This window comes from Nonomuraea corallina, assembly GCF_027620315.1.
Lineage (GTDB): Bacteria > Actinomycetota > Actinomycetes > Streptosporangiales > Streptosporangiaceae > Nonomuraea > Nonomuraea corallina.
On the sequence record NZ_JAPNNL010000004.1, the window covers coordinates 57,672 to 102,731 of the forward strand.

Annotated in this window: 54 protein-coding genes and 1 riboswitch (1 of these 55 cut by a window edge); of the genes, 31 read left to right on the forward strand and 23 right to left on the reverse strand. The window is 72.2% G+C overall.

Going from position 1 to position 45,060, the window contains the following annotated elements; translation table 11 throughout:
• Nucleotides 1–423 carry the end of a serine/threonine-protein kinase gene (locus OUY22_RS01885; RefSeq protein ID WP_270152930.1) on the forward strand. The gene continues 1,104 nt to the left of window position 1, outside the view, so the window shows 423 of its 1,527 coding nt (coding positions 1,105–1,527); the start codon falls outside the window, past its left edge; its stop codon occupies nucleotides 421–423.
• A 35-nt stretch (nucleotides 424–458) separates the two neighbouring features.
• On the opposite strand, the gene OUY22_RS01890 is transcribed toward OUY22_RS01885, so the two are convergent.
• Both OUY22_RS01890 and OUY22_RS01895 read right to left on the reverse strand, forming a co-directional pair.
• Nucleotides 459–1,193 carry an AAA family ATPase gene (locus OUY22_RS01890; protein WP_270152931.1) on the reverse strand — a complete coding sequence of 245 codons (735 nt, stop codon included), beginning with the start codon at nucleotides 1,191–1,193 and terminating at the stop codon, nucleotides 459–461.
• A gap of 39 nt (nucleotides 1,194–1,232) precedes the next feature.
• Nucleotides 1,233–1,811, reverse strand: a complete 579-nt coding sequence (locus tag OUY22_RS01895; protein ID WP_270152932.1) for a TetR/AcrR family transcriptional regulator — start codon at nucleotides 1,809–1,811, stop codon at nucleotides 1,233–1,235.
• An 86-nt stretch (nucleotides 1,812–1,897) separates the two neighbouring features.
• Here OUY22_RS01895 and OUY22_RS01900 point away from each other — a divergent pair, with 86 nt between their 5' ends.
• From OUY22_RS01900 to OUY22_RS01910, 3 genes are all read left to right on the forward strand, one after another.
• On the forward strand, nucleotides 1,898–2,374 hold the full coding sequence (locus OUY22_RS01900) for a hypothetical protein (protein ID WP_270152933.1): 477 nt from the start codon (nucleotides 1,898–1,900) through the stop codon (nucleotides 2,372–2,374).
• Between the two features lie 172 nt (nucleotides 2,375–2,546).
• Nucleotides 2,547–3,200, forward strand: a complete 654-nt coding sequence (locus OUY22_RS01905; protein ID WP_270152934.1) for a response regulator — start codon at nucleotides 2,547–2,549, stop codon at nucleotides 3,198–3,200.
• Nucleotides 3,197–4,357, forward strand: a complete 1,161-nt coding sequence (locus OUY22_RS01910) for a sensor histidine kinase (RefSeq protein WP_270152935.1) — start codon at nucleotides 3,197–3,199, stop codon at nucleotides 4,355–4,357. The genes OUY22_RS01905 and OUY22_RS01910 overlap by 4 nt, the downstream gene beginning before the upstream one ends.
• On the opposite strand, the gene OUY22_RS01915 is transcribed toward OUY22_RS01910, so the two are convergent.
• Together OUY22_RS01915 and OUY22_RS01920 are read right to left on the reverse strand one after the other, a co-directional pair.
• Nucleotides 4,324–5,004, reverse strand: coding sequence for a hypothetical protein (locus OUY22_RS01915; protein WP_270152936.1), 681 nt, complete (start codon nucleotides 5,002–5,004; stop codon nucleotides 4,324–4,326). The two genes, OUY22_RS01910 and OUY22_RS01915, sit on opposite strands and share 34 nt — an antisense overlap.
• Nucleotides 5,005–5,139: 135 nt before the next feature.
• Entirely contained in the window at nucleotides 5,140–5,787 is a 648-nt protein-coding gene (locus OUY22_RS01920; protein ID WP_270152937.1) for a class I SAM-dependent DNA methyltransferase, read from the reverse strand.
• A gap of 107 nt (nucleotides 5,788–5,894) precedes the next feature.
• Between OUY22_RS01920 and OUY22_RS01925 the strand changes: the two genes are divergently transcribed.
• From OUY22_RS01925 to hypE, 16 genes are all read left to right on the forward strand, one after another.
• The gene (locus OUY22_RS01925; RefSeq protein ID WP_270152938.1) at nucleotides 5,895–6,068 is read left to right on the forward strand and encodes a hypothetical protein; all 174 of its coding nucleotides are present in this window, start codon (nucleotides 5,895–5,897) and stop codon (nucleotides 6,066–6,068) included.
• A gap of 663 nt (nucleotides 6,069–6,731) precedes the next feature.
• Nucleotides 6,732–7,295 carry a hypothetical protein gene (locus OUY22_RS01930; RefSeq protein ID WP_270152939.1) on the forward strand — a complete coding sequence of 188 codons (564 nt, stop codon included), beginning with the start codon at nucleotides 6,732–6,734 and terminating at the stop codon, nucleotides 7,293–7,295.
• A 116-nt stretch (nucleotides 7,296–7,411) separates the two neighbouring features.
• Entirely contained in the window at nucleotides 7,412–7,981 is a 570-nt protein-coding gene (locus OUY22_RS01935; protein WP_270152940.1) for a histidine phosphatase family protein, read from the forward strand.
• Between the two features lie 130 nt (nucleotides 7,982–8,111).
• Nucleotides 8,112–8,672 (forward strand): dihydrofolate reductase family protein, encoded by a 561-nt coding sequence (locus OUY22_RS01940; protein ID WP_270152941.1) that lies wholly within the window; start codon nucleotides 8,112–8,114, stop codon nucleotides 8,670–8,672.
• Nucleotides 8,673–8,873: 201 nt separating this feature from the next.
• A complete protein-coding gene (locus OUY22_RS01945; RefSeq protein WP_270152942.1) occupies nucleotides 8,874–10,298 on the forward strand; it encodes a hypothetical protein in 1,425 nt (474 codons plus the stop codon).
• Complete coding sequence (locus tag OUY22_RS01950; protein WP_270152943.1) at nucleotides 10,295–10,795, forward strand: hydrogenase maturation protease; 501 nt, start codon at nucleotides 10,295–10,297, stop codon at nucleotides 10,793–10,795. The genes OUY22_RS01945 and OUY22_RS01950 overlap by 4 nt, the downstream gene beginning before the upstream one ends.
• Entirely contained in the window at nucleotides 10,788–11,186 is a 399-nt protein-coding gene (locus OUY22_RS01955) for a hydrogenase maturation nickel metallochaperone HypA (protein ID WP_270152944.1), read from the forward strand. Before OUY22_RS01950 ends, OUY22_RS01955 begins: the two co-directional genes overlap by 8 nt.
• Nucleotides 11,183–12,241: an NADH-quinone oxidoreductase subunit B family protein gene (locus tag OUY22_RS01960; protein ID WP_270152945.1), complete on the forward strand. Its 1,059-nt coding sequence runs from the start codon at nucleotides 11,183–11,185 to the stop codon at nucleotides 12,239–12,241. Before OUY22_RS01955 ends, OUY22_RS01960 begins: the two co-directional genes overlap by 4 nt.
• Before the next feature lie 36 nt (nucleotides 12,242–12,277).
• On the forward strand, nucleotides 12,278–14,071 hold the full coding sequence (locus OUY22_RS01965) for a nickel-dependent hydrogenase large subunit (protein WP_270152946.1): 1,794 nt from the start codon (nucleotides 12,278–12,280) through the stop codon (nucleotides 14,069–14,071).
• Nucleotides 14,064–14,414, forward strand: coding sequence for a hypothetical protein (locus tag OUY22_RS01970; protein WP_270152947.1), 351 nt, complete (start codon nucleotides 14,064–14,066; stop codon nucleotides 14,412–14,414). The genes OUY22_RS01965 and OUY22_RS01970 overlap by 8 nt, the downstream gene beginning before the upstream one ends.
• Entirely contained in the window at nucleotides 14,411–15,022 is a 612-nt protein-coding gene (locus tag OUY22_RS01975) for a DUF5947 family protein (protein WP_270152948.1), read from the forward strand. The genes OUY22_RS01970 and OUY22_RS01975 overlap by 4 nt, the downstream gene beginning before the upstream one ends.
• A gap of 10 nt (nucleotides 15,023–15,032) precedes the next feature.
• Complete coding sequence (locus tag OUY22_RS01980) at nucleotides 15,033–15,242, forward strand: hypothetical protein (RefSeq protein ID WP_270152949.1); 210 nt, start codon at nucleotides 15,033–15,035, stop codon at nucleotides 15,240–15,242.
• A gap of 19 nt (nucleotides 15,243–15,261) precedes the next feature.
• Nucleotides 15,262–15,372: a DUF6893 family small protein gene (locus OUY22_RS36845; protein WP_408638092.1), complete on the forward strand. Its 111-nt coding sequence runs from the start codon at nucleotides 15,262–15,264 to the stop codon at nucleotides 15,370–15,372.
• Nucleotides 15,373–15,389: 17 nt separating this feature from the next.
• Nucleotides 15,390–15,662 (forward strand): HypC/HybG/HupF family hydrogenase formation chaperone, encoded by a 273-nt coding sequence (locus OUY22_RS01985; RefSeq protein ID WP_270152950.1) that lies wholly within the window; start codon nucleotides 15,390–15,392, stop codon nucleotides 15,660–15,662.
• Nucleotides 15,663–15,674: 12 nt separating this feature from the next.
• Nucleotides 15,675–16,814 carry a hydrogenase formation protein HypD gene (hypD, locus tag OUY22_RS01990; RefSeq protein ID WP_270152951.1) on the forward strand — a complete coding sequence of 380 codons (1,140 nt, stop codon included), beginning with the start codon at nucleotides 15,675–15,677 and terminating at the stop codon, nucleotides 16,812–16,814.
• Nucleotides 16,811–18,025, forward strand: a complete 1,215-nt coding sequence (gene hypE, locus OUY22_RS01995) for a hydrogenase expression/formation protein HypE (protein WP_270152952.1) — start codon at nucleotides 16,811–16,813, stop codon at nucleotides 18,023–18,025. The genes hypD and hypE overlap by 4 nt, the downstream gene beginning before the upstream one ends.
• 15 nt (nucleotides 18,026–18,040) lie before the next feature.
• On the opposite strand, the gene hypF is transcribed toward hypE, so the two are convergent.
• The 5 genes from hypF to OUY22_RS02020 form a co-directional block, all read right to left on the reverse strand.
• Nucleotides 18,041–20,383, reverse strand: a complete 2,343-nt coding sequence (gene hypF, locus OUY22_RS02000; RefSeq protein ID WP_270152953.1) for a carbamoyltransferase HypF — start codon at nucleotides 20,381–20,383, stop codon at nucleotides 18,041–18,043.
• A gap of 5 nt (nucleotides 20,384–20,388) precedes the next feature.
• Nucleotides 20,389–21,057, reverse strand: a complete 669-nt coding sequence (locus tag OUY22_RS02005) for a D-sedoheptulose-7-phosphate isomerase (RefSeq protein WP_270152954.1) — start codon at nucleotides 21,055–21,057, stop codon at nucleotides 20,389–20,391.
• Between the two features lie 63 nt (nucleotides 21,058–21,120).
• The gene (locus tag OUY22_RS02010) at nucleotides 21,121–21,351 is read right to left on the reverse strand and encodes a HypC/HybG/HupF family hydrogenase formation chaperone (RefSeq protein WP_270152955.1); all 231 of its coding nucleotides are present in this window, start codon (nucleotides 21,349–21,351) and stop codon (nucleotides 21,121–21,123) included.
• A complete protein-coding gene (locus OUY22_RS02015) occupies nucleotides 21,348–21,905 on the reverse strand; it encodes a D-sedoheptulose-7-phosphate isomerase (protein WP_270152956.1) in 558 nt (185 codons plus the stop codon). The genes OUY22_RS02010 and OUY22_RS02015 overlap by 4 nt, the downstream gene beginning before the upstream one ends.
• Before the next feature lie 77 nt (nucleotides 21,906–21,982).
• Complete coding sequence (locus OUY22_RS02020; RefSeq protein ID WP_270152957.1) at nucleotides 21,983–22,435, reverse strand: PadR family transcriptional regulator; 453 nt, start codon at nucleotides 22,433–22,435, stop codon at nucleotides 21,983–21,985.
• Nucleotides 22,436–22,620: 185 nt separating this feature from the next.
• Between OUY22_RS02020 and OUY22_RS02025 the strand changes: the two genes are divergently transcribed.
• Complete coding sequence (locus OUY22_RS02025; RefSeq protein WP_270152958.1) at nucleotides 22,621–22,851, forward strand: hypothetical protein; 231 nt, start codon at nucleotides 22,621–22,623, stop codon at nucleotides 22,849–22,851.
• A complete protein-coding gene (locus tag OUY22_RS02030; RefSeq protein ID WP_270152959.1) occupies nucleotides 22,848–24,002 on the forward strand; it encodes an acyl-CoA dehydrogenase family protein in 1,155 nt (384 codons plus the stop codon). Before OUY22_RS02025 ends, OUY22_RS02030 begins: the two co-directional genes overlap by 4 nt.
• Before the next feature lie 25 nt (nucleotides 24,003–24,027).
• Here OUY22_RS02030 and OUY22_RS02035 read toward each other — a convergent pair whose 3' ends face one another.
• The 8 genes from OUY22_RS02035 to OUY22_RS02070 form a co-directional block, all read right to left on the reverse strand.
• Complete coding sequence (locus tag OUY22_RS02035) at nucleotides 24,028–24,501, reverse strand: TspO/MBR family protein (protein ID WP_270152960.1); 474 nt, start codon at nucleotides 24,499–24,501, stop codon at nucleotides 24,028–24,030.
• A 39-nt stretch (nucleotides 24,502–24,540) separates the two neighbouring features.
• Complete coding sequence (locus tag OUY22_RS02040; protein WP_270152961.1) at nucleotides 24,541–26,400, reverse strand: APC family permease; 1,860 nt, start codon at nucleotides 26,398–26,400, stop codon at nucleotides 24,541–24,543.
• A gap of 164 nt (nucleotides 26,401–26,564) precedes the next feature.
• Complete coding sequence (locus tag OUY22_RS02045; RefSeq protein ID WP_270152962.1) at nucleotides 26,565–27,236, reverse strand: CHAP domain-containing protein; 672 nt, start codon at nucleotides 27,234–27,236, stop codon at nucleotides 26,565–26,567.
• A 13-nt stretch (nucleotides 27,237–27,249) separates the two neighbouring features.
• A riboswitch (cyclic di-AMP (ydaO/yuaA leader) is annotated at nucleotides 27,250–27,398 on the reverse strand.
• 213 nt (nucleotides 27,399–27,611) lie between these two features.
• On the reverse strand, nucleotides 27,612–28,898 hold the full coding sequence (locus tag OUY22_RS02050) for an ArsB/NhaD family transporter (RefSeq protein WP_270152963.1): 1,287 nt from the start codon (nucleotides 28,896–28,898) through the stop codon (nucleotides 27,612–27,614).
• Nucleotides 28,895–29,332: a CBS domain-containing protein gene (locus tag OUY22_RS02055; protein ID WP_270152964.1), complete on the reverse strand. Its 438-nt coding sequence runs from the start codon at nucleotides 29,330–29,332 to the stop codon at nucleotides 28,895–28,897. The genes OUY22_RS02050 and OUY22_RS02055 overlap by 4 nt, the downstream gene beginning before the upstream one ends.
• 135 nt (nucleotides 29,333–29,467) lie before the next feature.
• Nucleotides 29,468–31,567: a polysaccharide lyase 8 family protein gene (locus OUY22_RS02060; protein ID WP_270152965.1), complete on the reverse strand. Its 2,100-nt coding sequence runs from the start codon at nucleotides 31,565–31,567 to the stop codon at nucleotides 29,468–29,470.
• Nucleotides 31,568–31,709: 142 nt separating this feature from the next.
• The gene (locus OUY22_RS02065) at nucleotides 31,710–32,348 is read right to left on the reverse strand and encodes a response regulator (protein WP_270152966.1); all 639 of its coding nucleotides are present in this window, start codon (nucleotides 32,346–32,348) and stop codon (nucleotides 31,710–31,712) included.
• Nucleotides 32,336–33,562 (reverse strand): sensor histidine kinase, encoded by a 1,227-nt coding sequence (locus OUY22_RS02070; RefSeq protein ID WP_270152967.1) that lies wholly within the window; start codon nucleotides 33,560–33,562, stop codon nucleotides 32,336–32,338. The genes OUY22_RS02065 and OUY22_RS02070 overlap by 13 nt, the downstream gene beginning before the upstream one ends.
• 111 nt (nucleotides 33,563–33,673) lie before the next feature.
• On the opposite strand from OUY22_RS02070, the gene OUY22_RS02075 reads away from it, so the two are divergent.
• The 7 genes from OUY22_RS02075 to OUY22_RS02105 all read left to right on the forward strand — a co-directional run bounded on the left by OUY22_RS02075 (nucleotide 33,674) and on the right by OUY22_RS02105 (nucleotide 38,993).
• Nucleotides 33,674–33,898, forward strand: coding sequence for a hypothetical protein (locus OUY22_RS02075; protein WP_270152968.1), 225 nt, complete (start codon nucleotides 33,674–33,676; stop codon nucleotides 33,896–33,898).
• Nucleotides 33,895–34,590: an ABC transporter ATP-binding protein gene (locus OUY22_RS02080; RefSeq protein WP_270152969.1), complete on the forward strand. Its 696-nt coding sequence runs from the start codon at nucleotides 33,895–33,897 to the stop codon at nucleotides 34,588–34,590. Before OUY22_RS02075 ends, OUY22_RS02080 begins: the two co-directional genes overlap by 4 nt.
• A 10-nt stretch (nucleotides 34,591–34,600) precedes the next feature.
• A complete protein-coding gene (locus OUY22_RS02085) occupies nucleotides 34,601–35,347 on the forward strand; it encodes a phosphatase PAP2 family protein (protein ID WP_270152970.1) in 747 nt (248 codons plus the stop codon).
• On the forward strand, nucleotides 35,337–36,017 hold the full coding sequence (locus OUY22_RS02090; RefSeq protein WP_270152971.1) for a phosphatase PAP2 family protein: 681 nt from the start codon (nucleotides 35,337–35,339) through the stop codon (nucleotides 36,015–36,017). Before OUY22_RS02085 ends, OUY22_RS02090 begins: the two co-directional genes overlap by 11 nt.
• 81 nt (nucleotides 36,018–36,098) lie before the next feature.
• The gene (locus OUY22_RS02095) at nucleotides 36,099–36,923 is read left to right on the forward strand and encodes an alpha/beta fold hydrolase (RefSeq protein WP_270152972.1); all 825 of its coding nucleotides are present in this window, start codon (nucleotides 36,099–36,101) and stop codon (nucleotides 36,921–36,923) included.
• 27 nt (nucleotides 36,924–36,950) lie between these two features.
• Nucleotides 36,951–37,436 (forward strand): MSMEG_6728 family protein, encoded by a 486-nt coding sequence (locus OUY22_RS02100; RefSeq protein ID WP_270152973.1) that lies wholly within the window; start codon nucleotides 36,951–36,953, stop codon nucleotides 37,434–37,436.
• Nucleotides 37,437–37,592: 156 nt separating this feature from the next.
• Nucleotides 37,593–38,993, forward strand: coding sequence for an LCP family protein (locus OUY22_RS02105; RefSeq protein ID WP_270152974.1), 1,401 nt, complete (start codon nucleotides 37,593–37,595; stop codon nucleotides 38,991–38,993).
• Nucleotides 38,994–39,066: 73 nt separating this feature from the next.
• On the opposite strand, the gene OUY22_RS02110 is transcribed toward OUY22_RS02105, so the two are convergent.
• The 3 genes from OUY22_RS02110 to OUY22_RS02120 form a co-directional block, all read right to left on the reverse strand.
• Nucleotides 39,067–39,441 carry an SgcJ/EcaC family oxidoreductase gene (locus OUY22_RS02110; RefSeq protein ID WP_270152975.1) on the reverse strand — a complete coding sequence of 125 codons (375 nt, stop codon included), beginning with the start codon at nucleotides 39,439–39,441 and terminating at the stop codon, nucleotides 39,067–39,069.
• Nucleotides 39,442–39,555: 114 nt separating this feature from the next.
• Nucleotides 39,556–40,155, reverse strand: a complete 600-nt coding sequence (locus OUY22_RS02115) for a PadR family transcriptional regulator (protein ID WP_270152976.1) — start codon at nucleotides 40,153–40,155, stop codon at nucleotides 39,556–39,558.
• A 57-nt stretch (nucleotides 40,156–40,212) separates the two neighbouring features.
• Nucleotides 40,213–41,019 carry an MBL fold metallo-hydrolase gene (locus OUY22_RS02120; protein ID WP_270152977.1) on the reverse strand — a complete coding sequence of 269 codons (807 nt, stop codon included), beginning with the start codon at nucleotides 41,017–41,019 and terminating at the stop codon, nucleotides 40,213–40,215.
• Nucleotides 41,020–41,079: 60 nt separating this feature from the next.
• Between OUY22_RS02120 and OUY22_RS02125 the strand changes: the two genes are divergently transcribed.
• Together OUY22_RS02125 and OUY22_RS02130 are read left to right on the forward strand one after the other, a co-directional pair.
• A complete protein-coding gene (locus OUY22_RS02125; protein ID WP_270152978.1) occupies nucleotides 41,080–41,511 on the forward strand; it encodes a VOC family protein in 432 nt (143 codons plus the stop codon).
• A gap of 85 nt (nucleotides 41,512–41,596) precedes the next feature.
• A complete protein-coding gene (locus OUY22_RS02130; protein ID WP_270152979.1) occupies nucleotides 41,597–42,787 on the forward strand; it encodes a TerC family protein in 1,191 nt (396 codons plus the stop codon).
• An 18-nt stretch (nucleotides 42,788–42,805) separates the two neighbouring features.
• Here OUY22_RS02130 and OUY22_RS02135 read toward each other — a convergent pair whose 3' ends face one another.
• The 3 genes from OUY22_RS02135 to OUY22_RS02145 all read right to left on the reverse strand — a co-directional run.
• A complete protein-coding gene (locus OUY22_RS02135; RefSeq protein WP_270152980.1) occupies nucleotides 42,806–42,988 on the reverse strand; it encodes a hypothetical protein in 183 nt (60 codons plus the stop codon).
• 68 nt (nucleotides 42,989–43,056) lie between these two features.
• The gene (locus OUY22_RS02140; RefSeq protein WP_270152981.1) at nucleotides 43,057–44,211 is read right to left on the reverse strand and encodes an MFS transporter; all 1,155 of its coding nucleotides are present in this window, start codon (nucleotides 44,209–44,211) and stop codon (nucleotides 43,057–43,059) included.
• A gap of 68 nt (nucleotides 44,212–44,279) precedes the next feature.
• A partial coding sequence (locus OUY22_RS02145; protein ID WP_408638094.1) for a TolB family protein occupies nucleotides 44,280–45,060 on the reverse strand: 781 nt, incomplete at its 5' end.

The following is a 45,060-nucleotide window of genomic DNA, read 5'->3' on the forward strand; positions in this document are numbered from 1 at the left end:
CCGGATGTGATCGGCCTGCGCTGGCAGCTCGCGAATGTCCTGTTCGACTGCCAGGACCACCGGCGGGCCGCACGCGAGTTCCAGCGGATCGCGGACGACCTGCTCCGGCAGGCGGCGCCCGACCACGAGCAGATATCCCAGTGCAGGCTGCAGGAAGCCACCTGTCACCTCCACGCGGGCGATCCCGAGCTCGCGCTCCACATCATGCGCGAGCTGCTGGCGGACGAGACGAGCCGTTTCCCCGAGGACGACGCGCGGCTCCTGGAACTGCGGCGCCAGGTAGGCGAGCTGGAAGTCGGCATCGGTGCCGTTGACCAGGCCCGATCAACGCTCAGCAACCTGCGCGATGACCTCACCCGGCTCTACGGTTCAGACCACGGTGCCACCATCCGCGTGTCCGAACTGCTCGCAAGCCTGGCCTGACCTTCTCCTCGTCCGGAGAGCTGTGGATGCGTTCGTCAGCCGGGGTCCGTGTCCAGGACGTAGCGCAGGTAGAAATCCGGTTTGGCCAGGAAGCGCCGCCAGTCGTCGACCAGTTGCAGGTTCTGCCATTCCGTCGTGCGGAGGCCGTGTTCGCCGACCTCGATGATCTGGGAGCCCGGCAGGCCGGCGAGGATCGGTGAGTGCGTGGCGCAGATGATCTGGCCGCCCTCCCGCGCGACCCGGTGCATCAGGCCGACCAGGCGCAGGCATGAATGGAACGACAGCGCCGCTTCCGGCTCGTCCATCAGGTACAGCCCCGGCCCCGACACCATGCGGTCGAGTACGGTGAAGAATCCTTCGCCGTGGGACTGCTGGGCGAGGTCGTCGTCCCAGTACCCCGGCAGGCCCGACACGTTCCGGCCGAGGTTGAACAGCGTCTCGGCGCGGAAGAAGAACGCCCGCCGCTTGCGGCGAGGGCCGTGCAGCAGCCGGAGTCCGGTGGTGGTGAGTTCGGCGTCGAGGACCGCGCCCAACGCGGTGGGCTCGCCGGTCGAGGAGTACCTCGTCCCCGCCTTGCCGCCCTCGGAGTTGATGCCGCACACGTCGGCGATGGCCTCGACCAGCGTCGACTTCCCTGACCCGTTCGCACCGACCAGGAAGGTGACCGGCTGGGTGAAGGTCAGCCCGTGCTCGACGAGATCGCGTACCAGGGGCAGGTCACCTGACCAGCCGCCCGGTGAGCGGGGAGCCGCGAGGCGCGTCAGCAGCATCGTCGGGCCCCCTCTGGTGCGGTGTGGCCGGGCGGCACGCTAGTGGTCCTCCGGGGTGCGGTCGAGGATCAGGTCGGCGGCGCGGGCGAGGACCTGGGCCCGGGTGCGGTCGCCGTGGTCGGCGACGAGGAAGTGCTCACCGATGGCCACGCAGAAGGCGAGCATGCTTCGCGCCTCGACCTCGTCCGGGTCGGAGCAGAAGGTGCCGATCATCTCGCGCAGCAGCCCCATGCGCCGGTTGTCGACCCGCCGCAGGCGCTCGGCCACCGCCTCGTCACGCCGGGCCCAGTCGCGGACGGCGAGGTCGATGGGGAGCAGGCGGCCGCTGGAGAAGGTGAGCATGCCCGCGCGCTGGATGCGGGCCTTCGGGTCGCCGCCTTCGCGCTCGACGCGGTCGAGGACCTCGTCCACGCTCTCCCGCTCCCAAGTGTCGAGCATCGCCGTCAGGAGCGCGTCGCGGTCGGCGAAGTAGCCGTAGAAGCCGCCTTTCGTGACGCCGAGCCGCTTGGCCAGCGCCTCGATCCGCACGGCGTCGGGACCTCCGGCGGCCAGGGTCCGCAGCCCTTCCTCGATCCACTTCTCACGCGGCGTCCGGGTCGCGCCCACGATGTGTGCCACCTCACCTCTCAACGATATATACGCCGCCGTATAGTACGCGCTAACCTCCATTATACGGCTGCGTATATATCGAAGGAGGCGGGCGGATGACCGGCTCGTCAGTGGAAAGCGCGGTGGGGAGGCGGGTGCCCGAGTCCGTCCGCGCCCTCAGTTCCTTGTCCCGGATCGACTACGCCGACCTCTTCACGCTCTCCACCGGGCAGAAGGCCGCCCCCGAGCAGTGGGCCCGCGCGATGTTCGGCGACGTTCCCGACGCCGGGGAGCGGTTCATCTGGGGCGTCCTCCTCGGGCTGCGTCTGAGCCGGGAACGATCGCCGGACACGGTGGCCGGGTGGCGGATCAACGGACGCGGCGGCGACTGGATCCGGCTCGAAGCCGCGTCCTGGTTCCTGTCCTGCGAGCTTCTCGTACGGACGAGCGGCGGGCAGGTGTCACTCGGGACCTTCCTGCGCTATGACCGGCCCCCGGGCCGCGGCGTGTGGCGCGCGCTGTCGGCGGTCCATCGCCTGCTGGTGCCGGGCGTGCTCCGTGACGCCGAGAGGCGGCTCCGCGGCGTTCGTTAGCCGGCCGGCGTCCATGACGCCGCCGTGAGCCTGTGCGGCCGGGCCGGTTCCCTCCGCCTGCCGGGGGAGGAGGCATCCGCTGATCGGCGCAGGCGGGGGCGGCCCAGCCCCGCCTGCCGGATATGGCATGTTTTATCCAGTCTCAATACGATCTAGCCATGCCGGATGAGACATGACGATCAGAGTGGTCATCGCCGACGACCACGCCATGATCAGAGCGGGCCTGCGGCTGGTGGCGGAGAACGCCCCCGGCGTGGACGTGGTCGGCGAGGCGGCCGACGGCGTGGCGGCCGTCGCGGTGACGCGGCGCGAACGGCCGGACGTGCTGCTGCTCGACATCGCCATGCCGCGCCTGGACGGCCTGGCCGCCGCCACGACGTTGCTCGCCAACCCCGCACCGCCGCGGATCGTGATGCTGACGACCTTCGGCAGCGACGAGAACCTGCACGCCGCCCTGCGTACCGGGGTCAGCGGCTTCCTGCTGAAGAGCTCGCCCCCCGAGCACCTCGTGGAGGCGGTGCGGGTCGCGGCGGCGGGCGACGGGATGATCGATCCGGCGGTCACCCTGCGGGTCATCGCGTCCTTCGCCGCGCAGCCGCTCTCGCCGCCTCCGGAGCTGGACACCCTCACCCCGCGCGAGCTGGACGTGCTGCGGCTGCTGACCCGTGGCCTGTCCAACCGGGAGATCGCGACGGAGGCGGGGATCAGCGAGGCGACGATCCGCGGCCATGTCGCCCAGGTCCTGCGCAAGCTGGGCGTGCGTGACCGTCTCCAGGCGGTGGTGTTCGCCTACGAGTCCGGTTTCGTCCGCCCAGGCCGGCCATGACGCGCGGCGGAGGCTGGCGGCCGAGCCGGCTGGACGTGCTGCTGGCGCTCGCCGTGGTCGTCGCCGGGCAGGTCGAGTCGTTCGGGCGGCAGGGGTTCGAGCCTGGCCAGATCAGCCGGCCGGTGCCGCTGGCCGTCGGCGCGGCCGCGGCCGGGGTGCTGCTGCTGTTCAGGCAGCGGTTCCCGATGAGCATGCTGCTCGCGCTGGTGGCCGTGGGCTTCGGCGTGCGGGAGGTCACGGACGCGGGCTACTACGCCGCCTGGCACTTCTACTCGACGCTCATCCTGGTGCACACCGTGGCCAGCGCGGCGGAGCTGCGTTCCCGGCGGGGGCTGGCGGGGTTGGGGAGCGTGCTGCTCGCGTACGCCTACTTGCAGACATTTCAGCACAACGACCTAGCGGAAGTGCTGATCAGCGCCATCTTCGTCGGCGTCGCGTACGCCAGCGGCATCCTGTTGCGCCGCCAGATCGACCAGACGCTGCGCGTCACCCGGCAGGCCACCCGGCTGGAGGTCGAGCGCGAGGAGCGCGCCCGGCAGGCGCTCGCCGGCGAGCGGGCGCGGATCGCCCGCGAGCTGCACGACATCGTCTCCCACAACGTCAGCCTCATGACCCTGCACACGGGCGGCGTACGGATGATGCTCCGCGACGACCCGGACCGCGAGCGCGAACGCGCGCTGCTGACCGGCGTCGAACGGGCGGGCCGCGAGGCCATCGAGGAACTGCGGCTCATGCTGGGCATGCTGCGCAGCCCTGCCGCCGCCGGCGCCGAACCGCACGCCGCCGGGCTGGACCGGCTCGACGCCCTCGCCGCCCAGGTCGAGGAGGCCGGTCCGGCCGTGGACCTGCGGGTCGAGGGCGATCCCAGGCCGTTGCCCCCGGGCCTGGACCTGTCGGCGTACCGGGTGGCCCAGGAGGCGCTGACCAACGCGCTGAAACACGCGCGGGCGACCCGGATCGCCGTCACCGTCGCCTACGCCCCCTCCTCCGTCACCGTGGAGGTCACCGACGACGGCCCGGGCGGCGGAGAGGGCGGCGGCAGCGGGCACGGCCTGATCGGGATGCGTGAACGCGTCGCCATGCACGGCGGCGACCTGTCGGCCGGGCCCCTGCCGGGCCGCGGCTACCGCGTGCGCGCCAGGTTCCCGACCGGCTGATCCTGCTCGCCGGCCCACTCGGCGTCGCTCATCCGTACGATGCGCAGACCGATGATCCCGGCCCCCGCCACGTACAGCAGCCCGCCCACGACCGTGCCGATCGGGAAGATCGGCGCCGTGAAGATGCCCGCGAGGATCGCGAACGGCGCCCACCAGGGCGCGCGCCGGCAGTACGCCAGCACGAGCCCGAGCCCGAACAGCCCGAAGATCCCGGCGAAGCCCGGGATCTGGAACCCGAACACCACCCCCGGATCGCCGAACGCCTGGTCGCCGAGCGCGGCCCCCTCGGCGGGCGGCAGCGAGCGCTCCAGCCGCGCGTAGAAGTAGTCGCCCAGCATCAGCGCGGAGAAGTTCACCACGCCGAGCAGGGCCAGCCCGCCCGTGATGTGGCCGAGGAGCACGGCGCGGCGGCGCACCAGGTGGATCATGCCGACGATGCCCGGGACCAGCAGCACCCAGCTCCAGTGCAGGATCGCCGCGCTGACCGACACCTGCTCCAGGTAGCGCCCGTAGACGCCGACCGTGTCCCCGCCGCCCTGCCGCAGGGCGGGGTCCGCGACCACGGCTATGAGATACAGGACAGGCGCGACGATGAGGCTCGTTCCGGCGGCGAGCCTGCGAAATCTGATCGGATCCGACAACGACATGGTGGTCCCCTTACTGGCCTTCGATGGCAACGAAGGCTAGGAACGCCGGACCGTCCCCGTCATCCGCCGCCGGACCGACCCGCACCCCGCCGATCTACCGGGTCGCGGCGCATCAGGCCGCCGGGTCGCGGCGCATCAGGCCGCCGGGTCGCGGCGCATCAGCAGGTGGCCCCGGCGGAACCGTTCGTCCTCCAGAGGCTCCCGCAGCATCCGCGCCACCTCGACGAACCCCTCCTCGCGCGCCAGCCCGGCCAGCTCGTCGATCGGCCACCGGTAGGCCGGGGTGACCCGGTGGTCGAACTCCACCACTGGGTCGCCCTCGGACTCGAAGAACCCGACCAGGAGATGTCCCCCTGGCGCCAGCACCCGGCGGAACTCGGCGAAATACGGCGGCAGCTCCGGCGGCGGGATGTGGATCATGGAGTACCAGGAGAGCAGCCCGCCCAGCTCCCCGTCGGCCACGTCGATCGCCCCCATCGAACCGACCTCGAACCGCAGGTCAGGGTAGTCCGCTCGGGCGATCTCGATCAGCGCCGGAGACAGATCGACCCCGAAGGGGTCCAGCCCCAGATCCCGCAGATGCGCCGTCATGTAGCCGGGCCCGCACCCGGCCTCGACGACCCGCCGCACCCCACCGGCCCGGACCAGGTCGGCGAACGCGCCGACCACCGACCGATCCAGCGGCAACCGGTCGAGCGAGCCCCGCACGAAGTCGGCGTACAGGTCGGCGAGCGCGTCGTAGGCACCCGCGATCACGTTCAGATAGGGGGAGGATTCAGCCACGGCGGACGACTGTAGCCCATCGGCCCGCCGTCTTCCCGGGCTCGGGGTCAGGTGGCGGATCCGGCGCCCGCTACCGCATCGGGGCCTACCGGTTCTGGCACCGGCACGTGGCAATCCTCCTCAACGGCACCCCCGACCCCGACTACACCGCCCACGCCGTCCTGGCCGCCCTGTCGGCCGAACACGTATCCGCCCTCCTGCCGGAACTGGGAGACAAACGCATACGCGCCGGCCTCCACCACCTCACACACGCGGCCCACTCGAACGCCCAACGCCCGTAGCGGCCCTCAGAAGGCACCCCGGCTAGCACGACCCACGGTGCGTGGCGCGGATCTCCGACCGGCGCGAGCGACGCAGGTGACTCCGGTCCCGCGCGCTCACGTAGCCTGCCGGGGATTGTCCACCAGGCTGAGCAGGAAGGCCAGATCGGCCGTCAAGAGCCGAGGCCTCCAGGACGGCCCGGTTCAGCGGCCGTAGCGGCTCTTCAGGGGTCGTCGCTTCCATCGGCGGCCTGACGAGCGCACGACGGTCCGGGCAAGCGCTTTCCGACCGATTGATCCCATGTCCGCAGCCTGCCGTCAACCGCGGGCCCTCCCGCCTCCAGGGCGACCAGCGGCGGCCCGTGAAACGTTCAGCGCCTCGCGGCCGCGCACCGGGACCCGTACGCATCGGGCGGCGGGGCACGTGGCGAACCCTGCGGAACGCAGCCGTACAGCCCCAGCCGACCGCTCCGCCACGATCGGCACCCCCCCGCCCGTGCTCGGCTTGAGCCTCTGCACCCCGGCGCACCGGGCGAACGGCTCCGGCATCGACCACCATGCACACCACTTCGACCGGAACGACCCGCACCACCAGCTCGTACGGCGCGTCACCCTCCCCCAGCGCCTTGACGCGCGACCGCTGGGCGACATACTGGCGGCAGTCGACGCGCCACAGGGGCACTCATGACTCGATCCTTCGCCGGCTCGGCCCTTCGTCTCGTGAGGGTCGCGGGAGCCGCCCTGGCGGTCTGGGGCGTCGCCTACGTGATCAACGGCGCTACGCAGGCGGGCGCGTACGTCGGCATCCGCGTGGCGACCGACGGGCCCCCGCCACTTCCCTCCGGGGTCGTACTCGACGAGGGGGAGTTCGGGCTGAACGTCTGGGGAGCCACCGTCGGCGAGCAGGTGCTCTCCCGCGCGGACGTCCTCCTGGGTGGGCTGTGCGCGGGCCTGGCCGCGCTGGTGCTGAGCGTCACCGTGAAAGGGCGGCCTTTCACCAGGCGTGATTCTGCCGGGCTCGGCGCTCTGGCCGTCGTTTCGAGCCTCGGCTCCTTGCTTCCTGGGGCCGCCGCGGCGGCCGTGCTCGACCGGGCGGGACTCACCGAGCACTTCGTCCCGTCATCCACGCTGTCGTGGATGCCGATCGCGGGCGCTGGGCTTCTTCTCGGGATGGCGCTGGCGTTCCGGACTCGCGACGCGGACGCTGTTCCGCGGAGCGGTTCCCCGGTGCCTCTGCGCTCGTGGTGAACTGAGGGGTTCCGGCGGTCCGTACGCTCTCAGCGTGACCTCCAAAGCGCCCTGTCCGGCTGCGGCCCCCATAGCCTGAAAACGCGAGGACGGGATCCGACGTGCCGGGAGCGCCGATGAGTGTGGAGATCGTGTACGAGACGCACTCGATCAGCGTCCACAACGAGACCGGCATCGCGAGCGGCTGGTTGCCCGGCGAACTGTCCGAACGCGGCCTGGCCCTGGCCGCCGAACTCGGCGAGCGCCGCCGCGACGACGGGCTGGACGCGGTGTTCAGCTCCGACCTGTACCGCGCCGTGCAGACCGCGCGGGTCGCCCTGGGGGACTCGGGCATCCCTCTGTTCCAGGACCGGCGGTTGCGCGAGTGCCATTACGGCGAGTTCGACGGCATGCCGGTGAGCCTGCTGGAGGCACGGCGTGCCCGGCACATCAACGAGCCGTGGCCCGGCGGCCAGAGCTACCGGGACGTGGTGGAGCAGACGAGCGACTTCCTGGCCGAGCTGGCGGTGGAGTGGGACGGCAAGAAGGTGCTGCTGATCTCGCACTCGGCCAACCGCTGGGCCCTGCAGCACCTTCTGCACGACGTGCCGCTCGCCGAACTGGTCGATCAGCCGTTCGACTGGCAGCCCGGCTGGACGTTCCATCTGCCCGGAGGGTGGGTGGGGCGGCGGGTTCAACGGCCGTAGCGGCTTTCAGCGGTCCCGGGACATCCAGGCGTCGAGCTCACGCCCCGGCGCGGGGCGGAAGGAGAGCGTAAGAAGGCCGTAAGGGCGCCGGGCCATCCTGGGAACCACGGAAACCCCGAAAGGACACCTCATGCGCACCCTCAAGCTCCAGGTCCAGGTCACCGTCGACGGCTTCATGGCCGGTCCGGACGGCGCCATGGACTGGTTGGCCGGCCAGTGGAGCGACGACCTCAGCGAGCACGTCAACGCGCTCACGAAGTCGGTCGATCTGATCGTGCTGGGCCGCAAGCTGGCCGAGGGCTTCATCCCGGCCTGGGCGTCCCAGCCGGAGGGCGAGGACCAGGAGTCGATCGACTGGATGAACCGAACCCCCAAGGTCGTCGTCTCCAACACCCTCACCGAGTCGCCGTGGGAGAACGTCACCGTGGCCGGCGGCGACCTGACCGAGATCGTCAACCGGCTGAAGGCCCAGCCCGGCGGTGACCTGATCGTGTACGGCGGCGGCACGCTGGTGTCGAACCTGATCGCCGCGGGTCTGATCGACGAGTTCCACCTGTTCGTGAACCCGACCGCGACCGGCGGTGGCATGCCGGTGTTCCCCGCGGGGGCCTACCAGCGGCTCCGCCTGGTCGGCTCGCGATCGTTCGACTGCGGGATCGTCGGGCTGCACTTCGAGCCGGCGCGCGGCTAGGAGTGCGGCAAAGCGGCGGGCAAATCCTGTTGGTACGGCAGGGGCTCACCTCGCGCGAGCCCCGGTTCCCCCGGGGATGCCTCACCAAGAACCGCTAGGTGAGGACGGCACCTAGGGGCGCGATCCACCTACTTGTCCAGGGACGGCGTGGCAATACCGAAAGAGTCACGTACGACCTGGGACAGGAAGGGGCCATCCGCCGTGGACGCGAACGGCATCGACGCCGTGCCCGGTTTCCGGGCTGCGCTGGCGGTGGCGGACGCCGTTCTGTACGAGGGCTACCTGCTGTATCCCTATCGCCGTTCCTCGCCGAAGAACCAGGTCCGGTGGCAGTTCGGCGTGCTGCTGCCGGAGCCGTGGGCCAGGGCGCACGGGCTGGAGGGCGGCGGGGTCGCGGGCTCCGCCGAGTCGTGGTGGCAGCAGACCGAGTGCCTGCTCGTCGCGCCCGCCGACGCCGTCGTGCGCGGCCGGGTGCGCTTCCTACAGGTGCGTCGCCGTACGCCCGAGGAGCGGCTGCCGGACGGCGGCCACCGGGAGGCGGACCGGGTCGGCGAGGCGCTGAGCTTCGACGAGGCGGTCCCGCGCGAGCTCGACGTCCGAGCCTCCGTGGCGGAGTTGCGGGCCGGTGAGAAGCAGCTCGACCTGCGGGTTCCCGGCTTCGAGACGGTGAGCCCGCTGCCCGGCTCGGCCGGGCGGACGCGCTGGCGCGAGTGGCCGCTGCGGGCGCGGGCGAGGCTGTCGCTGACGACCTGCGAAGGTGCGGCGCCGGACGGGAGCGCCCTGTTCAGGCTACGGGTGCGGCTCGAGAACGCCGGTGGGGGGCCGTCGCCGGAGACGCCCAGGGAAGAGGCGCTCCGGCACGCGTTGATCGCCTGTCACACGTTGCTGACCGTGCCCGGCGGCCGGTTCGTCTCGCTGCTCGAACCCCCGGACTGGGCGCGGGAGGCGGCCCGTGGCTGTGTCAACGCGCACACGTACCCGGTGCTGAGCGGCGACCAGGTGGTCCTGTCGTCGCCGATCCTGCTCTACGACAACCCGCGGATCGCGCCGGAGAGCCCCGGTGACCTGCACGACGCGGCGGAGATCGACGAGATCCTGTCGCTGCGCACGCTGACGCTCACCGACACGGAGAAGCGCGAGGCGCGTGCCACGGACCCGCGCGCCGCCGCGATCCTCGACCGGGTCGAGGCGATGACCCCGGAGGACCTGGCCCGCCTGCACGGCGCCGCCCGGAACCCGCGGCCCGCCGGTCCGGCGCCCTGGTGGCATCCGGAGGCGGACGCGTCCGTCTCGCCGGCGACGGACGCGGTCGAGGTGGGCGGGACGCTGGTGCGCAAGGGCAGCCGGGTGCGGCTGCGGCCCCGGCTGCGCGGCTCAGACCCGCAGGACATGTTCCTCGACGGCAGGACGGCCCTGGTGGAGGCGGTGCTGCTGGACGTCGACGGCGCCCGCCATCTCGCCGTGACGCTGGAGGACGACCCGGCGGCCGAGCTGAACCAGTGGTACGGCCGGTACCGGTACTTCGCGCCCGAGGAGACCGAGCCGCTGGACGGGCCGCTGACCGAGCCGCTGGACGAGCCGCTGGCCGAGACGCTGGACGGGCCGCTGGACGGTGAGCCCGCGTGAACCGGGTGCTGGTGGCCGGGATCGGCAACGTGTTCCTGGGCGACGACGGGTTCGGCGTCGAGGTGGTCCGGCGGATGGACCCCTCGGCCGTGCCCGGGTCGGTGGTGGTGGCCGACTACGGCATCCGCGGCGTCCACCTGGCCTACGAGCTGCTCGGCGGCGCGTACGACACGCTGATCATGGTGGACGCGGTCGAGCTCGACGGCCCGCCGGGCACCGTCGCCGTGCTGGAGATCGACGACGAGCCGGCGCCGGACGCCCTGCCGCCCGTGAACGGGCACGGCATGCATCCCCAGGCGGTCCTCGACCTGCTCGGCAAGCTGGGCGGCGGCGTGCCGAGAGTGCTGCTGGTGGGCTGCCGGCCCCAGGTCGTCGACGAGGTCATGGGCCTGTCGGAGCCGGTCGCCGCCGCCGTCGAGAGCACCGTCGCCGCGGTGACGGCGCTGGCCCGTGACGAGACGTACCGACAATCCGACAGGGAGCGCGCTGATGCATGAGACGAGTATGTGCGACGAGATCGTCGAGGCGGTCCTGCGCCGGGCCGAGGGACGGCAGGTGGCCGCGGTACGCGTCCGCGCCGCCTTCGCCGGGCACCGGCCCGATCCGCAGGTCGTCGAGCAGGGCCTGCGCGTGGCCGCGGCCGGGACCCCGGCCCAGGACGCGCGGATCGAGCTGGTCACCGAGCCGCCCGCGGTGAGCTGCCGCGACTGCGGCGCCAGGACGCCCGCGGCCGACGCGCTCGCGCTCGTCGCCTGCCCGCGCTGCGGCGGCGTCGACGTGGAGATCGCCGGCGACACCGGAGTCGTCATCGAGTCGATCACCTATCAGCCTGCCGTTCTCACCACCGAGTCCAGCGAGTCCAGCGAGTCCAGCGAGGTGCGCGCATGACACAGACGCAGCAGCGGGGCGGCCGGGCCGCCGGCTACGACGAGATGCACATCCTGTGGATATCCGAGGGCATGAGCTGCGACGGCGACACCGTCTCCGTCACCGCGGCGACCCAGCCCTCGATCGAGGACGTGGTCAACGGCACCGTTCCCGGGCTGCCCAAGGTCCACCTGCACAACAAGGTGCTGTCGCCCAGTCTCGGCGGCGAGGACTACCTGGCTCCGTTCCGGGCCGCCGCCCGGGGCGAGCTGGAGCCGTTCATGCTCGTCATCGAGGGCTCCATCCCGAACGAGAACATCAACGGCGACGGCTACTGGACGTCGTTCGGCAACGACCCGGAGACCGGTCAGCCGCTGACCCTGAACACCTGGATCGACCGGCTCGCCCCGCGCGCGTGGGCGGTCGTCGCCATCGGCACCTGCGCCACCTACGGCGGCATCCACGCGATGGCCGGCAACCCGACCGGCTGCATGGGCCTGGCCGACTACCTGGGCTGGGACTTCCGGTCGGCCGGTGGGCTGCCGATCGTGAACGTGCCCGGCTGCCCGGTCCAGCCGGACAACTTCATGGAGACCCTGACCTGGGTGCTCTACCACGCCGCCGGCAGCGCGCCGCCGCCTCCGCTGGACGAGATGCTGCGGCCGCAGTGGCTGTTCGGCAAGACGGTCCACGAGGGCTGCGACCGGGGCGCGTACTACGAGCAGGCCGACTTCGCGCACGACTACAACTCGCCGAAGTGCCAGGTGAAGGTGGGCTGCTGGGGCCCGGTGGTGAACTGCAACGTGCCCAAGCGCGGGTGGATGCGCGGCATCGGCGGCTGCCCGAACGTGGGCGGCATCTGCATCGCCTGCACCATGCCGGGGTTCCCGGACAAGTTCATGCCCTTCATGGACATGCCGCCCGGCAGCAGCCTGTCCTCGACGTTGATCAAGCCGTACGGCGCGTTCATCCGCCGGATGCGCGGCATCACCAACCACACCGCCAACAGGGAACCCCGGTGGCGGCACAACCGTGAGGCGCTGACCAGCGGCTACGACCCGCGCTGGCGCCCGTAGAGCCGTCGGCGCGCACGAGAGAGGGGAACACGGCGGATGGCCATCGAACAGCAGGAGAGAGCCACGCCCAAGCCGGGTCAGCTCGTCGAGATGTCCTGGGATCCGATCACCAGGATCATCGGCAACCTCGGCATCTACACCAAGATCGACTTCGAGAACCAGCGCGTGGTGGAGTGCCACAGCACGTCCTCGCTGTTCCGCGGCTACTCGGTGTTCATGAAGGGCAAGGACCCGCGCGACTCCGGGTTCATCACCAGCCGCATCTGCGGCATCTGCGGAGACAACCACACGACGTGCTCGGTCTACGCGCAGAACATGGCGTACGGGATCAAGACCCCGAAGCTCGCCGAGTGGATCATGAACCTCGGTGAGGCGGCCGAGTACATGTTCGACCACACGCTGTTCCAGGACAACATGGTGTTCGTCGACTTCTGCGAGGCGATGGTCAAGAGCACCAACCCGAGCGTCCTGCGCCGGGCCACGACCACCGAGGCGCCGAACGCCCGCGTCCACGGCAAGCGCACGATCGCCGACATCATGGAGGCGTTCAACCCGTTCGAGGGCGACGTCTACAAGGAGGCGCTGACCGTCAGCCGCGTCACCAGGGAGATGTTCTGCCTGATGGAGGGCAGGCACGTGCACCCGTCGACGGTCTATCCGGGCGGCGTCGGCACGATGCCGTCGCCGACGATCTTCACCGACTACCTGTCGCGGCTGATCACCATCATCGACTTCGTCAAGAAGGCCGTCGCGCTCAACGACGACGTCTTCGACTTCTTCTACCAGGCCCTGCCCGGCTACGAGGAGGTCGGCCGGCGCCGGGTGCTGCTGGGCTGCTGGGGGGCGTTCCAGGACCCCGAGGTGGTCGACTACCGCTACGAGACGATGAACGAGTGGGGCAAGGCGATGTACGTCACCCCCGGCATCGTCGTCGACGGCGAGCTGATCACCACCAACCTGGTGGACATCAACCTCGGCATCCGCATCCTGCTGGGCAGCTCCTACTACGACGACTGGGTGAACGAGAAACCGTTCGTCACCCACGATCCGCTCGGCAACCCGGTGGACATGCGCCACCCGTGGAACCAGACCACGCTGCCCGCCCCGCAGAAGCGGGACTTCGACGGCAACTACAGCTGGGTGATGAGCCCGCGCTGGTTCGACCAGCGCACCGGCGACCACCTGCCGCTGGACACCGGCGGCGGCGCGTTCGCGCGGCTCTACACCACGGCACTGGCCGGCCTCGTGGACACGCCGTACGTGAAGTCGACGGGTTCGAGCGTGCAGATCAACCTGCCCAAGGGGCCGAGCCTGCCGGAGATGACGCTGGAGTGGCGGATCCCGCCGTGGTCCAACGCCCTGGAGCGCAACCGGGCCCGGGTGTACTTCGTGGCCTACGCCGCCGCCATGGCGGTGTGGTTCGTCGAGCGGGCGCTGGAGCGGGTGCACGGCGGCGACACCAAGGTGTTCCAGGACTTCGACGTGCCCGACCAGGCGATCGGCGTCGGCTTCCACGAGGCGGTGCGCGGCGTGCTGTCGCACCACCTGGTGATCGAGAAGGGCAAGATCGCCAACTATCACCCGTACCCGCCCACCCCGTGGAACGGCAGCCCGCGCGACCGCTTCGGCACCCCGGGGCCGTACGAGGACGCCGTGCAGGACATGCCGATCTTCGAGGAGAACGGGCCGGAGAACTTCAAGGGCGTCGACATCATGCGCACGGTCCGCAGCTTCGACCCGTGCCTGCCCTGCGGCGTGCACATGTACCTCGGTAAGGGCCGCACGCTGCGCAAACTGCACTCGCCCATGTTCGGCGGCGGCCATGACTGACAGGCCGAGGCTGGACGAGCGCGCCGTCGCCGGGAACCTGGAGCTGCTGGAGGAGCTGCTCAGCGAGCTGGAGGCGACCTCCGGGCCCACGGCGGAGACGGCGCTCGACGCGGTCGCCACGCTCGCCGCGGTGTACGGGGAGGCGCTGGCCCGCGTCATGGACCGCGCCACCGCCGCCTCCCCCGAGCTCGCCTCGGCGCTGGCGGACGACATCCTGCTGGCGCACCTGTTCGCGCTGCACGGCGTCCCCCCGGGCAAGGCTCCGGCGAGCGGTCCCGGGGCGGCGTTCATCCCGCTCGACACGCTCTCGCGGCGGCCCGCCACCTCCAGGGCGGCCCCGTGACCGACGCCGTCACCGCGAGCGCGCTCGGCCGGGTGATCAACCGGCCGGTCGCCCGGCGGCGGCGGGCCGCCGAACCGTGCGAGCTGTGCGGCGACCCGCTCCCGGCCGAGCACGCTCATCTGCTGGAGGAGCGCAAGGACCTGGTGCTCTGCGCCTGCCGCGCCTGCGCGCTGCTGTTCGAGCCGGGCGAGGCGGGGCCGGGCGAGGCGGGGCCCGGCCGGTTCCGGCTGGTACCGCACCGGCGGGTCCGCCTCACCGGGCCGCCGCCGTCCGAGCTGGGCGTGCCGGTGGGGCTCGCCTTCTTCGTCCGCCGGTCCGACGGCACGGTCGTGGCCCACTACCCGAGCCCGATGGGCGCCACCCGCTGGGAGGTGGACCCCGCCGCGTGGGAGCGGCTCACCAGCCGGTACGAGGAGCTGCGGTCGATGCGGACGGCGGTGGAGGGCTTCCTGGTCGCGATCGTGCGCGGCCTGGACGAGCGCTGGCTCCTGCCGATCGACGACTGTCACCGGCTCGTCGCCCTGGTGCGCCAGGAATGGACGGGCATGTCCGGCGGCCAGCTGCTCTGGGACCGGATCGCGGCTTTCTTCGCCGAACTCGACAGATGAGGAGGACGACATGGCACGGATCCGCGTGGGCAGGCCCGACGTGGCGCCCGACACGCCCTCGCACGTCAAGGGCGTACGGCAGGGCAACGCGAAGGGCGCGTACCGCCATCAGGTGGGCCACCACAAGGACGACACCGCCGACGCGCGGCGCTCCACCGGCGTGCGCCCCGGCAAGGAGAACCCGATCTCGCCCAGCATGCCGAACCTCTCCCCGCCGTAGACCGAGAGGAGGTGGAGACATGAGGCGATCAGCCAAGTTCCTGGCCCTGTTCACCGGGGCCGCGGTCATCGCGATGGTCTGGCGGGAACTGCCGGCCATGAAGCGCTACATCACTATGCGAAGAATGTGAGAGGAGCGAGGCGGCCGATGTGCCTGGGCATTCCCGGCGAGATCGTCGAACTCATCCCCGGACAGCCCGAACTCGCCAAGGTCGAGGTCGCGGGCGTCCGGCGGGCCATCAACGTCGGGCTGGTCAGCCAGGACGGCATCCGTCCCGGCGACTGGGTGCTCGTGCACGTCGGCTTCGCCATGTCCAAGATCGACGAGCGTGAGGCGGCGGCCACGCTCGCGCTCCTGCGCGGTCTGGGACAGGCGTACACCGACGAGCTCGAAGCGCTCGCGGAATCGGACATCACCTGAGAGGCGGGGGCAGTGCGGTTCGTCGATGAGTACCGCGACGCGGGCGAGGCCAGGAAGCTGGCGGCGCGGATCCGGGAGCTGTGCGAGCCCGGACGGCGCTACACGTTCATGGAGGTGTGCGGCGGCCACACGCACACGATCTACAAGCACGGGCTGGAGGACTACCTGCCCGAGCCGGTGTCGCTGGTCCACGGCCCCGGCTGCCCGGTCTGCGTCATCCCGATGGGCCGGGTGGACGACGCCGTCGCGATCGCCCGCGAACCCGGGGTGATCATGACGTCCTTCGGCGACATGATGCGGGTGCCGGGCGGTCAGGGCTCGTTCTTCGACGCCAAGGCCGCGGGGGCGGACATCCGCATGGTGTACTCGCCGCTGGACGCGCTCAAGATCGCCCGGCAGAACCCGGACCGCACGGTCGTCTTCATGGCCATCGGCTTCGAGACCACCGCCCCGTCCACGGCGATGACCGTGCTGCGGGCCGCCGACGAGGGCATCGGGAACTTCGCCGTCTTCTGCAACCACGTGACGATCATCCCGGCCATCAAGGCCATCCTGGACTCGCCCGACCTGCGGCTGGACGGCTTCATCGGACCCGGCCACGTCTCCACCGTCATCGGCTGCCGGCCGTACTCCTTCATCTCCCGCGACTACGGCAGGCCGCTGGTGTGCGCCGGGTTCGAGCCGCTGGACGTCCTGCAGTCGGTGTACATGCTGCTGCGGCAGCTCGCCGAGGGCCGGGCCGAGGTCGAGAACCAGTACACCCGGGTGGTGCCGTGGGACGGCAACCCCCGGGCGCTGTCGGCGATCTCGCGGGTGATGGAGCTCCGGCCGCACTTCGAATGGCGCGGGCTGGGCTTCATCGCGCACTCCGCGCTGCGGATGCGCGAGGAGTACGCGGCCTACGACGCCGAGAGGCGCTTCCCCGTCCCGGGGGTACGGGTCGCCGACCCGAAGGCGTGCCAGTGCGGCGAGGTGCTGAAAGGCGTGCTGAAGCCGTGGGAGTGCAAGGTCTTCGGCACCGCCTGCACGCCCGAGACGCCCATCGGCACCTGCATGGTGTCGTCCGAGGGCGCCTGCGCCGCCTACTACAACTTCGGCCGCTTCACCCGCCGCCGCGAACCCGTGCCACTGGCCCTGGGACGACGGCCGTGAACGACCGGAGCACAGGCGACCAGAGCACGGGCGACCAGAGCACAGGCGACCAGAGCACGGGCAACCGGAGCACGGGCGACCGGGGCGTGCACACGGCGGAGTGGGCCGAGCGGGCGCTGGCGGAGGCGGCGGGGCACGAGCCGGCGTCCCGCGAGGAGCAGGTGCTGGAGCGGATCGAACGCGCCCGCCGCCGCAACCCGAAGATCACCGAGGAGCGGGTGACGCTGGCGCACGGCGCGGGCGGCAAGGCGTCGCGGACGCTGATCGAGGCCGTCTTCGTCGACGCCTTCCGCAGCCCGGAGCTCCAGCCGCTCGACGACGGCGCCACCCTCGACCTCGGCACCGGCCGGCTGGTCCTCACGACCGACGCGTACGTGGTCTCGCCGCTGTTCTTCCCCGGTGGCGACATCGGCGACCTCGCCGTCAACGGGACCGTCAACGACCTGGCCGTCTGCGGGGCCAGGCCGATGTACCTGTCGGCGGCGTTCGTCCTGGAGGAGGGGTTCCCGATCGCCGACCTGCGCCGGATCGCCGCCTCGATGGCGGCCGCGGCCGGGCGGGCCGGCGTCCGGGTGGTGACCGGCGACACCAAGGTGGTCCAGCGCGGCAAGGCCGACGGCTGCTACGTGACCACGGCCGGCGTCGGAGCGCTGGAACGGCCGATCACACTGGGCGAGTCGCAGGTCCGGCCCGGGGACGCGGTGATCGTGTCGGGGCCGATCGGCGAGCACGGCATCACCGTCATGATCGCCCGCGGCGACCTGGACATCGAGGCCGACCTGACCTCCGACACCGCGCCCCTGCACGACGCCGTCGCCGCGCTCCTCGACGCCGTCCCGGTGCGGATGATGCGCGACGCCACCAGGGGCGGGGTCGCGACCGTCCTGAACGAGATCGCCCGCGGCGCCGGGGTGGCCGTGACCGTCGACGAGCGCGCGGTCCCGGTGCGCCCGGTCGTGAGCGGGGCCTGCGAGCTGCTCGGCCTGGACCCGCTGTACGTGGCGTGCGAGGGCAGGTTCGTGGCCGTGGTCGACGGTGACCACGCCGAGGCCGCGGTGGCGGCGCTGCGCCGGCACCCGGTGGGCGAGGGCGCGGCGGTGGTGGGCTCGATCGAGCCGGGACCGCCGGGAATGGTGCTGCTCAACACCGCGTTCGGCGGCACCAGGATCGTGGATCTCCTGGTCGGCGACCCGCTCCCACGCATCTGCTGACCCGTACGGGGCCGGTCAACGGCGGTCGTTCGCCGCGGCGACGACCGCCTGGCCGAGGGCGATGCCGCCGTCGCCCGGCGGGACCCGGGAGTGGACCAGCACCTGGAACCGCTCCCGTTCCAGGCCGGACACCACGGCCTCCAGCAGGACCGTGTTCTGGAAGACGCCGCCGGACAGCGCCACCGTCCGCAGGCCGGTCCCTTCGCCCACCACCCGCACCGCGCGGACCACCGCCGCTGCCAGTCCACGGTGGAACCGCGCGGCGATCCGTCCCGCGTCCGTCCCGGCCGCGACGTCCTCGGCCGCGGCCCGGACCAGGTCGCCGGCCGCGATGACCAGCGGCTCGCCCTCGATCAGCCGGGCCGGGTACGCGCCCTGTTCGCCCGGATCCACCCGGGCCTCCAGCTCGGCCGCCGCCTGCCCCTCGTAACTGATCACGTCACGGACCCCGGCGACCGCCGCGACCGCGTCGAACAGCCGCCCGGCGCTGGAGGTGAGCGGGGAGTTCAGCCCGGTGCGCGCCATCCGGACGACCACCGGCCACTGCTCCCGATGCCGCTCGGCCACCGGCAGGCACGGCGGCGCGTCACCGTGGACGCGGTCCAGCCAGGCCGCCGCCATCCGCCACGGCTGCCGCACCGCCGCCGCGCCGCCCGGCATCGGCACCGTCTCCAGGTGCGCCACCCGCCGGTAGGAGACCAGGTCGGCGACGAGCACCTCCCCGCCCCACAGCGTGCCGTCCTCGCCCAGGCCGAGCCCGTCGAACGCCACCCCGATGACGGGCCCGCCGTGGCCGTGCTCGGCCAGGCAGGAGGCGACGTGCGCGTGGTGGTGCTGCACCCCGATCAGGTCCACGCCCTCGCGGTCGCGCGCGTACGCGGTGGACAGGTACTCCGGGTGCAGGTCGTGGGCGACCACGGCCGGGCGGACGCCGAAGAGCCGGCAGAAGTGCTCGACGCTCTCGGCGAAGCAGCGCAGGGTCTCGTGGCTCTCCAGGTCGCCGAGGTGCTGCGACAGGAACGCCTGGGTCCCTCTGGCGACGCAGAAGGTGTTCTTGAGCTGGGCGCCGCAGGCGAGCACCGGCCGGGGGAACGGCCACGGCACGCCGACGGGGGCCGGCGCGTACCCGCGCGACCGGCGCAGGACCAGCTCCCGGCCGCGGAAGACCCGCACCAGCGAGTCGTCGGCAGGCGCCTCGATCCGCCGGTCATGCACGAGGAACCCGTCGGCGACGCCCGCCAGCCGCCGCAGCGCCTCCTCGTCGCGGTACGCGATCGGCTCGTCGGTGAGGTTGCCGCTGGTCAGCACGTACGGCGCGGCCAGCCGGTCGGCGAGCAGGTGGTGCAGCGGCGTGTACGGCAGCATCACCCCGAGGTCGCGGGCCCCGGGCGCCACGGCGTCGGCCACCGGGGCGTCGCCGCGGCGCGGGGCCAGCACGATCGGGCGGCGCGTGCCGGTGAGCAGCCGTTCGGCGGCCGGGTCCAGGTGGACCAGCGTCCGGGCGGCCGCCGCGTCCGGCGCGAGCACGGCGAACGGGCGGCTCTCGCGGCGCTTGCGGGCCCGGAGCGCGGCCACGGCCGGTCCGTCGGCGGCCAGGACCGCCAGGTGGTAGCCGCCCAGCCCTTTGATCGCCACGACCCGGCCCGCCTCCAGCCAGCGGGCCGCCGTCTCGACCGGATCCCCGGCCTCCACCCGGCCGTCCGCGCCGAGGGCGCGCAGCACGGGCCCGCACGCCGGGCAGCAGACCGGCTGGGCGTGGAAGCGCCGGTCACCGGGATCGCCGTACTCCCGCGCGCACGCGCCGCACATCTCGAAGTCCGCCATCGTCGTCGCGCACCGGTCGTACGGCACGCCCGTGACGATGGTGAACCTCGGCCCGCAGCCGGTGCAGTTGGCGAACGGATACCGATACCGGCGGTCACCGGGATCACGCGACTCCCGCAGACAGGCGGCACACGTCCCCGCGTCCGGCGACACCGACGCGACCGAGAGATCCCCCACCGAGAACGCCCGCGCACCGCCGAGCAGATCCCCGCCCGGAGCCCTCCACGTACCGTCCCCGGTGGCGCGGCGGCTGGGGACGATGCGGAAATCGGACTCGCCCACCGGCTCGACCGGCTCCACCGATACGCGCTCGACCAGGGCGAGCGGCGGCGCCTGGGCGGTCAGTCCGGCGGTGAACGCCTCCAGCCTCGCCGACTCGCCCTCCGCCTCGATGAACACCCCGCCGGGGTCGTTGCCGACGAACCCCGACACCCCGTGCGCCCCGGCCAGCCCGCACACGAACGGCCGGAATCCCACCCCCTGCACCAGCCCCTCGACCCGCACCCGGATCCGGCGCGCCCCCGTACCGGACATGGCCGTCACATCTCGCCGGTCAGCACCCGCTGGGTCAGTTCCCACAGCACGTGGCAGAGGGTGATCTGGGCCTCCTGGATGCGGTGCACGGACACCGACGGCACCACGAACAGGTACGCGACCCGGCCCTCCTGCGCCATCGGCCCGCCGTCGTAGCCGGCGAGTCCGACGGTGAGCAGGCCACGCCTGGACGCCTCCGCCATCGCGTTGAGCACGTTGGCCGAGCCTCCACTGGTGGACAGCCCCACGGCCACGTCGCCGCGACGGCCGAGCGCGGCCAGTTGCCTGGCGAAGACCAGGTCGTACCCGACGTCGTTCGAAAGGGCCGTGAGCAGCGCCACGTCCTGGGCGAGCGGCACCGCCGCGACGGCGCGCGCCGGCTCCGGCGGCGCGGCGAACACCTGGGCGACGGCCTGGGCGTCCGTGCTGCTCCCGCCGTTGCCGAAGGCGAACAGCCGGGCCCCCGCGTCGAAGGCCGCCGCCATCGCCCGCGCGCACGTCACCAGGCGTTCGGCGTGCAGGGCCACCAGCGACCGGCGCAGCGCGACGATCTCGGCGGCCTTCCTCCGGGTGGACGCGCACAGGTCGGCGACGACGGCCTCCCGGTCGGCGGGCGCCGGTGCGAGAAACGGGTAGAGCGCCTCGATCCCGCCCGGCTCACCGACCGTGCTCACGACTGTCCCCGCTCAAGGCTTCTCCCCGCTCAAGGCTTCTCCCCGCTCAAGGCTTCTCCCCGCTCAAGGCTTCTCCCCGCTCGGCCGGCCGTACGGGGTGGTCGCGATGGCTTCCTTGGCGTGTACCAGGACGATGTCGCCGGGCCGCGCGTCCACCAGCGCCACGCTGACCTCCTCCGGGCCCGACTCCGTCTCCACCAGGGCCATCCCGTCCTCCAGCAGCCGCAGGACGCGCACCGGCACCGCCGCGTCGGAGCATGTGACGCAGACCTCGTCGTGGCACGGCTCCGTCATCGGACCGCCTCCAGCTCGTGGAAGACGTGCACCAGCTCCCACAGCACGTGGTACATCGTCACGTGCACCTCCTTGACGATCAGCGGGTCGTCGGAGCGGGCGGCCAGCACGTGGTCCGCCTCGGCCGCGTCCCGCCCGCCGGTGAGCGCCACCGTGAGCAGCCCCAGCTCGCGCGCCGCCGCGAGGCCGTTGCGCACGCCGGCGCAGTCGCCGCCGGCCGACAGCCCGAGCGCGATGTCACGGGGTGAGGCCAGCAGCCGCAGCTGGGCCGCGAAGACGCCGTCCAGCCCCTGGGTGCGGGCGATCCCCGTGGCCACGGCCATGTCGGTGGTCAGCGCGAGGGCCGGGAGCGCCGGTTTGCCCACGATGACCGGGTGCGCGAACTCGACGGCGACGTGCTGCGCGTCGGCCACCGACCCGCCGGTGCCGAACACCAGCAGCTTGCCGCCCGCGCGGAACCGCTCCGCCATGTCCTGGCAGGCGCGGACGATCCGCTCGGCGTCCTCGCCGATGGCGCCCGCCGGCCCCGTCCGCCGCTCGAACGCGTCGGACACAGCGGACACAGCGGACGCCGGGGACGCCGGGGACGCCGGGGACGCCGGGGACGCCGGGGACACGGTGGGCCCGGCGGTCAGTGTCGGGTCTTCGCCCATGACGCCTCCTCCCATTCGGTCGCGGACCCCTCCCGCACGGCCGGGAACGGCTCACGTGGGGCCGAGGCCTCCTCGGCCGGGGGCCCGTGGCCGCCCGGCTCCTGGCTGATCCGCGTCCATCTGGTCAGGCAGGTCTCCAGCAGCTGGCGGACCTCGGCCAGCCGCCGCATCCACGCCTGCAGTTCGGCCATGCCGCCGGTGGTCAGCTCGTATCGCCTGCGCGCCGGTCCCGCCTCGGAGGCGACCCAGGCGGACGCCAGGTGGCCCGCGCGTTCGAGCGAGCGGAGCGTGCGGTAGACCTGGCCGGGCTCGGCGTCGGACGCCCCCAGCCGCGCCAGCCGCTCGATCAGGTCGTACCCGTGTCCGGGGCGCTCGCAGATGAGCAGCAGCAGGAGGGGATGGAGCAGTCCGCGGACGTCACTGCCCGACATGGGTCCCCCTCCGCCGGTGCGGTCATGGCCGGTCGCTAGGACAGTAGGCCGCCGGGTGCCACGGGCCGGGGCGGCGCGTCCGGCGGTTGCACGAGTCATCGCCGTAGGCAAGCCAAGAATTTCCCGGGCGCCCCACGAGCCCCAAGATCCGTTTTGAGGGGGTTCACCTGGGCAGTCGTGGGCGTATGCGACTCATCGACCGCACAGCTGTACGCCAACTCGTCGACGCGCCCGACCCGGACGCCGCCCTCGTGCTCATCAGGGGAGAGTGCGTCGTGATGCCGGAGGAGGAGGCCGACCGGCAGGGCGGCCTGGTGCTCGCGCGCCGCCGCGAGGTGAAGCACGTGACCGGCGACCACGAGCTGGACTCGCTCGCCGCCCGGCTGGACACCATGGCCAGGGACCTGGGCGCATGAACGCGAGCGGCGACTTCTACGACTACGCCGACCTGCTGGACGAGGAGGAGAGGCAGGTCGTCCAGCGGGTGCGCGCGTTCATGACCGAGAAGATCGCGCCGATCGCGGACGAGGCGTGGACCAAGGCGAGCTTCCCGCACCACGTGGTGCCGGAGATGGCGAAGCTGGACGTGGCGGGGCTGCAGCACCGGGGCGCCAGTAGCCTGCTGACCGGTTTCATCGTGCTGGAGATGAACCGGGTGGATCCGTCCATGGGCACGTTCTTCGGCGTGCACAGCGGGCTGGCCATGGGCAGCATCGCCGGGCTCGGCTCGGACGAGCAGCGGGAGCGGTGGCTGCCGCCGATGGCGGCGATGGAGCAGATCGGCGCGTTCGCGCTGACGGAGCCTGAGGGCGGCTCCGACGTGGCGGCCGGGCTGCGCACCACGGCCAGGCGCGAGGGCGATATGTGGGTGCTCAACGGCGCCAAGCGGTGGATCGGCAACGCCACCTTCGCCGACCTGGTCGTGGTCTGGGCCAAGGACGAGGCCGACGGCCAGGTGAAGGGCTTCGTCGTGGAGAAGGACACGCCCGGGTTCGAGGCCACCAAGATCGAGAACAAGATCGCGCTCCGTACGGTCCAGAACGCCGACATCACGCTGACCGACTGCCGCGTCCCCGAGGCGAACCGGCTGACCGGGGCGCGCGGCTTCCGCGACACGTCCAAGATCCTGCGGCAGACCCGGGGCGGCGTGGCGTGGCAGGCGGTGGGGTGCATGATGGGCGCCTATGAGCGGGCGCTCGAGTACGCCGGGGAGCGGGAGCAGTTCGGCCGCCCGATCGGGGCGTTCCAGCTCGTCCAGGACCTGCTGGTGCGCATGCTCGGCAATGTCACCAGCTCGCTCGGCATGGTGGTCCGGCTGGCCCAGTTGCAGGACGCCGGCGTCTATCGGGACGAGCACTCGGCGATGGCCAAGGCCTACTGCACGGCGCGGATGCGGGAGGCGGTCGGCTGGGGCCGGGAGATCATGGCCGGCAACGGGATCGTGCTCGACTACGGCATGGGCCGGTTCGTGGCCGACTCCGAGGCCATCTACTCGTACGAGGGAACGCGCGAGATCAACAGCCTGATCGTCGGCCGCGCGATCACCGGCCACGGCGCGTTCGTCTGACCTGCGGCGGGGGACGCGGGCCCGCTCAGTTGAGCTGCCAGATGGCGAAGTTGAGCGCGCCCGCGTAGGTGACCCAGAGCAGGTAGGGCGCCATCAGCAGCGCGGCCGGCCGCCTGATCCGCCACATCGCGGCGATGGTCGCCGCGATCGTGACCCACAGCAGGCAGATCTCGGCGAAGGCGACGCCGTACCAGCCGGCGGCGAAGAACAGCGGGGTCCAGGCGGCGTTGAGGACCAGCTGGATCGCGTAGAGGGTCATCGCGGGCGACCAGCCGCGTGCCGTCCAGGTGAGCCAGCCGGCCACGGCGATCAGGATGTACAGCACCGTCCAGGCGGGCCCGAACAGCCACTGCGGCGGCGCCCACGCCGGGCGCCGCAGCGACAGGTACTCGGCGGCGGAGTCTGACGCGGACAGCGACCCGAGGACGGCGACCAGCGCCACGACCACCAGGAAGACCGGCAGCGCGACCCAGCGGCGCGGAGTGGAAGTGACGACCATGCGCTTCCCGTGCCCGGTGATCCGGCCGGTAACCCGGGGTCACGGGCCGAGATGGAACGGCAGGAGGCAGACGGGCACGTCGGACCGCTCCCTCAGCGCGGCGGCCAGCAGGCTGCCCCGCTGGTTGTGCAGGATCCGGAAGCGGAAGTGCCGGGGTTCCAGGATGGGGATGAGGACGATGGTCCAGTTGCCCGATTCGTCCGCCCGGCGGATGTAGTCGAGCAGCGGGTGGATCACCGTTCGGGCGGGGTTGACGATGATCTCCAGCGGGACCCCGGGATCCCACCGGGCCCAGTCCTCCCGCAGTGAGCGCCGCGACTCCTCGGTGAAGCGGACCGACACGAGCACGATCTCGCCGCCGAGTGCCATGGCGGCGCTCACGCTCCGTTCGGTCGCGGCGTCGATCCCGGTCACGGGAATGATGATCTTCTTGCCGGGATGGACGGCGGCGGGCGGCCGCGCGGGCCTGACCGGCACGGCGCCGATCTCCAGCTCGGCGGCCACCTCCCCGTAGTAGCGCTCGATCCGGGTGAACAGGAGCATGAGCACCGGGATGACGACGGCGACCGCCCAGGCGCCCTCGGTGAACTTCGACACCAGCAGCACCAGCGCGGCCACGGAGGTGAGCACCGCCCCCGTGCCGTTGAGCAGCGCGTCGCGCCGCCAGGCGGGCGGGCGCAGCCGGCGCCAGTGCTTGACCATGCCGCCCTGGCTCACGGTGAACCCGATGAAGACGCCGATGGCGAACATGGGGATGAGCCGCTGGGTGTCGCCGTCCACCGCGATCAGCAGCAGGGCGGCCAGCAGCCCCGCCGCCGCGACGCCGTACCGGTAGACGGGCCGTTCGGTGCGCAGCGCGAACAGCGAGGGCAGCCGCCGGTCCTTGGCCAGCAGGCTCAGCAGGACCGGCAGGCCGCCGAAGCTGGTGTTGGCGGCCAGGCCGAGGCCGAGCGCGACCACGACGTTGGTCGCGTAGAACGCCCAGCCGGTCCCGTACGAGCCCGCCACGAGCTGGGCCAGGATGGTGACGCCCTCGCGGGGCACCACCTGGTCCCTGCGGATGAGCACGGCCAGGCCGACGAGCAGGGTGGCGAGCAGCACGCCGAGCATCAGCTCGGTGCGCTGGGCGCGCTTGACGCGCGGCTTGCGGAACATGGGCACGCCGTTGGCGATGGCCTCGATCCCGGTCAGCGAGGAGCAGCCGGAGGAGAAGGCCCGCAGGAGGAGCATCACGGTCAGCGCCTCGGTGGCGACGATCTGCTCCGGCGTCCCGACCGTGGCGGCGGGCCCGGACCGCGCCAGGCCGACCACCACGACGCCGAGGACCGACAGCACGAACAGTGCCATGGGCACCATGAGGAACCGCGCGCTGTCGGACACCCCGAACAGGTTGATGACCGTCAGCAGCACCACCCCGGCCAGACAGGTCTCCACCAGGTACGGCCGCAGCACGGGGAACGCCGAGGCCAGGTTGGCGGCAGCCGCCGCGAGGCTGACCGCGATGGTCAGCACGTAGTCCACGACCAGGGCCGCGGCGGCCAGCAGGCTCGCCCGGCGGCCCAGCTCCTCCTTGGCGACCCCGTACGAGCCGCCGCCGTCGGGGTGGGCGGCGATGACCTGCCGGTAGGAGAAGACGAGGATCAGCAGCAGGACCGCGATGGCGATCGTGATCGGCAGGGTCAGCGCCACGGCGGCGGCCCCGGCCCCGGCCAGGACGAGCGCGGCTGCCTCCGGCCCGTAGGCGACCGAGCTGAGGGCGTCCAGCGACAGCGCCGACAGTCCTTGCAAGCTGGTCAGGCGCCGCTTGTCACCCTCACCGTGGCGCAGTTGCAGCCGCCGCCCGCTGAGCGGCGACCTTCTGATCTTCGCCGGGTCCTGCTGATAGCGCACCGTCGTCATGTCGCACGTGCTTTCACCTCCTGGGTTTCCCCGGGAGGCGTCGCCGGGCACGCCAAGCCGTCGTCAAGAGCGGGTCCGGACGTCACCTCGGGCCTGCGGACGACGGCGATCCGGTCAGGAAAGACCTGACCGGATCGCCGGGTGCGTCAGCGCGGCCGGGCCGCTCAGGCGGCCTTGTACTCGGGGTAGCCGTAGCCGGTCACCTGCGAGACGGGCCGGATGCGCTCCTCGACCATGCCGTTGCCGGTGTTGCCTTCGATCGTGGTGATCGTGCCGTCACCGTTGTCCTTCTTCACCAGGCCGACGTGGTCGACGGCGCTGATGCTCTTGCTGCCGCCCCAGTCGAAGAAGACGACGCTGCCGGGCTTGGCCTCGGTGCCCCAGCGGCCGTTGTCCTTGAACCACTGGGCGTGGGTGACGGTGTAGGCGTCCCAGCCGACGGTGGACCGGGCGCCGGCCTGCTCGCCGACCCAGGACACGAACATCGCGCACCACGGGGCGTTGGCGTACAGCTCGGGCGTGCCGCCGCCGTCGCGGGCGAGGGTCTCGGCCGCACGCGGCGAGGACATGTACCACTGGTGGAACTTGGTGCCGCCGCCGGCGGCGTTCTCCTTGACGCCGATCTGCGACTCGGCGACCTGGAGGATCCTCTGCGCGGTCACGGCGGTGGCCGGGCTCTGCTGCTGCGCGGCGGGCTGCGGCTGGGCCGGCGTGGCCGTCGCGGCCGCGACCGGGAGGGCCGAGGTGCCGGCGAACGCGGCGCCCAGGGCCACGGCCGCGGTCACGGCCTGGCGGGCGGCGTGCTTGGGCAGGCGTTCGAGGATGTGCTTGACCATGCTTGGGGTTTGCTCCTTGCTTCCATGCCGCCTACCGGGTTAGCTGACGGGTTCGGGCGTGGAAGTGCCCTACGGTCGCTCATGGGTAAAGAGCGTCCGATTCACCCCAGAGAAACGTGGGTTCCCGGTTCCGCCTGGAAGCGGATTCGGCGGCCGCGCCGCATTCCTGCGGACTTGCGCATGCGGGCGCGGTCTCGGCAATACATCGGCAACGCGCGGGTTCTTACGTCAAAGCGCTGCTCAAGCGCGTGCCATCTACGTTTTCCAAGGTAATAGCCGGGCAAGAAGCGAGGCAAGTCACGCTGTGGTGCCCGGGCCGGGATCCTCGACGGCATAGGGGTTTCCGGGCGAATTTTTTACCTTTGGGCAGGTTTGTCAGAGGTATCGGAACCACAGATACGGCGCCACCAGGGTCACGGTGACCACCGTGACGATCAACCCGTACTTGGTGAACTCCCAGAAGCTGATCGGCGTGCCGTTGCGCGCCGCGATGCCCAGCACCACCACGTTCGCCGCCGCGCCCACCGCCGTGGCGTTGCCGCCCAGGTCGGCGCCGAACGCCAGCGCCCACCACAGCACCTGCGCCGACTCGCCGCCGTTCGCCGCGACGAGCTCGTCTACGATCGGACTCATCGTGGCCACGTACGGGATGTTGTCCACGATCGCCGAGAGCACCGCCGAACCGCCCAGCAACCCCATCGTCGCCACGTCGAGCCGGCCCGTCGTGGCCTCGACCGCGGCCGAGGAGATCTGCTCGATGACCCCGGTGTGGACGAGCGCGCCGACCATGACGAACAGCCCGGCGAAGAACACCAGCGTCGGCCACTCCACCTCGGCCAGCGACTCCTCCGCGGTCACCCTGGTGGCCGCCACCAGCACCCCCGCGCCCAGCAGCGCGACCACCGACGGCGAGTAGTGGAGCACCGGGTGCAGCACGAAGGCCGTCAGCACGAGCGCCAGCACGGCCAGCGACTGCCACAGCAGCCGCCGGTCGGCGATCGCCTCCTTCTCGTTCAGCGCCATGACCTCGGCCGCCCGGGCGGGGTCGTACCGGAACGACCGCCCCCACATCAGCCAGCACAGGCCCACGAACACCACCATCAGCACGACCACCATCGGCGCCATGTGCACGAGGAAGTCGTTGAAGCTCAGCCCGCCCCGGCTGGCGATGATGATGTTGGGCGGATCGCCCACCAGCGTCGAGGCGCCGCCGATGTTGGAGGCCAGCGCCTCCGCGATCAGGAAGGGAATCGGCGACACGGCCAGCCGCTCGCACACCAGGAACGTCACCGGCGCGATCAGCAGCACCGTGGTCACGTTGTCCAGCAGCGCGGAGGCCCCCGCGGTGATCAGCACCAGCAGGACCATCAGCCGGAAGGGCCGTCCCTGGGCGCGTTTGGCCGCCCAGATGGCCAGGTACTCGAACAGGCCGGTATGTTTCAGCACCCCGACGATGATCATCATGCCGAGCAGCAGGAAGATGACGTTCCAGTCGATCCCGGAATGCTCGGAGAAGAACGCCGCCCGGGCGTCCGTGGCGTGGATCAGCAGCATGATCCCGGCCCCGCCGAGCGCCGCCGCCACCCGCGGCACCTTCTCGGTGGCGATCAGCGCATAGGCGGCGAGGAACACCGCCACGCTCGCCCAGGCGACCAGGGTCATGTGCCGAGCATCCTGTCGAGCAGCCGCTCCAGCGTGACCGCGCCCAGCAGGCGCCCGTCCTCGACGATCGCGACCAGCGGGGTGCGGGTGCGGGCCATCAGCGCCGACATCTCCAGCACGGTCGCGTCGGGGTCGGTGACCGGCAGCTCGCGCCGGTCACGCGGCAGCGCCTCACGGACCGTACGACCGCCCAGCGCCTCCATGAACGTGTCGGCGTGCGCCTCGTCCACCACCCGCGCCAGCGCCGGATCGTCCGCGATGTAGCGGGGCACGGCCAGCCGCAGCGCCTCGGTGCCCGACAAGATGGTGAACGTCTCGTCACCCTGGACGATCAGGCCGGGCAGATCCTGCTCGGCCATCAGCCGGGCCGCGTCGAGGATCGGCGTCTCCAAAGTGACCACGGGATAGTCGGCGACAAGGTCTCTGGCGCGCATGGGGGCACATCCTTCTGCTCGTACGGATGAGGACCTGCCGACCAGACTTCCCGGCTCACCAGCGGACAACCTATCAACACGATCGCCCCGGATGCCTGTGCGGCTCAGGTAACTCGATCACACCCTCCCACGTCGTCACCGGACGTCGCCCGTCCGGACGGTGACCGTCGCGGAGTCCGGCACGGCCGCGAAGGTGAGCGTCAGCCGCCGCCCGGTCCCGGCCGAGAGCAGGGCCGGCGGGCGTCCCGTGACCTCCGGCACCGGACGGTCCCAGGTGACGGTCAGCCCGGTCAGGTCGCGGCGCGGGTCCGACACGGTGACCGTGGCCGAGCCGTCGCCGCGCTCGGTGACGAGCACCGCGCAGGGGCCGGACGCCGACAACGGGCCGGCCGAGCCCGGCTGCCAGAAGTTGACCGCCGTCACCCCCGCCGACGGGACGTGCACGCCCTGCTGGGAAGCCGTGTTGGCGAGCGTCCGCGCCCACCCCGGGTCGGCGGCGCGCGCCCTGGTCGCCTCCAGCGTGGCGTTCGGCAGCAGCAGGTAGGCGTAGCGGGCGGCGTCCGGGTCCAGGCCGTGATCGAGCCAGAGCGTGACGTACGGGCGTGCCGCCCCGCCGCCCGCCCGGTGCTCCCGCAGGCGGTGCAGCCCACCGCCGTCGCGCACGACGTAGCCGCCGTGGCCCGCCAGGTGCGCCCAGCCGTCCTCGTCGTGCACGGTGAGCAGCGCGGCGCTGCGCCGGTTGTCCACGATCGTCTCCACCGGCGCGCCGTCCCCACCGGAGATGCCCGCGCCCAGGCAGACCACCGCGTCGTCGAGGAAGAACCACGACTTGAACGCCTCCACCGTGGACTCCAGCCCGCGCAGATGGTGGCCGACCGTCGCGTAACGGCCGTCGGTGGCGCCGCCCACCCAGCGGAACGGCGGGCACGCGCCGCCCCACGCCTCGCCCGCGCCGTCCGGCAGCCGCCGGGTGGAGACCGTCGTGCCGGGCAGCCGGTAGGGGTCCACGGTGGCCCAGAACCCGTCGGCGTAGTGGGCGGCATGGCCCTCGCCCCACCAGTAGAGCATCCCGGAGCCGGTGTGCCAGCCGCGCAGGTTCTCGCCGTTGCCGTGCTCGTAGTGGGCGATCCGGTCGGAGGACATGCTGAGCGCCGCGCACCAGCCCGGCGCGCGGTGCACCGCGCGGGCGCTCATCGGGAACAGCCGGTGCCCCGGCGGCTGCGCGCCGCGCCCCTCCATCAGGGGCCGCCAGCGGCGGCGCTCCTCCGGCGTGGCGGTGACGGCCAGGCGCCGCACCGCGCGGGCCAGCCGGCGGGCCCTGACCTCGCCTCCCGCCGCGCTCCTGCCGATCCCCCGGCCGCTGACCAGGTCCATGACGTGACCGGCATGCACGAACGGGGCGAACGACCGCTCCACACTGTCGTAGACCACCTGCCGGTTCGGGTCGGTGACCTGCCACGGGGTGCCGCGCAGCACCGCGAAGAGCGTGGCCAGCCCTTCCAGCAGCACCAGACCGTACCCACCCTGGTAGGGCACGGTGCCGTGCTGGAGGAACGAGCCGTCCCGGTAGAAGCCATCGCCTTCCGTGACGTACCGGAAGACCGGCGTCAGCGAACGCACGGCCAGGTCCGCCCGCGCCGCGTCCCCGCCGAGCACCGCGCGCAGCAGCGTCACCAGGCACAGGTCCACCCGGTTCGCGGCGGTGCTGGTGCCGCTGTAGTCGCGTAGCCGGCCCGGCGGGACGAAGTGGTCGACGGCCTCACCCAACGCCGTCGCCGGCCGCCCCGACAGGCCGACGAGGACGGCGGCGTCCAGCAGTCTCGCCGGCGCGCCGATCTCCCAGTGCCACCAGTTGCCCACCGGCTCCGCGCCGGCCGCGTACACGTGCCGCCGGAAGTGGTCGACGCCGGACGCCACGCCGGCGCGCAGCCCCGCGTCGCCGCTCACGACGTACGCCCGCGCCATCGCGAGCAGCCGCCCGGGGGTCTCGCTCAAGGACGGGTACGGCAGATCCGGCCAGAGGTGACCATCGGTGGGCGCCATCGCAGCCAGGTGCCGCCGGGCCGCGCGCACCGGGTGCGCCGGATCGACCGTGACCTCCCGCCACCGCCGCCGCACCGCCGCGAACGCGCCCGGATCGTACGGTCTCCGCGCGACCGGCCCGGCCCCGGCCTCGGGAACGGCCGCGGCCACCACTCCCAGCCGCAGCACCGCCCGCCTCGACCACCCCGCCACGAACGGATTATCACACCCCGCCGCCCCGCCTCCCGGACCGCGAGAGGTTGCCGTGAGGTTGTCGCGAGGTTGTCGCGAGGTTGCCGCGAGGTTGCCGTGAGGTTGTTTCGGGGTTGTCGCGAGGTTGCCGGGGCGGGGTGGGTCAGGCGTCCAGGTAGTGGAGGACGGCGGCGACGCGGCGGTCGACGCGGTCGGCCGGGGACAGGTCGAGCTTGGCGAAGATGCTGCGGATGTGCTTGTGCACGGCGCCTTCGGTGACCACCAGCCGTTCGGCGATGGCGGCGTTGCCCAGGCCCTCGGCCATGGCCGCCAGCACCTCCAGCTCCCTGCTGGTGAGCCGGTCCAGCGGCCCGTCGCGGCGGGTGAAGAGCTGGCCCACCACCTCCGGGTCGATGGCGGTGCCGCCCGCCGCGACCCGCTCCAGCGCGCTCATGAACTCGCCGACCCTGCCCACCCGCTCCTTCAGCAGGTAGCCGATCCCGTTCGCGCCGCCGGCCAGCAGCTCGGTGGCGAACGCCTGCTCCACGTACGCCGACAGCACCAGCACCGCCAGCTTCGGATGCAGCCGCCTGGCCTCGACCGCCGCTCTGATGCCCTCGTCCGTGTGGGTGGGCGGCATGCGGACGTCCACCACGGCGACGTCCGGCTGATGCTCCGCCACCGCCTTCATGAACGCGTCCGGGTCCGGCACGGCCGCCGCCACCTCAAACCCCTCACCGCTCAGCAGCAGCGCCAGCCCCTCGCGCAACAGGGCGTCGTCCTCCGCGATCACGACACGCACGCCAACTCCACTTCGATTCTGGTCGGCCCGCCGTCCGGGCTGGTCAGGGTGAGGACGCCGTCGTGGGCCGCGACGCGGCGGCGGATGCCCGTCAGGCCGGACCCGTCCCGCTCGGCCGCGCCGCCGCGCCCGTCGTCCTCTATCTCGACGCGCAGCGTCCTGCCGCGCCGGCGCAGCGCCACCCGGGCGTGGGCGGCGCCGCTGTGCTTGGCGACGTTGGTGAGCGCCTCGGCGACGGTGAAGTACGCGGTGGTCTCCACCGACAGCGGCAGCACCCCCAGCTCCCCCACCGACACCTTGCACGGCACCGGGCAGTCGGAGGCCAGCGCGGTGAGCGCGCCCGCCAGGCCCCGGTCCTGGAGGATCGGCGGCAGGATGCCCCGCACGACCCCGCGCAGTTCGCTGAGCGCGGTCTCGGCGGCGTCCTGGGCCCGGTCCAGCGCCGGGCCGGCCGTCGCGGGGTCGCGGTCCAGCGCCCGTCTCGCGGCGGCGACCAGCACGACCACGGCGACCAACCGGTTCTGCGCGCCGTCGTGCAGCGAGCGCTCGATGCGGCGCAGCTCGGCGGCGTGCGCCTGGAGAGCGCCCGCGCGGGTGGCGGTGAGCTCGGCGATGCGGTGCGACAGGTCGACCGACGGGTGGGGCGCCAGCAGGCGCCGTCCGGGGAGCGCCTGGAGGGTGGCCATGCCGGGGCCGATGGTGAGGGCGAGCAGGGGCCAGGCGAGGCCGATCAGGGCCGTGCCGGCGACGCCGGTCCAGGAGTCGATCGGCAGGTACAGGGTGCTGGTGGTCTCGGTCTCCGGCAGCATCCCGTACCACAGGGGGAACGTGAGGTCCCGCACCGCCATGATCGGGAAGGCGATGCCGAGCAGCCCCAGCCCGAGGCCGGACGTGGCGTGCAGGCCCAGCCAGCGCAGGTCGCGCCAGGTGGCCGGGTCGCGCCGGGCGGCGCGCAGCGCCTCCTGCCAGCTCAGGTGCTCGATGGCGGTCTGGTACGGGGACAGCACCGGCTCGCCCCACCGGCTCAGCCTGCTCCGTTCCATGTCCGCCACCGCTCTGGTCATCGACAGGACGGCCGGCAGCAGGGGCAGGCCGACCCAGAACAGCGCGGCCGTACCCGCGATCAGCCAGCAGGCCATGATGGCGAGGGCGAGGACGGCGGTGCCGAGACCGCCCGCGAGACGGTCGAGCGCCTCGACGGCGTTTCTCATCATCACCGGCCAATCTACGGATTGCCGGGGCGAACGTCATTCCAGCCTGCTGTACCGACGAGACGGCAGTGAGTGGGATTTTTCTTGATCTGCGCACTTCTTAACGTTTGCGGCATGACTGATCCGTACACCATCACGACCGACCGTCCTTCCGACTCCGAGAAGACCAGCACCCCGCGGATGGCCCTGTGGACGGTGTTCATCATCTGCCTCGCGGCCAATCTCGCCGCCAACACCATCGGCGGGTGGGGCGTGCTCGTCGGCGTCGTCACCGGCCTCGTCGCGCTGGCGTGCGGCGCCGGGCTCATCGTCGACCACCGCAACCGTCGCCGCTTGTGACCGGTGCCGTGACGCTGGAGCACGTCACCAAGATCCACGGCGGGACGGTCGCGCTCGACGACGTGTCGGCGACCGTCCCCGCCGGGCGCTTCACCGCCGTGCTGGGCCCGGCCGGCTCCGGCAAGAGCACCCTGCTGCACTGCGCGTCCGGCCTGGACCTGCCCACCTCCGGCGACGTCACCGTCGCCGGCGTGCACGTCACCGCGCTCGGCGAGAGCGAGCGCGACCAGTGGCGGCGCGCCCACGTCGGCCTGGTCTTCCCGTCCCACAACCTGCTGCCGTCCCTGACCATCGAACAGAACCTCACCCTGCCGCTCCGCCTGGCCCTGGTCCGGCCCGACCGGAGCTGGCTGCGGGAGCTGGCCGGCCGGGCGGGACTGGCCGACCGGCTCCACGACCGCCCCGCTGAGCTGCCCGAGGACGGGCAGCGGCTGGCCGCCGTCGTCCGGGCGTTCGCGGCCCGTCCGGCGGTCGTGTTCGCCGACGAGCCCGCGGGACCGTCCGGCCGCGTCCTCGACCTGCTCAGGGAGCTGGTCGAGGACCTCGGGCAGACGGTGGTGATGACGACGCGCGACCGCGCCGCCGCCGCGCGGGCGCACGACGTCCTGCTGATGGAGCGCGGCCGGGTCGTCGATCCGCTGTCCGCGCCGGGCGCCGGAATTCCGGCGCATGAGCGTCACCGCTGGGGGTAGCCACCGGCCCATGCGGCTGCGACGGTGGATGGCGGAGCGACTCCAACGCGAGCGCGGACTGCCCGCCAGACTGACGATCGCGTCGATCACGGTGGTGGTCGTCACGATCCCGTTCATGCTGCTGCTCGTGGTGGCCAAGCTGCCGCTCAATCAGTTGGACTCGCGGGTGGCGCACGACCTGCACGCCTACGCGCTGGCCAACCCCGCCGTGACGGACCTGCTCATCGTGTGGACGGACGTGTTCGGGCCCTGGCCGTGGCGGATCGTCGTGTTCGTGCTGGCGGTCTGGCTGTGGCGCAGCCGGCGCGAGGGCGCGGCGCTGTGGGCGGTGACCACGATCGTCGTGGGCGGGGCGCTCGGCTGGGCGTTGAAGATCATCGTCGATCGGACGCGGCCCAGCCTGCCCGACCCGGTGGCGCTCGCCCCTGGGCAGTCGTTCCCGTCGGGCCACGCGCTGAACGTGACGCTCGGCGCCGGGATCGTGCTGCTGCTCGTCCTGGCTCACCTGCCCGTCTGGGGACGGATCGCCGCGTGGGCGGTGGCCGTCTTCCTTGTCGGGAGCGTCTCGTACACGCGGGTGGCGCTGGGCGTGCACTGGGTGAGCGACGTGCTGGGCGGGGTGATGCTCGGCGTGGCCGTGCTCGCGGCGACGGTGGCCGCGTTCGAGAGCTGGCGGCGGCAGCAGGGGCGGGCGCGCTCCGCGCCGCCCTTGGATGGAGTCGAACCGGAGGCGGTGAGAGCGGGACGTGACCGCTAATGATTTCCGATACTACGCGTTATCGCTGGTCCTGCCGCTGCTGGTGATGGCCGGCGTGACCTTCGGGGCGGGCGAGCTGGTGCTGTCCATTCCCACGGGCGAAGGAGCCGTCAACAAGAGCCTGGCAGCGGAGCGCACCGACTGGTGGAACACGGCCACGGACTTCGGCAGCAGCCTGTCCGACACCCCGTACATCGTGACGTTCACCGCGATCGCGGTGATCGTCTTCCGGCTGGCGTTCCGGCGCTGGCGGGAGTCCGCGTTCCTGATCGCGGCCGTGTGGAGCCAGTCGCTGATCTTCCTGGCGACGACTGTGCTCATCGAGCGGAACCGGCCGGACGTGAAGCACCTCGATCCGGCGCCGCCCACGTCCAGCTTCCCGTCGGGGCACACGAGCGCCGCCGTGGCGTTCTACTGCGGGATGGCGCTGGTCCTGAGCACCCGCGTGCGACATCCGGCGCTGCGGGCGCTGCTGTGGGTGGTGGCCGTGGCGGCCTCGCTGACGGTCGCGGCCTCACGGCTGTACCGGGGCATGCACTTCGTCACCGACGTCATGTGGGGGCTGCTGCTGGGCACCGTGTGCGTGCTGGTGGCGGCGCGGGCGATCCTCTACCGGCCCGCGACGTCGCGCGAGCCCGCCCCCCGGCGCAAGACCGCCACCGTGACGTAGCCACGAGGCGCCGCGGACATCTCCTTACGCCATAAGCTATTCTCTTCTTCCCGAGAACTCTTTACGGCGTATGGAGATGTCATGCCCGAGGCCGGACTGCACGACGGCAGCACGATCGAGATCCAGGTCCACGGCACGGGCCCCACCGTGCTGCTGCCCGTCGACCCCGTCCCCGCCGAGGGGGAGCGGGCCGAGGCGATGCGCGCCTGGGGCGCCGACCCCGCCCTGGGCCGCTCCCTCATGGAAGGGCTCGGCGACCGGTTCCGGGTGGCCGCGTTCGACTACGAGGGCCACGTGCTCGCGCACCCCAAGCCCGCGACGCTGACCCCGGACAACGTGGCCGCCGACCTGCTGGCCGTCGCCGACGCGGTGGGCGCCGCCAGGTTCGCCTACTACGGCTACTCGTGGCTGGCGCTGAGCGGGCTGCAGCTCGCCCTGCGCACCGACCGGCTCGACGCCCTCGTCATGGGCGGCTTCCCGCCCGTCGGCGGCCCGTACCGGGAAATGCTGGCCGTGACCATGGCCACCCTCGGCCTGGCCGGCACGGCGACCAGCAAGGAGGCCACCCCCGGCGACTGGTCGACCGTGGAGGTCGACCTGTCCGACGCCCAGGCCAGGCAGTTCGTCACCCTGTACGAGGCGCTCCAGGACTTCGACGACCTGGCCGCGCAGCGGCGGATCACCTGCCCGCGGCTGTGCTTCGCCGGATCGGCCGACCTGATCGAGTACGACGAGCGCTGGGGCGGCGCCCGCGTCGACATCGCCGGCCCGATCGTCCGCCGCCGGGCCGAGCTGGAGGCGCTCGGCTGGACCGTGGCGGTGCTCGACGGGCTCGACCACGCCCAGGCCATGCAGCCGGCCAACGCGCTGCCCGTGCTCCGCCCCTGGCTCACCGCGCGCGTGTAACCCCTGGCCAGGGGCAGGGGACGGGGTATGCAGACCTTCCTGCCCTACCCGGACTTCGCCCGCACCGCGGCGGTCCTGGACCCGCTCCGGCTGGGCAAGCAGCGGGTGGAGGCCCTGCAGATACTGCGGGCGCTGACGGTGCCCGGCTACGGCTGGCGGCACCACCCGGCGGTGAAGATGTGGGCCGGGTTCGAGGAGGCGCTGGTGCGCTACGGCCTGGAGATCTGCCGTCAGTGGTGCTCGATGGGCCGGGCCGACACCTGCGCCGGCACCTTGACGCAGGAGCTGGCCGAGCACCGCGGCAGCCCCGTGGCCAGGACCCAGCGGGAGCTGGCCGAGGCGGACGAACTGCCGCCCTGGCTCGGCGACGAGGCCCTGCACCGCAGCCACCGCTCCGCGCTGCTGCGCAAGGACCCCGCGTTCTACCGGCCGATCTTCGGAGCGGAGCCGGACGACCTGGCGTACGTGTGGCCGCCCTCGGGCCGCCCGCCCGCCCGCATGCCCGACAGCTGAGCGACCCGGCTCGACCCACACGGCGCCGTCACGCTCCGTATACCGATAGTCGACGGATACGGACCCTCAGGCCGGTCCCTTTCAGTACTATCGACCGGCAGGACCCACCACGCGCCCAGGGCTGTCGCCCGCGGCCCCGTCTCCCAGGGGAGTCTCGTGACCAGCGGGCTCGTCGACACGCCCCCGAAACCCAGCGCCCCGCCCCGGGGCCGCCGCTGGCTGCGGCGCCTGGCCGTCGGGGCGGGGACGGCCGTGCTGCTGGTGACGGCGGCCGGGGTGGGCGTCGTGCTCAGGCTCACCGGCAACGTCCGCCACATCGACGTGTCCGGCGAGCTGGGCGTCACCCGCCCGCCCAAGGTCGCGGCCGCCGCCATGAACGTGCTGATCGTCGGCTCCGACCAGCGCGACGGCAAGAACGCCCGCTACGGTCACCGCATCTCCGGCGAGCGCACCGACACCATCATGCTGGCCCACCTGTCGTCCCGGCGTGACGGCGCCGTCGTGATCAGCTTCCCGCGCGACTCCGTGGTCCGCCTCCCCGCCTGCCGCCCCCGGGAGGGCCACCCCGGCCAGCAGCAGCACATCGGGATGATCAACGAATCGTTCAACAACGGCGGCATCGCCTGCGTCTGGAAGACCGTCGAGTCGCTCACCGGCATCCGCGTCGACCACTTCGTCAAGGTCGACTTCGCCGGGTTCAAGAACATGGTCGACGCCATCGGCGGCGTCGAGGTGTGCCTGCCGCGGCGGATCGACGACAGCAAGGCCATGCTCCACCTGCCCGCCGGCCGCCGTACGCTCGACGGCGAGCAGGCGCTCGGCTACGTCCGCGCCCGCTACTCACTCGGCGACGGCTCCGACATCGGGCGGATCCAGCGGCAGCAGATGTTCATCGCCTCCATGCTGAAGAAGGTGATGAGCGGCGACACGCTCAGCGACCCGGCCCGGCTGATCGGGTTCCTCGACGCCGGCACGCGGGCCGTCACCACCGACCCCGACTTCACCATCGGCGCGATGAAGGACCTGGCCGAGAGCCTGCGGGGCCTCGACGCCGGGCGGATCCGCTTCATCACCACCCCGTGGCGCTACTCGCTGACCCAGCCGGGCCGCGTCGAGTGGGAGCAGCCCGCGGCCGACCGGCTCTTCCGCCTCGTCGCCAGGGACGGCCGGCTGCACGACGTGCGCGACGGCCGGACCCGGGTGCCCCCTTCGAAGGTGGCGCTGGAGCTGCGCAACGGCACCTTCCGCCCCGGCCTCGGCACCGAGGTCGCGGCGGCGCTGGAGCAGCGCGGCTACCACGTCGCCCGGGTCGGCGACACCCGGCGCAAGCCGTACCGCAGATCAATGATCCTGTACGGCCCGGACGGCGAGACGCGGGTGCCGACGCTCGCCCGCGACGTGCGTGAGGCCGCGCCGCGGGCGATGCCGCGTGCCCGCACCGCCCGGCTGGTGCTGGTCGTGGGCGACGACTGGCGCGGGCTCAAGCCACCGGACCCCGCCGACGACGAGGCGCTGAAGGGCATCGACGCCACCCACGACACCTGTGCCGCCACCTGACCGCCGCCGCCCGGACGCGTACCCAGTCGGCGGCGGTCAGTGCGCTGCGGTCAAGGCCCCGGTGACGCCCGCCTTACGGCCGGCCGGCCCGCGTGTTCTGGAAGGAGGCGAACCGCCAGCCTTCCGGGGTCCGCACGGCGGTGTAGCCGAGGACGGAGTCGCGGTCGGGGTCGGGCTCGCCGTCGACGGTGGATCCTCCGGTGGCGATGACCAGCGCGACCCCGTCGCCGAGCATCCTGATGGCGGGCTCGTCCCGGCGCTCCAGCTTGATCGGCATGGTGAACAGCTGACGGTGGCCGTCCTCGATGGCCTGCCGGCCCTTCATGGTGAAGCCGAAGTAGGTGATGTAGTCGGCGTCCTCGGTGAACAGCGCCGCGTAGGCGGCGGCGTCACCGGCGTTCCAGGTCTCGAAGACGCGGTCGAGCAACTGGCGGATCTCTGCGGACATGGCGCACTCCCGTGGTCGGCGGCGCCTATCCTGGGTAACCGCGAAGTCTGGACAGGGCAGGCGCCGTGTTCGGATGGACGGCCGCCGGGGTGTTGGCGCACTCCGGCGGCTTTTTCACTCGTCGAGCTGCTGCTCCATCAGCGACTGTTCGACCGTGCCCGGCCAGTCGAGCTCGCCCCGCTCGATGCGGCCGATGACGGTGCGCACCCAGTCGAGCTCGGCGGCGTAGAGCGCGCGGTCGCACTCCAGCTCCAGCATGAGCATCTCCGGCAGCCCGTTCTCGGCCAGGGTGGCCAGGTGCGCGTCGATGCCGCCGATCAAGCCCAGGAGCGCGGCCGTACGGGTGCGCAGCGCCTTGAGCGCGGCGTCCGGGGGCAGCGCCCCGATCATCGAGACGGCGGCGACGAGAGTGCGCCGGTCGGGCTCGGGCTGCTCCAGCAGCCTGCGCATCCGGACGGCCAGCTCCTGTCTGCCCTCGTCGGTGATCTCGTAGACCGTCCGCTCCGGCCTGCGGCCCTCGCGCTCGGTCTCCGCCGGGATGATCAGCTCGTCCCTGGCCAGCCTGTCGACCGCGTGGTAGAGGCTCCTCGGCAGGCCGGTCACGTAGTCCTTGTGCGTGTCGATGATGAAGCGGTGCAGCTCGTAGGGGTGGCTGGGGCGGACGGAGAGCAGGGCGAGGACGGTGAGCCCCACCAGGTCGTGCCGTCGCGCCATCCCGCCTCCCTTGTAGTGCAATCTGCACTATAGCAAGCCGCCCCTCGCCAGGGAAGCTCAGGGAAGCTCGCCGTCGAGTTGCGCGAACGCCCGGCCGATCGCCGTACGGACGACGTCCTCGCCGTACGGGAACTTGTGGATCAGGTCCCGCAGCCCCTCCACATGGGCGCGGCGGGCCAGCTCGGCCACCACCGACAGCTCCTCGTGCTGCCCGATCACGAAGTCACGCCCCACCACCGCGCCGTGACCCGGGACGTACACCCGCTCGCGCATGTCGTGCAGCATCCGGGCCGTGGTGTCGGGCCAGTCGAGCGGGTACGCGTCGCCGAAGGCCGGCGGCGCACCCTCCTCCACCAGGTCGCCCGCGAAGACCACGCCCGCGTCGGGCACGTGCGCCACCACGTCGTTGGAGGTGTGGCCGCGCCCGAAGTGGCGCAGATGCACGACCCGGCCGCCGATGTCGAGCGTGGCGGCCGAGCTGAAGACGTGGTCGGGAGGCACGATCTCCACCTCCTCCACCTCCGCCCGCCGCTCCTCGCCGAGCGCCGCCACCACGCCGGCCAGGTGGTCGGCCCCACGCAGCTCGATCTCCTCGGCGCACCGGACGTGACCCCAGATCTCCGCCGGGAGGAACAGCGCGTTGCCGAAGTAGTGGTCGAAGTGCGCGTGCGTGTTGACGACCGTCCACGGGTTGCCGGTGATCCGCCGGACGGCGCCGATCAGGTCGGCGGCCTCGCGGTGCGACATGCGGGTGTCGAGGATCAGGCAGTGGTCGTCGCCGACCACCAGGCCCACGTTCATGTCGAACGACTCGTGGCGACGGACGTAGATCCGGTCCCCGATTTCCTGCCATGGCTCGTTCATCGCGCGATCCCGGAGCGTCGTAGCCAAGTCATGATGAACCGACCTTATTAGGATCAGCCCATGGCGTACGACATCCAGGTGGTCATCGACTCACAGGATCCGCACAACCTGGCCGACTGGTGGGCCGACGCCCTGGGCTGGGAGGTCGAACGGCAGGACGAGGCGTTCATCCGCAGCCTCATCGAGCGGGGCGACGCCGGCGAGGACGACACCGCCTTCCACCGCGGCGCCCTGGTGTGGAAGGACGGCGCGGCGATCCGCCACCCGGGCGGCCTGCGGCGCGCCCCGCGCGTGCTCTTCCAGCTCGTGCCCGAGCCGAAGACGACCAAGAACCGGGTGCACCTCGACGTCAGGGCCGGGGCCGAGAGCATCGACGCCGAGGTGGAGCGACTGGTGGGCAAGGGCGCGAAGGTGCTGCACGAGGGACGGCTGGGGCCCACCCGCTGGGTGACGATCGCCGATCCCGAGGGCAACGAGCTCTGCATCGCCTGATCCGGACGATCACTCCGGGAGTGCGTGAGCCCTGCGGCGCGGGGTAACAGGGTCACTGTCCCGAGACCTGGAGGAGAGGACGCGCGTGGACGTTCCGGCGCTGGTGTGGTGGTTGACGATCATCGGGATCGCCGGCCTGCTGCTCTTCGACTTCTTCTTCCATGTACGCAAGCCGCACATCCCCACGCTCAAGGAGGCCGCGGTCTGGTCGGCCCTGTACGTGGGGATCGCCGTGCTGTTCGGCCTGGGCGTGTGGGTCTTCGGCGGCCACACCATGGGCGCCGAGTACTTCGCCGGTTACGTCACCGAGAAGGCGCTCTCGGTCGACAACCTCTTCGTCTTCCTGGTGATCATCGCCAGCTTCCGGGTGCCCCGGGCCGACCAGCAGAAGGTGCTGCTCATCGGGATCACGTTCGCGCTGGTGGCCAGGAGCGGGTTCATCCTCCTGGGCGCGACGCTGATCAACATGTTCGCCTGGGTCTTCTACGTCTTCGGGCTGATCCTGCTCTTCACCGCCGGACACCTCATGAGGCAGGAGAGCGAGAAGAGCCACCAGGGCGACAACTTCGTGGTCCGGCTGACCCGGCGCTTCCTGCCCACCTCCGAGCACTACGACGGCGACAGGCTCACCACGGTCGTCGACGGCAAGCGCGTCCTCACCCCGATGCTGCTGGTCATGGTCGCCATCGCCGGCACCGACCTGCTCTTCGCGCTCGACTCCATCCCGGCCATCTTCGGCCTCACCCAGCACGTCTACCTGGTCTTCACGGCCACCGCGTTCTCCCTGCTGGGTTTGCGGCAGCTCTACTTCCTCATCGACGGCCTGCTCGACCGGCTCATCTACCTCTCGTACGGGCTGGCCGTGATCCTCGGCTTCATCGGCGTGAAGCTGATCCTGCACGCCCTGCACGAGAACAACGTGCCGTTCATCAACGACGGCGAGCCCGTCCCCGTGGTCGAGGTCTCCACCGGGCTCTCCCTGATCGTGATCGTCACCGCGCTGCTGGTCACCGTCATCGCCTCCCTGGCCAGCACCAAGGGCCGGGCGCAGAACCTCTCCTCCGCCGCCCGCCGCTACGCCACCAGGCTCCTGGACGAGGAGTGCGAGCCGGAGGAGTGCGCGTACTTCTACCGTAAGCTCCAGGCCGAGGAGGAGGAGCTGCGCAGGCTGCCCGAGAAGTACCGGGCGAAGATCCGCGAGGACGAGCAGCTGATGGACATGCTGCGCCGGGTCCACGAGCTGCACGGCCCGGAGGCGGCCCGCCGGCCGGGCTGACCGGCGGGCGCCCCGCGATCAGGTCTCGGTCTGCTTCTCGTAGCCCTCGTCCTGCCCGTACACCTCCTCCTGTCCCTCCTCTTCCGGCAGGGACGCCGGGTCGGTCGGCGACGGGGCGAACTCCTCGCCGATGTCCTCGTCGAGGTGTTCCTCCGGGTGTTCGCGCCGGTCGGCCAGCGGGCGCTCGTCGGGCTCTGACATGGCTCCTCCTGCGATCTCGGTACGAGCCTCCTGCCCGGACGGCCTCCGCCGACTCCCCGTGGGGGCCGTCAGCGCATCCGGACGGCGAGCAGACGCCAGATCGCGAGCTGGAGCAGGGCCAGCGCCATCGAGAAGGGGATGAGGGTCCACACGCCGGCGCTCCCGGCGACGGCTCCCGCCAGCCACGGAAGCAGTCCGCCGCCGAAGACCGACATGCCGTTCATGACGCCGATGGCGGTGGGCACCAGCCTGGCCTCGGTGAGGCGCGGCACCACCGCCATGGCGGTCGGGAACACCGGCCCGAGGAAGAACCCGAGCAGCGCGAGCCCCGCGCCCGCCACCGCGCCGCCCGGCGCCGCCCAGATCAGCGCCACCGACGCCACGACCCCGGCGAGGCACGCGTACGCCATCGCGGTCGTGCTCCACCCGAGCCGCGCGGCGACCGGGCTGATCAGGAACCGCCCGGCGGTCAGCCCCAGCCAGTAGCCGCTCATCATGGCCCCGGCTGCCGTGGCGGCCTGGGCGTGCTCGTCCACGAGGAACGTGAAGCCCCAGTTGCCGACCGCCGTCTCCAGTCCCACGTACACGACGAGGAAGAGGCAGGCCAGCACCACGGAGAGCGAGCGCAGCGCCGTGCCCAGCAGCCCGCCGCGCGCCGGCCCGTCCGCCGCCGCGCGCACCTCGCGGGGGTACGCGAACCGCGTCCCCGCCGCGAGCGGCACGAACGCCGCCGCCAGCACCAGCCAGACCTCGTTCCACGGCGCGAACGTCAGCATCCACGTCGCCAGCAGCGGCCCGAGCAGCGCCCCCACGCCGAAGTACGCGTGCAGCCGGTTGAGCAGCGCGGTCGCCGACGGCAGCCCGGCCAGGTAGGTGTTGAGCACCGCCTCCAGCAGCCCCATCCCGTACCCGGCCAGCACCTGCACCGCCACGAACCCCGCGAACGACGGCCGCAGTCCCATGATCAGCGCCGACAGCACGTACGCGCCCCCGCCCGCCAGCAACGCGGACCGCGTCCCCCACCGCCGCACCATCGCCCCGGAGCCGGACCCGGCCAGCAGGTAACCGGCGGAGAAGGTGAAGAAGATGACGCCGATCGTGGCCATGTCGACGCCGTAGTCGGCGATCTGCGCGGGCAGCAGCACCCCGGAGACCCCGCCGGTGACCCCGACCAGGATGAAGATCGCGTACGAGAGAAGGACCGAACCGCGCTGACCGGACACGCGACCCCCTGGGGTGAGGCGCGGCGACGTGTCCGATGGTAGCGAGAAGGATCATTCCCCGGCAGGGGTCAGAGCACCTGGAGCAGCGATCGTCGCCTGGCGGACGCCGGTTCGGTCAGCCACTGGCTGACGCGGCCCTTCGCGTCGAGGACGGCCCAGCGGTTGGCGGTCCTGCCGTGCAGCCGCGCCACCAGCCGGCCGTCGGCGAGGTAGAAGGCGCCGATCACGCGGGCGCCCCGCACCGGGATCGGCACCCGCCGGCCGGTGACGGTGTCGACCACCGTCGGCGTGAACCACACCGGCCACGAGCCGTCGCCGCCCGGGTCATCGGGGCGCAGCGCGTGGACCACGACGTAACGGCCGCCCGGCGACAGGCTCTGCACGTGGTTGGCCAGTCCGACGCCCTTGACCTTGACCGACTTCCCCGTTGTGAGATCGAGGCGGTGGACGCCCCGGGTCGTGCCGGCGTATCCGGCGAGGTAGCGGCCGTCGGGCGACCACGTCAGGTGGCACGGGCCGCCCGTCCTGCCCACCACGCGGTCGCCGCGCCCGTCCGCGCCGACCACCCGCACCCGCGAGCCGTCGACGTAGGCGACGCGCCGCGAGTCGGGCGACCACGCGGGGGTCAGACACGGCACGTCGCCCGGCACGCCCCGGGCCACGGTCCGCACCTTGCCGTCCGCGCGCACCCGCAGCGCGGAGCCGCTGACGTAGGCGACCTTCCGCCCGTCGGGGGAGACCGCGAACTGCACGCTGTCCTTCAGCCGGGCCAGGGCCTTCCACCCGGAGGGCGGGTGGTGGCGGTCGATCCGGTAGGCGCCGTCGTAGTGGACGTAGACCGCGGCCCCC

Excerpts from the sequence above, each read along its gene's own strand:
- OUY22_RS01890 (WP_270152931.1), bottom strand. The coding sequence starts at position 1,193 with ATGCTGCTGACGCGCCTCGCGGCTCCCCGCTCACCGGGCGGCTGGTCA.
- OUY22_RS01900 (WP_270152933.1), top strand. The coding sequence starts at position 1,898 with ATGACCGGCTCGTCAGTGGAAAGCGCGGTGGGGAGGCGGGTGCCCGAG.
- OUY22_RS01905 (WP_270152934.1), top strand. The coding sequence starts at position 2,547 with ATGACGATCAGAGTGGTCATCGCCGACGACCACGCCATGATCAGAGCG.
- OUY22_RS01910 (WP_270152935.1), top strand. The coding sequence starts at position 3,197 with ATGACGCGCGGCGGAGGCTGGCGGCCGAGCCGGCTGGACGTGCTGCTG.
- OUY22_RS01915 (WP_270152936.1), bottom strand. The coding sequence starts at position 5,004 with ATGTCGTTGTCGGATCCGATCAGATTTCGCAGGCTCGCCGCCGGAACG.
- OUY22_RS01930 (WP_270152939.1), top strand. The coding sequence starts at position 6,732 with ATGACTCGATCCTTCGCCGGCTCGGCCCTTCGTCTCGTGAGGGTCGCG.
- OUY22_RS01935 (WP_270152940.1), top strand. The coding sequence starts at position 7,412 with ATGAGTGTGGAGATCGTGTACGAGACGCACTCGATCAGCGTCCACAAC.
- OUY22_RS01940 (WP_270152941.1), top strand. The coding sequence starts at position 8,112 with ATGCGCACCCTCAAGCTCCAGGTCCAGGTCACCGTCGACGGCTTCATG.
- OUY22_RS01955 (WP_270152944.1), top strand. The coding sequence starts at position 10,788 with ATGCATGAGACGAGTATGTGCGACGAGATCGTCGAGGCGGTCCTGCGC.
- OUY22_RS01960 (WP_270152945.1), top strand. The coding sequence starts at position 11,183 with ATGACACAGACGCAGCAGCGGGGCGGCCGGGCCGCCGGCTACGACGAG.
- OUY22_RS01965 (WP_270152946.1), top strand. The coding sequence starts at position 12,278 with ATGGCCATCGAACAGCAGGAGAGAGCCACGCCCAAGCCGGGTCAGCTC.
- OUY22_RS01970 (WP_270152947.1), top strand. The coding sequence starts at position 14,064 with ATGACTGACAGGCCGAGGCTGGACGAGCGCGCCGTCGCCGGGAACCTG.
- OUY22_RS01980 (WP_270152949.1), top strand. The coding sequence starts at position 15,033 with ATGGCACGGATCCGCGTGGGCAGGCCCGACGTGGCGCCCGACACGCCC.
- OUY22_RS36845 (WP_408638092.1), top strand. The coding sequence starts at position 15,262 with ATGAGGCGATCAGCCAAGTTCCTGGCCCTGTTCACCGGGGCCGCGGTC.
- OUY22_RS01985 (WP_270152950.1), top strand. The coding sequence starts at position 15,390 with ATGTGCCTGGGCATTCCCGGCGAGATCGTCGAACTCATCCCCGGACAG.
- hypF (WP_270152953.1), bottom strand. The coding sequence starts at position 20,383 with ATGTCCGGTACGGGGGCGCGCCGGATCCGGGTGCGGGTCGAGGGGCTG.
- OUY22_RS02010 (WP_270152955.1), bottom strand. The coding sequence starts at position 21,351 with ATGACGGAGCCGTGCCACGACGAGGTCTGCGTCACATGCTCCGACGCG.
- OUY22_RS02020 (WP_270152957.1), bottom strand. The coding sequence starts at position 22,435 with ATGTCGGGCAGTGACGTCCGCGGACTGCTCCATCCCCTCCTGCTGCTG.
- OUY22_RS02025 (WP_270152958.1), top strand. The coding sequence starts at position 22,621 with ATGCGACTCATCGACCGCACAGCTGTACGCCAACTCGTCGACGCGCCC.
- OUY22_RS02030 (WP_270152959.1), top strand. The coding sequence starts at position 22,848 with ATGAACGCGAGCGGCGACTTCTACGACTACGCCGACCTGCTGGACGAG.
- OUY22_RS02035 (WP_270152960.1), bottom strand. The coding sequence starts at position 24,501 with ATGGTCGTCACTTCCACTCCGCGCCGCTGGGTCGCGCTGCCGGTCTTC.
- OUY22_RS02040 (WP_270152961.1), bottom strand. The coding sequence starts at position 26,400 with ATGACGACGGTGCGCTATCAGCAGGACCCGGCGAAGATCAGAAGGTCG.
- OUY22_RS02045 (WP_270152962.1), bottom strand. The coding sequence starts at position 27,236 with ATGGTCAAGCACATCCTCGAACGCCTGCCCAAGCACGCCGCCCGCCAG.
- OUY22_RS02050 (WP_270152963.1), bottom strand. The coding sequence starts at position 28,898 with ATGACCCTGGTCGCCTGGGCGAGCGTGGCGGTGTTCCTCGCCGCCTAT.
- OUY22_RS02055 (WP_270152964.1), bottom strand. The coding sequence starts at position 29,332 with ATGCGCGCCAGAGACCTTGTCGCCGACTATCCCGTGGTCACTTTGGAG.
- OUY22_RS02070 (WP_270152967.1), bottom strand. The coding sequence starts at position 33,562 with ATGATGAGAAACGCCGTCGAGGCGCTCGACCGTCTCGCGGGCGGTCTC.
- OUY22_RS02075 (WP_270152968.1), top strand. The coding sequence starts at position 33,674 with ATGACTGATCCGTACACCATCACGACCGACCGTCCTTCCGACTCCGAG.
- OUY22_RS02085 (WP_270152970.1), top strand. The coding sequence starts at position 34,601 with ATGCGGCTGCGACGGTGGATGGCGGAGCGACTCCAACGCGAGCGCGGA.
- OUY22_RS02095 (WP_270152972.1), top strand. The coding sequence starts at position 36,099 with ATGCCCGAGGCCGGACTGCACGACGGCAGCACGATCGAGATCCAGGTC.
- OUY22_RS02100 (WP_270152973.1), top strand. The coding sequence starts at position 36,951 with ATGCAGACCTTCCTGCCCTACCCGGACTTCGCCCGCACCGCGGCGGTC.
- OUY22_RS02110 (WP_270152975.1), bottom strand. The coding sequence starts at position 39,441 with ATGTCCGCAGAGATCCGCCAGTTGCTCGACCGCGTCTTCGAGACCTGG.
- OUY22_RS02115 (WP_270152976.1), bottom strand. The coding sequence starts at position 40,155 with ATGGCGCGACGGCACGACCTGGTGGGGCTCACCGTCCTCGCCCTGCTC.
- OUY22_RS02120 (WP_270152977.1), bottom strand. The coding sequence starts at position 41,019 with ATGAACGAGCCATGGCAGGAAATCGGGGACCGGATCTACGTCCGTCGC.
- OUY22_RS02125 (WP_270152978.1), top strand. The coding sequence starts at position 41,080 with ATGGCGTACGACATCCAGGTGGTCATCGACTCACAGGATCCGCACAAC.
- OUY22_RS02135 (WP_270152980.1), bottom strand. The coding sequence starts at position 42,988 with ATGTCAGAGCCCGACGAGCGCCCGCTGGCCGACCGGCGCGAACACCCG.